This is a genomic window from Acinetobacter radioresistens DSM 6976 = NBRC 102413 = CIP 103788 (genome assembly GCF_006757745.1).
GTDB lineage: Bacteria > Pseudomonadota > Gammaproteobacteria > Pseudomonadales > Moraxellaceae > Acinetobacter > Acinetobacter radioresistens.
This window is the reverse complement of record NZ_AP019740.1, coordinates 2649961-2705020: the sequence shown is the minus strand read 5'-3', so window position 1 is coordinate 2705020 and position 55060 is coordinate 2649961. Positions and strand designations below refer to the sequence as shown.

Genomic DNA, 55060 nt, shown 5'->3' with positions numbered 1-55060 from the left:
TTTTACCTGCTGGTCAATAATGGCTTGACGTTCTTCAAATGAAGCTACGACTTTAGCTGCACGCAGTGCATCCAGGTAGGCATCAGCATTTGCAAGTGTAATTGCGTCTGGTGCATGGAACCGGTGACCATAGGTTACATTAGCGGCTGTATGGTCCTGAATAGTAGCATCAATGACCTGATCATCTTTTAGTAATACTACCCATTTGACTGGCCGTACAAATTCAGTACGGCTGGCTGCTGAGCGCATACGTTTTGCCACAGGCAGATGATCTAAAGCAGTTTGCAGGATTTGTGGCAGTAATACATCCAGACTCTGACCTTTTACATCTTTTAAGTAGCAGACCTTTTCAACTTTACCTGCCTGGAATGTTGATACTTGATCAATACTGATACCCTGACCACGCATAAAGCCTTCTAAAGCTTTGGTTGGTTTGCCTTCAGCGTCATAAGCCGCTTGAACCGCAGGACCATCAAAACGCTTCTGTGTATCTGCTTGTGCACCATCGACATTCACAATTTTAAGGGCTAAACGACGTGGGGCAGCATAAGCTTCGATTGAATCAAAGGCTAGACCAGCATCTTTTAAACCTTTCACTGTTTCTGCCTGTAAGGCATCTCGTAGGGTTTTCAGGCTTTTTGGAGGAAGTTCTTCACAGCCAAGTTCAAATAAAACTGTATGTTTAGACATTATTTGTTCTCCGCTGATTTTTCTGCCTGAGCAGCATCATTTTCCGCTTGAGCTTTAAGCTGGGCCAAGACTTCATCACGCAGATGAGGCTCGGCCATCGGGAAGCCTAGTTTGGCACGGGCCTGTACATAACTTTGTGCAATGGCACGGGCCAGTGTACGTACACGCAAAATATAGCGCTGACGTTCAGTCACAGAAATCGCACCACGTGCATCAAGCAGGTTAAAGCTATGTGAAGCTTTGATCACCTGTTCGTATGCCGGTAGTGGAAGTTCTGCTTCCATTAAACGGCTGGCTTCAGTTTCGTAAAAATCAAATAGTTCAAATAGTTTTTCAACTGGCGCATATTCGAAGTTATAAGTAGACTGTTCTACTTCATTCTGGTGAAACACATCGCCGTAAGTGACCGTACCAAACTGGCCTTTGGTCCAGACCAGATCATAAACCGAGTCTACACCTTGCAGGTACATGGCCAGACGCTCAAGACCGTAAGTAATTTCACCTGTAACCGGATAGCACTCTACGCCACCAACCTGCTGGAAATAGGTAAACTGTGTCACTTCCATACCGTTCAGCCAGACTTCCCAGCCCAAGCCCCAAGCGCCAAGTGTTGGAGATTCCCAGTTGTCTTCTACAAAACGGATATCATGTGTTAGCGTATCAATACCAATAGCTTTTAATGAATCCAGATAAAGCTGCTGGATATTATCCGGATTAGGCTTCAGCACTACCTGGAATTGGTAATAATGCTGTAGACGGTTTGGATTCTCACCGTAACGTCCATCTTTAGGACGGCGTGATGGCTGGACATAAGCCGCATTCCAGGTTTCAGGGCCTAATGCACGCAGAAAAGTCGCAGTGTGGAAAGTACCTGCACCCATTTCCATGTCGTAAGGTTGTAATACGACGCAGCCTTGCTCGGCCCAGTAATTTTGTAAGGCAAGAATTAAGCCTTGAAATGTATCAATATGTGATATGGCGCGACTCATGTAGCATCCACTAGAATATGAGAAAAAATTGTCCCTAAGTATAGGGAATTTGCAGGGGAGTGGCAAAGAATTCTATTTAAGAGTGCGAATCATGAGTTAAAGCAGAATTTTCAAGTCAGACTAGGCTTATTATTAAAATCAGTTCAGCTTTTTTGTACAGATAAAATTCCACCAAGCAGATATTTAAACCTGGATTCTAGAAAATAAACCAGCATAAAACCTGATTCAGCTATAGCGAAATTCCTGTCCTTCAACTATTCATCAGTAGGTTTTTAACTTGTTAAAATGTGCAATTGCTGGGGCAGGTTGTGAATCAAAATATTTAAGTAGCAACCAGTAAAAGAATCCGGTCAATAAAGCCATCATATAATAGCCACCGCTCAAATAAAGTTCCCAGCCCATTGAAATATTATGATTGAGTATGAGCTGCAATAAAGTCAGCATAATTAACCATACACTTATAGAGCCGACTAAAATAATTCCCAGATTTAGATGAAATTTGAGCTGTATAAGCTGAGATAAGCCGTAAGCAAACGGTAATGCCAAAATACAGTAAACTGCATAAATCATGACAGCTACAAACAGAATACTGACTACAGAGGATAACTGGCCTGCACCATTGGCGGCTGCCGAGAAAATTAAAATCACCAACAGGCTTGGTATCGGTGCCAGAAGCAAAGAGCGTATTAAAGCTGTATTGCTATAGATTTTATTGTTCATATCATCCAGTCTTGATTAATCCCTGATCAATTATGAGTAAATAACAGAGCCAAGTAAGTATAAAGCCGAGAAAAGTTAAGTAACGCTAAGAAGCGTTGTGACTGCTTTACAAAAAAACCAATATTGTAAAGATATAAAATCAATGCACCTTAATAAGGCTTAGGCGTATACTCGCCCTGTTTTTTATCTAACAAGAACAGGTTGTGCAGTGAGTAATTCACAGTTTTGGCTAGACACCCTTAAACCTAATTTTAAAACGCTGCCTTTAAAAGAGCGCTTACTCTGTGGTTGTGGCGCTCTGCTGGGACTGGCGATTTCATCAATTATTAGCTGGTATACACTGGGCGGAATCAATGCCTGGTATATTGCACCCATGGGTGCTTCCTCGGTTTTATTATTTGCAGTGCCGGCCAGTCCACTGGCGCAGCCCTGGAACATGGTGGTGGGCAATACCATTGCCGGATTAATTGGTGTCAGTTGTGCTTTATGGATTCCTGATCTTACTTCTGCGTTTAGCTTGGCCGTTGGTCTGTCTATTTTCTTGATGATGACTACAGATTCATTACATCCGCCTAGCGGAGCTGTAGCAATTACGGCAGTTTTAGGTGGCGAGGGTGTACATCATCTGGGTTATCAATTTTTATTTTATCCCGTATTACTAAATTCGGTTTTATTGCTGGGTTTTGCTATTTTTTTTAATCGTCTGCTAGGGCGGCATTATCCTTATCCACGGCAGGTAAATGAGCGTTCCAAAGACCCGACGCCTACCCAGAAGGTGACCATTCAGCCACAGGATATCCAGCAGGCACTTGAGCATCAGACCGAGCTTCTTGATATCAGTCAGTATGACTTGGAAAAAATTATTCTAGAAGCCCAAGAACGGGCAAATGAACGTATAGTTTTACACTATCACTGTCGTGATATTATGAGCCGTGACGTCATTGTGCTGCATGAAAACGATGATATTCATAAAGCCTTAGACAAGTTCAAGCAGGTCAATTTAATGAGTCTGCCCGTAGTGAATGCCTCAGAGCATTTGGTGGGTACACTTGCGTTATATGATGTGGTCGAGTGGTTTAAGCGCGGTGCAGATTACCGGGCATCATGGGAGTATCTGGTAAAACAGATTATGAACCGTAAGGTGGTGACAGTTCACCCTGAACAGCCAATTCAAGATTTGGCGCCCTATTTTGTAGAAAAATCTTTTAACTATATACCTGTAGTTGAAGCAGAACAGCTAATTGGAATCATTAGCCGGGCAGATATGATTGCAGCCATGCAGCAAGAAATTCTGCATTTGCGCCAGAAACCATAATTTATAGATAGATAAATAAAAAGGCTACGGCTGTCTAGGGGCACAACCGTAGCGACCAAACCACTTAGAGAGGAGAGCGATTTAGCGTTTTACTTTATGTTCATCATAAACAGTACGTACTGGCTGCTGATAATTTCGTGGCGGTGCATCCAGACGATAATCACGTTTAGGCATCAATAGCCATAAAATCAGATAAACCAGAATTCCAGGAAAAGCTGCACTCATAATCGAGATCAAGACAAAAATGATGCGCAGCAGATTGGCATTCCAGCCAAAACGTTCTGCAATACCGCCCATTACGCCGGCAATCATGTTTTGTCGGTTAGAACGATATAAGCCAGAATCTGACATCGAAGTCTCCTCGCTGTAAAAAATAAATCTGATAACGAAAAAATCATTACCCCCGATATTTATATAGTGATGAATGAATACCTTTTAAAGACGTATGTTCAGTAACTTGGTTAAGTTATGTAAGCAGGAGTTCAAATTTCTATAATTTGACCACTAAAATACCCTTAAAGTTATTTCCAACTCAGGAAGTCGACTTTATTTTTATTGGTATGCCTTCTCTACTCTTTTGAGTATTTAATTTAACTTGAGCGACAATGGTATTGAAACGCCTGATTTTAATGATAAAAGTGTATTGAAAATACATTTATTGGCCTGTATAAGCCGAATGTCGTCGGACCAACAAGTGAGTGATGAATAGAAAAATGCCTGTTCTAGCCAGAGTCTGTACCATTGTGTTATTAGGCGCATTGATGGGTGGCTGTGATCTCTCGCAGTCAGAAACACGGGAAAGCTCACCTCTAAGTCAGGGTCAGCTCCCTTCTTTGAATAATATAAATTATACTGATGAAAGTTTGGTGACAGGCCGAAAACTGACTGAGGTTGCAGGCCGTGCGTCTTTGCCAGTACTGCAAAATGAGCAGAATGAAGAAGTACGCAGTACAAATTTACAGTATGCAGGACGTTACTATACGCAGGTTCCCTGTCAGGATGCTTTTGTAAATTGTGGCAAAGGAAGGGCAGAATATATTTTAAATTTGCTGCCTGACGGCAGTGCCCACCGTATGATCGCTACATTTGGCCGGGTGCAACCTGGCGTAGACAGGCCTGATACAGCGCAACGCCGTTTTTATCGCAGAGATCATTGGTCTGTTGATCAGGCTAAGAATGAAATTATTGTGCACCTCGCTGAGGGGGTTAATTTTTATTATCGTGTTGATCCCAAGCAGAATCTGGTCATGAATCTCTATAAGACCTTGCATGCTAATGATCAGCGGGTAATACAGACTTTTATACAGCAGCATCCATTACCTGAACAGCCCTATAAACTGGTCAAAGATGCAGTAGAGTTTTAAGACTTGGAATAATTTAGAATCAATAATAGTCTGAAGTTAAAAAGAGCGCCTAAGCGCTCTTTTTAAAGAATAACTTATATTGAAATGATGAGCTTAGTAGTCAAAGCTGAAATGTTCAGCTGCCAGAGAAGTCATGGTGCGTGAAGGATTCACCATAGCTTCAGCATGACCTTGTGCACGTGGCAGCATACGCTCGAAATAGAAGTCTGCAACCTTGATTTTAGCTTTATAGAATTCAGGAGTTTCTTTACCTTCACCCGATTCAAGTTTTTCTGAAGCCACTGCAGCCTGCTGGGCCCAGAAATAAGCCATCATGGCGTATCCAGAGAACATGAGATAATCAAAAGAGGCACTTGAAACAATATCCCGGTCTTTACGTGCAGCCAGCATGATACGTACAGTAAGAGCATTCCACTGAGCACAGATTTTAGTCAGGTCCCAGGCAAAACGGCGCATATATTTGTTGCGTGCATGACGGCCACTGAATTTTAAAATTTCAGCGGTATAATCACGAACGACTTTACCTTTAGAAGACAGCAAAACTTTACGGCCAATCAAATCCAGTGCTTGCACACCGGTTGTACCTTCATACAAGGTGGCAATCCGTGCATCACGAACGATCTGCTCCATGCCCCATTCTTTGATATAACCATGACCACCAAAGACCTGCATACCATGGTTAGCTGCTTCAAGACCAAGTTCGGTCAGAAAGCCTTTTAAAATAGGCGTATAAAAACCGAGTTTATCATCGTATTCTTCATATTCAGCATTGTCACCACGGGTAAGGGCATCTGTCATTTTATCGGCAAGCTGTGCAGCATGATAAATCATGGCACGGCCACCTTCGGCAATAGCTTTTTGTGTTAGTAGCATACGGCGTACATCAGCATGATGAATAATCGCATCAGCAACTTTTTCCGGATCTTTTTTACCGGACAGGGCACGCATTGACATGCGCTCTTTGGCATAAGGCAGTGCGCCTTGGAATGAAAGTTCAGCATGTGCAATACCCTGAACCGCTGTCCCGATCCGGGCAGTATTCATAAAGGTAAACATGGCATGCAGCCCTTTATTTTGTTCACCAATCAGATAACCGGTAGCATTATCAAAGTTGAGTACTGCTGTTGCAGAGGCCTTGATACCCATCTTGTGCTCAATTGAACCGCAGTTCACTGCATTGCGCTCACCGACATTTCCTTCAGCAGTTGGGAGGAACTTCGGTACGATGAACAGTGAAATACCTTTTGTACCCGCAGGTGCATCTGGCAGACGAGCAAGCACGATGTGTACAATATTTTCAGTCAGGTCATGTTCACCCGCAGAAATAAAGATTTTGGTACCGGTTATTTTATAGGTACCATCAGCCTGAGGTTCAGCTTTAGTCTTTAATTGACCCAGATCAGTACCGCATTGGGGCTCAGTCAAACACATGGTCCCTGACCAGGTACCTGCAACCAGAGGTGGCATATAAATATCTTTCTGCTCTTCAGTCCCGAATTGCAAAATAGTATTCATGCAACCCATGCTTAAACCTGGATACATGGTAAACGCCCAGTTGGCTGTGCCCATCATTTCCGACTTGATCAGATTGAGTGACATAGGGAGACCCTGTCCACCATACTGCTCCGGATAAGACAATCCCTGCCAGCCGCTTTGTACAAACTGGTCATATGCTTCTTTATAGCCTTTAGGGGTAGTGACTTCACCGTTGTTCCAGTGACAGCCTTCATCATCGCCGGTTTGATACAGGGGGGAAATTACATTTTCACAGTAATCTGCTGCACCTTCTAGAATCATATCGACGGTATCACTATCAGCCAGTTCACCATTGGATAAAGTCTGGTAATGGGCTGGATAATCAAAAACTTCATTCATCAAGAAGCGTGTATCACGAAGGGGAGCTTTATATGCTGGCATGGGTCTTAATCCTAATCTAGAAATTGTTTTGGATTATCTGGTGTATGTATTCAATTATTCATAAATTCTATAAAAATACATTGATATGACAGCAAAATTAAAATGTCAGAAAAGCTAATCTAAGCACAATTGCCAATCTTAAAAGGACTTGAGCTTGTTAAAATAAGCCGGATTATCTGTACAGATTAATTTGCAGTTTTTTTAGTTTAAATTATAAATAAATAAGGTGTTTAGAAAAACCTCATGAAATTACAATATTTAACCTTGTGCCTGTTAGGTTTAAGTCTGGGGGCGTGTACACAGCATGTCATTAAAACCAGTCCAGATGCTGCTAAAAGTGCTGGACAGCGCGCGATACATGGTCTTAATTCCATGCTTGAAACCTCGAGCTATGATTATCGTGGCCAGTTCTTAGTAAAAGCATCTGCGTTACAAGATATAACTAAAACTCAGGAGGAACAGAAGAAATCGGATCGGTTCGACCACACATTGCAAAAGCAGATTGACCAGTTTTTAAAGAAACAGCATATTTCTCTTACAACACAACAAAAGCAGCAACTTTATCAGGCAATGTATAAGGACGCTGATCGTTATAGAGCAGCGAGTACAGCTTCCGGGCGCCAGTTTGATGTTTGGGCGTTAAATCTGCTGAGTAATATTCAGTTTGATTATGCTGGTTCGGTACATTATCGCCAGAAACTGGCGTCTCTTAATCTAACGGCAACCTATAAAAAACCGACTCTGCTGGTACAAGCCAAAATTCCAATGGTCGTGGACTTTAAAGACTATAAGTTCTATAGCAATTATTTTGCGCTTATGCCTTATCTGGTCAATCAAGACAGTCAGAGCAGCTTTGCCTATATTGACTTTTCCAAATATAAAAGTGATATCAATAAAGTAAACCTGCAAGAGCTGGCTGAGTACATTAAGCAGATGAATGCAGTCGCTTACTTGCTAGCAGAGCCGCAACAGATACATTCGCTCGCTCTAACGGCTCAAGACCGTCAACAAGGCCTGGTTGAGAAAGTCCGGTTAGATACCACTCTTGAAGCTATTTCTTTACAATCAAGTCTGTTTAGTCAGCTCAACAAAGGGTACTTATCTCATACCGTCTTAGGTATGCCAGTACAGTCTAAAGACAATCAAATAGCAACCGATGCTGCTAGAGAAAAGGATGACTTTTCACACAAGGTAGAACTGGATGTTTTATCTTCTGAAATAGGTGGTAGCGCCGAAACAGAAGCTTACCAGTCACGTGTATTATTAACCCAGTTGGTTAATGAGCACTTGAACCAGTTACAACATCCTGATATGGCAACAGACAGTGCTGTTGAAACCAGTTGTATAACGGACAGCCACAAGAACTGCAGAGATGCAGCCCAACTGACAGAAGATTCTGGACGTTTAGATACTGCTAAAGAGCAGACGTATACAGCGGCTGAAGAGGAAGCGAGCGGTTACCTAACCAAAGAGGAATGTCAAGCATTGCTTCAACAGCCTCAGCAGGTTGCTATGGGGCAGCTGAATGCTTGTCGAAATGAGTATGGTTTAGATGTTTTTCAAAAAAATGTAAAAGATAAGGGAACACTTTATAGTCTCAATGAAGCTTTGCTGAATTTACAGAAGGTATTTACCCCTTATGAAAAACGGCAGTTGACTACAGCTGAGGAATTTACCGGTTTATGGAAGAATCACCAATCCGATATACAGCAGGCAATGAGGGGGCTTCATCGGCAGACACCGTTACAGGTGGATGTTGGACTAGACCAGCAGGGCCGGGTAGTACAGATTAAATATGGCTTGCAGTACACAACACAAAAATATGGTGTACTGGATGTAAAAGCTGACATGGATATTTTAAATTATGGTAATGCTACCAAAATTGACCGTGCCCAGTTGCGTAATGCCAAGTCGATTGAGGAAGTCAGTAAAGGCTCAATGTTTGAAAACCTGATTAAAGGAGTGGGGCGCTCTATGGGTGAAGATGAGTCATCCAGAACCAATACTCATAATGAAATGCCTGATTTTGAGCAGCAGGTACATAAGCTGGCAGAAAAGACTTACGCCCGTACTCATTCTTACCAGCAAACTTATCAGACTGTTTTCCTGATGGAACTGGCAGTTCAACAGCCAGAACTGCTGAAGAATTACAGTCCGCAGGCATTACAAGAAATTTCTCAGGTTTATGCGTATCGTTATCAGGACGTTGATCAGAACACACCAGATACACAAGAACTGGCAAAAATTAAAATCTTGCAGGAAAAACATCAGCTCAAGGAAAGTATCCAGTTTGATGAGGTCTTGGGTAAAAGCGTAGACAAAATGGTCTCGGAAGTGATTGCAGGTGCTGAAGACCGTCAAAACTGGAACAAGCTGGCAACCCAGTACAAACAGCCCCAAGCTCTCTTTATTCAGTATTATATACAGCGTTTTAATGAGGAATATGAAGTTGAGCCAGCTAGCCGTCCCTTTCTGAAAGCAGCCGCAACAGTACTGGCGCGTGCATATAAAGACACTACCCAGAATAATCTTTCGGTAAGAAGTATTCAGCAGCTGACTTTAGATCAGGCCGATTATATTGACTTCGATTTATACCAAGAGACTTATCAAAAATTAAAGCAGCATGTTAAATAAGGCAGTTTAATTCTCTATTCTAAAAAGAACCTCAGTTGAGGTTCTTTTTATATTTAATCTAGAAAATCCTGCAATTCCGGTTTAACACTGTGCCAGATTGAAAATGATTCAATTGCTTGCCCGACGAGCATGCCATACCCATCGGCATACTTTACTCCGCGTGCTTTGGCTTGTTCCAGAAAGCTTGAAGCTTTGCCATAAGCCATCTCATAGGCATAGTGAAAGCTCATACTTTCAGGTAGAACCAATGCTTCACCAGTTAAACTGGCTGAAGTCGCATTAATCACTAAGTCAAAGTTTCCACTCAGTTCGTTTAATGCCATGGCCTGCAACGTGGTTTGTGGTACGGCTTGCTGCAAATCCTGAACTAGCTGTTCAGCACGACTTAAGGTACGGTTAGCTATAACAATCTTTCTGGCACCTGCCTGAGCCAGAGGATATATCACACCGCGAGTAGCGCCACCTGCCCCAATAATCAGAATTTGACTATTTTTTAATGGCCAGCCCAAAGCAGTAATGGCGGCCACTAAGCCCTGCCCATCGGTATTGTCTCCATATAGCTGGTCATTTTCCCGCCATAACGTATTGACTGCTTTGGCAATCTTGGCACGTTCAGTCAGTACATCACATAAGGCAAATGCTTCTTCCTTAAAAGGTACCGTCACATTCATGCCTCGGCCGCCTTGTGCAAAAAAAGCTTCAACCGAAGTTTTAAATGCATCAGGTGCTGCCAGTTGTTTGACATAATTTAGATGAATGCCGGTTTTCTGGGCAAAAGCCTGGTGAAGCTCAGGAGAGCGGGACTGCTCAATCGGGTTACCAATGACGGCAAACTGCTGATTCATCTCACAGTATCCATTAAATGAAATGCAGACAATATACGTCAATCAGTAATTTTTGCCCACTGAAGTTAAAAACGGTTTCAATCAAAACTGAAAGCTAAAAATAAATAAAATCTTTAATCTGACTTAAGGATCACAAATCGAGCGGATAACATCAATAAGGACTGTAACCAGACTTAAAGCCAGGGCAATACCAGCAATCACACTGACTGTTATGGATACGCCATCTGAGATCGTATTATCAGAGACAATTGTTACAGCAATGGAACATAGAAGAATAGAGAAAATACACCATGACAAAATCACAGTATGATTATTTGATTTTCTTAACATTATTTTGCTCAAGATAACCTGTTTAATAGTAGCGGTATAACTCGGCAGACCTATCATTACCTTTTCATAGGTAAGAGCGACAACCGGGCCTAAAGAAATAGGCTAATGTATTCTCTTCATGAACATGCAAATATGCACCAAGAGAACTGATCTATAATCAGGATCAATAGCCTGACCAAGTACATAAAGTGTACCTGATATTTTTTAATTTATAAGTATTAAAATGCTAATGAATGAAACACTATGTGAAGCTGTTTAACAAAGTGCAAAGATGTAATTTAAAATTGCATAAAAAAGCTGCTTTAAATAAAGCAGCTCCCATACTTTAAATGCTGAATATTATTGCAGTTCATTCAGCCAGTCATGAGGTTTTAAATAATAATCAGTCAGGCGTTTTTCTGGCGAATCCTGTTCCCATTCAGGGCGATATGACCAAGCGGCCAGATTTGGCAAACTGACCAGAATGGATTCAATTCGTCCGCCAGTTTGCAGGCCAAACAGGGTGCCACGGTCATAGACCAGATTATATTCAACATAGCGGCCACGACGGTACAGCTGGAATTCACGCTGTGCTTCAGTATAAGGTTTTTCTTGGTTCTTTTGGAAAATTGGTAAAATCGCCTCAAGGTAGCCGTTACCTACAGCTTGTATATATTTAAAGCAGGTTTCAAAATCCCACTGGTTTAAGTCATCAAAAAACAGGCCTCCTACTCCGCGTTGTTCATCACGGTGCTTCAGGTAAAAGTAGTCATCGCACCATTGTTTATGTTCGGTGTATACCTCTTCACCAAAAGGCTGGCAGAGATCATGGGCTTTCTGGTGCCAAGCCCGTACATCTTCATCATCTGGATAAAAAGGAGTAAGGTCAAATCCCCCACCAAACCACCAAACCGGATCTTGGCCTTCTGGTTCAGCAATAAACAGACGGACATTTGCATGTGAGGTTGGGACATTCGGATTTTTAGGATGAATGACCAGTGATACGCCTAGAGCCTGTGCTTTGGCACCTGCAATTTGAGGATGACGTTCGGTAGCTGATGCTGGAAGTCTGGAGATATTGATGTGAGAGAACATCACTCCACCTTTTTCAATCACTTCGCCATTTTGCAATACGCGTGAGCGCCCACCACCACCTTCAGGGCGCTCCCAGTCATCAATTAAAAATTGCGCCGTTCCGCCGCCGGCCTGTTCCCGCTGCTCTAACCCGGCACAGATACGTGCCTGCAGATCAAGAAGAAATTCACGAACACGTTGAATATCAGCTGAAGTTGGATTCTGCATGATGACCCTCGAGGGAGAAATAAAAAAGGTTAATCACATCAAAGCATAAAGACATAGAAAAAGTAAGGGATTTTTTCTAATAATATTGAAAGAACCCCTTAAGTTTTTATTTTATCTGGTTTAAAGAAAGTGAATCAGAAGTCATCTTTTTTATAAAGATGTGACATGCGCTTATGTTTAGTTTTTAAATATTCTTCATTAAATGGATTTAAGCCCACAGTTAATGGAATACGGTCTACCACGTTTATACCCTGATCCTGCAGCGCTTTAATCTTTAATGGATTATTGGTGATCAGACGTACCTGTTTAACTCCAAGATGATTAAGCATAATTGGACACATATCATAATGACGCGCATCTGCAGGCAGATTTAGCATTAAATTGGCATCGACAGTATCATGACCCTGATCCTGCAGGGCATAGGCACGGATCTTGTTAGTCAGGCCAATCCCGCGTCCTTCCTGACGCAAATACAGGATCACACCTTGACCTGCTTCATTGATTAACTGCTGGGTCGCCTGTAATTGTGGACCGCAATCACATTTAAGTGATGCAAAGGCATCTCCAGTAAGACATTCAGAGTGAATACGGACCAGCACCGGGCCATTTGGCGGAGTTTCCAGCCCTTTGGAAAGTGCCACATGTTCCTCACCGGTCTCCGGATCTTGAAATACACTGATCTTGAACTCACCAAACTTGGTGGGTAATTTGGATGTGGCAACAAATTCAATCGGCACAGCTCAGCTCGTCTTTGTCATAGAAAATCGCTAAAGTATAGCCTAATGCTCGGCTATTGGTAGAATTGCAATACTGAAATTATTGATAAGATTTTCTTTTTTGTAGAAAGCACACAATAATAGTTGATAAATAGTAAGATTATTCAGGATAATCCTGTGCACTAAACAACGCCCTATGAGATAATGCTCGAAATTACGTCGCTAGAAATGTGGCTGATGGAAGGTGATTTCTTTCGATAATTTATCGATTTAACCCGTTTACCTAGCTTAGATTTGCCCGGCTTTAGAAGGCTTTGCCACATATGCTGTATACCGAAATTCCCACTCAACGCCCCGTAATCTCCTTGTTAGAGGGTATTGATCATCCACAACAATTACGTGAGCTTCGCCAAGAACAACTGGCTCAGGTTGTAGATGAATTGCGTCAATATATTTTATATGCGGCCGGACAAAGTGGCGGGCACTTTGGTGCAAACCTGGGTGTAATTGAACTGACCGTCGCCCTGCATTACTGCTTTAATACACCAGATGACCGCTTGATCTGGGATGTAGGTCATCAGGCCTATCCGCATAAAGTACTGACTGGCCGGCGCGAACAAATTACTACAATTCGTGCCAAAGATGGTCTGGCAGCCTTTCCTGCACGAGATGAATCTGAATTCGATACTTTTGGTGTGGGACATTCATCCACAGCAATTTCTGCCGGCCTGGGTATGGCACTTGCACGTCGTTATCAAAACAATCCGTGTGAAGTGGTATGTGTGGTGGGCGACGGTGCCATGACTGCGGGCATGGCTTTTGAAGCCATGAATGACGCAGTGGCTCATGATGCTGATCTGATCGTAGTGCTCAATGACAATGACATGTCAATCTCGCAAAGTACCGGCGGTTTTGCCAAACATCTGGCTGCAATCTGGGAAAAAGGACAATTTGTCAATGTTGATGAAAATGGCGAGGCTTATGTACAGCCGCATCCACAGTGGATTTATAATTCACGTTTGCATCAATCAGCGACCAGTGCAGCTGATAACCTGTTCAAAGCTATCGGATTCGACTATTTTGGTCCTTTTGATGGTCATAATATCGACCAGCTGGTTCAGGTGTTCAATGCCCTGAAAAAACGCAAAGGTCCACGTCTGGTTCACATATATACCAAGAAAGGAAAAGGGTTTACACCTGCCGAAGCTGATCCGATTACTTATCATGCTATTAGCAAGTTGCCTGCCCAACCAACCTTGGCGACTAAAAAGGCTCCACCTAAATATTCGGAGATTTTTGGGCAGTGGTTATACGATCAGGCAGCGCAGGATAAGCGTCTCATGGCAATCACGCCTGCCATGTGTGAAGGTTCGGGTATGGTTGATTTTGCTCGGGACTATCCGGAACGCTTCTTTGATGTGGCAATTGCAGAGCAGCATGCCGTCACGCTGGCTGCCGGTATGGCTTGTGAAGGCCTCAAGCCTGTCGTGGCCATTTATTCTACTTTTCTGCAACGCGGTTATGATCAGCTGATTCACGATGTCGCATTACAGAATCTGGATGTTACTTTTGGAATTGACCGGGCCGGTCTGGTAGGTGAAGATGGTCCAACCCATGCAGGGGCTTATGACTATGCTTATATGCGGACTATTCCAAACATGATCATTATGGCACCTAAAGACGAGAATGAATGCCGTCAGATGCTACATACAGCCTATGTCTATCCAGGACCTGCTGCGGTACGTTATCCACGGGGTTCAGGCTTAGGTGTAAATGTTCAGCAGGAAATGAGTTTGCTGGAGCTTGGCCGTGCTGAATTACTGGCTGAGTTTAATCCGCATCATGAGCAGCAGATCAGTATTCTGGCGTTTGGAAGCCGGGTACAGGCTGCACTCGAAGCAGGACAGGAACTGGCCGCTGCGCACAAACTTGGTGTTCGTGTAGTCAATATGCGTTTCGTGAAACCGCTAGATGAAGAAATTATTCAACAGCTGGCCGGACAGACCACATTATTTGTAACTGTAGAAGAACATGCAGTGATGGGCGGCGCAGGTAGTGCTGTTAATGAGTTCTTGGCCGAGGCTCTTCTTGTGAAGCCAGTGTTAAATCTGGGGCTGGCAGACAGCTTTATGCCACAGGCTTCTCATGCGCAAATGTTAGAGGAAAGCGGCCTCGATGCACTCGGTATTCAGCGCTCGATTGCACAGTGCTGGGCCAAGCTGACTTTACATCCGTAAAACAGGCTCTAAAATTTAACAACATTTTCTCCCTAAAAGCGCATTCATTTGATAAAATGAATGCGCTTTTATGCACTATTCTTTGTCAAAATTTTTCTATTCTGTAGTGGGTGTTCAATGGAACCTATGGTGGTGATGGCTGCGCGTGCGGCTCAAACAGTTGGTCAAGAGCTTTTAAAAGCGCATCAAAATCGTCATAAGCTCGATCTACAAGTGGAAGAAAAAGGAATTGATGGTCCAGTAACGCGTGTAGACCGTTATCTGGAACAGTTAACTATCGATACACTTCGTAAAAGTTACAAAAATCATAGTTTCTTGGGTGAAGAGTTCGGTCTTCAGGAAGGAAAAGGTCACGATGCCGACTGGTGCTGGGTGATTGATCCGCTGGATGGAACTTTAAACTTTATTCATGGTTTTCCACATTTCTGTATTTCTCTTGCGGTTCAGCATAAAGGGATTACCCAGCATGGCGTAATCTACGATCCGGTAAAAGATGAGTTATTCTCTGCCAGCCGTGGCCGCGGAGCAATGATGAACCAGCGCCGCATTCGTGTAAATGTTAAGGACAGCCTGGACAATACCTTCCTGGCAGTAGGTCATCCTTACCGTACTCAGCGTGCTGGTGAAGTAGTATCTTATGCCGAGCAGCATTTTGCTTCTTTGCTGGCTGTGACTAAAGCTGGTGCACAAATTCGCCGTGGCGGTTCTGCTGCGCTGGACTTGGCTTATGTGGCTGCTGGCCGCTTTGATGGCTTTTTTGAAGTTGGCCTGAAGCCTTGGGATATTGCAGCAGGTGAGCTCTTGGTTAAAGAGGCGGGTGGTACTGTAGTGGATGCGCGTGGTGGTTCTGAATCCATGTCAAATGGACAGGTCTTGGCATCTTCAATGAAAATGTTAAAACCGTTGATGCAAACTGTAGTTCCTGCTTGGGGCGATGCAGCTAAATAAACTCTGCAATAACGTTTAAAAAGCCCTCAATTGAGGGCTTTTTACTTACTGGTACGATGTATATATTAAGGTTTATTTTTCTATACAAGTTTCTACAAATACTGAATTAAGATTTTTTAAAAATTGAGTGTATAAAAAATAATCTAAATTAACTTAAAAATGAGCCAATTACTGCTAAAACCGCTCTTTGTTTTAGATTTAATCGAAAAAAATGATTACTTTTTAAAATGTTTCTGGTATCATGCTGTCACGCACTTAAATTTCCGTTCATTACCTGAACATTCTCTTCTAATCATTGTGTATGCGCGTACTGTCCATAGAGAGGACTATTCCTCGCGCCCCAATCGCTTAAGCGATTCTTTCAGGTTGCGGCCGTAATCATGCGTGCGTTTAATCCACATCGTCGTTATTCGGATCGCTGCTGAATTCTATATTTTTTCAGCTTCTAGTCGCTGTGCCGCTTTGTGCCGATGTCCATATTTGTATTTATTAAATGGAGCACCCAAAACAGGGTGAACACTCTCTATGAGCAAAACTTTTGCTGAATTTTCTTTACATGAATCTCTTACCCAAGCACTGACAGACTTGGGCTTTACAGCGCCAACTGCTGTACAAGAACAGGCGATTCCTGCTGCCTTAGAAGGTAAAGACCTTCTTGTTTCAAGCCAAACTGGCTCTGGTAAAACTGCGGCATTCTTACTGCCAACATTAAATGCTCTTGCTGATCAAGATACTTTCCTGCCATTTAAAGAACGTATGCGTGCAGTGACTCAACCGAATATTCTGGTGATTTCGCCTACTCGTGAATTAGCCCAGCAGGTTTGTCAAGATGCAATCGCGCTGGTACGTCACATGAAAGGTGTACGTATTGCTGCGATCATGGGCGGTATGCCTTTTGGTAAACAAATCCAGCAGTTAAAAGGTGCGCAGGTTGTAGTGGCCACTCCAGGCCGTCTGCTTGACTTGGTAAACCGTCGCCAGATTAAACTGGATAAAGTTGATGCGTTAATTGTAGATGAAGCTGACCGTATGCTTGACTTGGGCTTCTCTGAAGACCTGGAAGCGATCAGCGAACTTGCTCTAAACCGCAAGCAGACTTTAATGTTCTCTGCAACTTTTGCTGATCGTATTATTCGTCTTGCTGAATGCATGATGAAAGATCCAATGCGTATTGCTATTGAAACAGGTCATTCAACCAATACTGACATCACCCAGACATTACACTGGACTGATGGTTTTGAGCACAAGAAAAAACTGCTGACTCACTGGTTAGAAGACGAAACTCTGGATCAGGCTGTTGTGTTTGCAAGCACTCAAGAAGATACCGACATGCTGGCTGAAGAACTGGCTGAAGCGGGTCACTCTGTTGTTGCATTACATGGTGCGATGCCACAAACCGTACGTAACCGTCGTCTGCGCAGTATTCGTGAAGGCCGAGCTAAAATTCTAGTGGCAACTGATGTAGCTGCGCGTGGTCTGGATGTACCAACCATTTCGCACGTAATCAATTTCGGTTTACCGATGAAGCATGAAGATTATGTACACCGTATTGGTCGTACTGGTCGTGCTGGCCGTACCGGTAAAGCCATTACACTGGCAACTTACCGTGAACGTGGCAAGATCCGTGCTTTGGAAGATTACCTGGAAACTCGTCTGAATGTTTCAGAAATTGAAGGCCTAGAGCCATCCCCACCACCGGCTCGTCCGCGTCGTGAAGGTGGTGGCGGTAAACGCCCGGGCGGCCGTGATGGTGGTCGTGGCGGTTTTGGTGGTGGTCGCCGCTTTGAAGGTGAATCAAACTTCAAACGTCGTGAAGGCGGTCGTGACGATCGTCCTCGTCGCAGTTTTGATGATAAACCGCGTGGCGAACGTCCATTTGGTGATGATCGTCCTAAGCGTGATTTTGGTGACCGTCCAGCCCGCCGTGATTTTGGCGACCGTCCACAGCGCAGCTTTGATGACAAGCCACGTGGTGAGCGTAGCTTTGGTGGTGCTGAACGCCCACGTCGTGAATTTAATTCAGACCGTCCACAACGTAGCTTTGGTGATCGTCCGCAATCACGCAGTTTTGGTGGTGAAGACCGTCCACGTCGCAGCTTTGATGACAAGCCACGTGGCGAGCGTAATTTTGGTGGCGATCGTCCACGTCGTGAAGGCGGTTTTAATGACAAACCACGTTTTGACTCAAATGATGACAACCGTGGAAACCGCGTAGATTATAAACCACGCACTGGTGGATTCCGTGCTGCGGGCGACCGTAGTGAGCGTCCAGCCGGTGGAGACCGTCCACGCCGCAGTTTTGATGACAAACCGCGTGGCGAGCGTAGCTTTGGTGGTGAAGACCGTCCACGTCGCGACTTTGGCAGTGAACGTCGCCGTAAATTTCAAGACTAAGCTGTAATAAAATAAAAAAGTCAGTTCCTGAACTGGCTTTTTTATACTTTTAATTTAATTAAGTTTAATGGGACAACATCTTATTTTTATAAAAATAATGAACCAATAAAAAAGAAGCAGTATCAAACGATTTATTTTGTATATGTCACTTTAAACTTCTTGAATATCAAGTTATAGCTTTCAAGTTTAAGTCTTTTCAAATCTCATTATTTGAATCAAATAGAATGATCTTAGCATTTTTTCTTAATCCTTTGGCACTCTCATAGGACAAATTGTTAAAATACAACCAAGTTTTAATGGTTCGATGCTATAGTAGGCGAGCTGAAAAAGGCAGGAAATTCTCAGTTATGAATTACCCAAGTTCTCTTGATACTCGGCCCCTGATTGAAATCAGGAACCTGAGTTTTAAACGTGGGGAACGTATCATTTATGACAATGTTAGTTTAAGCATCCGTCGTGGTCAGATTACTGCAATCATGGGCCCTTCCGGTACGGGTAAAACTACCTTACTACGCCTGATTGGTGGTCAACTTACACCTGATCAGGGCGAGATATTGCTTGATGGCCATAACATTGCCAAAATGTCGCGTTCAGAGCTGTTTAAAGCGCGTGCTCGTATGGGGATGCTGTTTCAAAGCGGTGCATTGTTTACAGATATGACTGTATATGAAAATGTCGCATTTCCATTGCGTGCTCACACGCAGTTGCCCGAGCACCTGATTACTGAACTTGTTGCACTTAAACTCGAGTCAGTCGGTTTGCGTGGTGCCGAACAAATGATGCCTTCCGAACTCTCAGGTGGCATGAACCGTCGTGTTGCACTGGCGCGTGCGATTGCTCTTGATCCTGAACTGATTATGTATGATGAGCCCTTTGCAGGACAGGACCCGATTGTCATGGGGGTACTTACCCGCCTGATCCGTTCTTTACGTGAAGCACTAGATCTGACGACAATTGTGGTTTCACATGACGTTGCTGAGACTCTTTCAATTGCTGATTATATCTATGTAATTGCAGAGGGCAAGATTCAGGGTGAGGGTACACCTGAACAGTTACAGGCTGATGCTTCACCCTTTGTTCGCCAGTTTTTAACTGGTGCTGTGGAGGGGCCTGTGGATTACCAATTTAGCAATCAGGCTTATCTGAAAAATGAGGTTGGTTCATGAATGCCATTGCCTGGTTAGGCCGACTTGTTATTGAACGGGTGCGTGGTATTGGTGTAGCAACCTTGATGTTGCTGCAGATTATATTTTCATTGCCGACCTGGCTTGGGGTAAAACTATTTATTTACCAGATGTACCGGGTTGGGGTGATGTCGCTATTGATTATTACGGTCTCTGGACTCTTTATTGGATTGGTATTAGGGCTGCAGGGCTATTCAATTCTGGTGAATGTGGGTAGTGAAGCCATGCTGGGTACCATGGTTGCCTTAACCTTACTGCGCGAACTGGCTCCAGTGGTCGCGGCACTACTATTCGCTGGCCGGGCTGGTTCTGCACTGACAGCAGAAATTGGTCTCATGAAAGCCACTGAACAGCTTTCCAGTATGGAAATGATTGGGGTAGACCCGCTTAAACGGATCGTTTCGCCACGTTTATGGGCAGGTATAGTAAGTCTTCCCATGCTTACCGTAATTTTTGGTGCAATAGGCATACTGGGCGGCAAACTGGTCGGCGTAGATTTTCTGGGTGTAGATGAAGGCTCTTTCTGGAGTGGAATGCAAAGCAGTGTACAGTTCGGGCATGATGTAGTGAATGGCATCATCAAAAGTATTGTATTTGCATTAATCTGTACCTGGATTGCAGTTTATCAGGGCTATGCCTGTGAACCGACTTCAGAAGGCATCGCTACTTCAACCACCCGCACAGTAGTTTTTTCTTCATTATGTGTTTTAGGTTTTGATTTTGTGTTGACTGCGGTCATGTTCGGAGGGGTTTGATGAGATCACGTATTAGTGAGCTGGCCGTAGGTATTTTCGTTATTCTTTTCGGCATCGCTCTATTTTTTCTTGCCATGAAAGTCAGTGGTCTGGCGGGTACCAGCTTACGTGACAGCTATGAAATGAGTGCTCAGTTCGACAACGTAAACGGACTGAAACCCAGAGCTAAGGTTACCATGAGTGGCGTCACAATTGGACGTGTAACCGATATTACCCTAGATCCAGTGTCGCGTCTGGCCAAGGTGGATTTTGAGCTTGATGGTAAACTTACAGGTTTTAATCCTGAGCAGTTAAAAACTGTACAGCAAAATGCCATAGAGGAATTACGCTACAGTAGTGAATATGCTGCTGCGGCACCGGCACAACAAAAAGCTATGGAACAGCAACTGATCAGTAACATGAAATCCATCACCAGTATTGATGAAGATGCTTATATTATGGTGGCTACCAATGGATTGTTAGGCGAGAAATATCTGAAAATTGTTCCAGGCGGTGGACTGAACTATGTCAAACGTGGTGAAACAATTGCCAATACGCAGGGCACTATGGATCTGGAAGATTTAATCAGTAAATTTATTACAGGTGGTGCGGGTAAATCATCAGAAAGTTCGGCAACTGAAACGGCTGAAGCAAATAATGCTCAGACTTCATTTGTCGAGTAATGTAGAGGAGTGATTGAGTGAAAACTTTATTTAAACAAACCCTGACAGTAAGTATATTAACCAGCTTATTGGCAGGTACAGCATTTGCTGCACCTTCTGAAGCTCCTCCGGCTTTCATTAAACGTGTAGCAGATGGGTTGATTGGCCGTTTAAAAGCTGATCATAACAAGCTGCAAACTAATCCGGCTGCAGTCAAAACCATTGTACGTGAAAATCTGGACCCTTACATTGATTCCCAAGCATTTACACGTATTGTGATGGGTACTTACGCAACCAATCAATACAGTTCAGCTGCCCAGCGTGCTCAATTTGAGAAAAATTTCCGTGAAACTCTGATTGAAAATTATGGCAGTGCTTTTGCAAAATATAGTAACCAGTCTTACAGCATTCGTCCTTATAAAGCCACTAACAGCAAAAATCCTGTAGTTACTGTCGACTTTAACAATAAGGGCGAGAAAATTCCGGTTTCTTTCCAGTTGGTAGATAAAGGTACGCAATGGAAAATCCGTAATATTAACGTCTCTGGTATCGACTTGGGCTTGCAGTTCCGTAATCAGTTTGCAGCTACGGTAAAACGTAATGGTGGTAATCTGGATAAAGCGATTGCAAACTTCCAGCCGGATGCAGATGCTGCAGTCAGTCAGGCAAAAAAATAAGGTTTAGTTAGGGCAGGTGCAGAGTGGTTGAATTAATTGGGCAGGAGCTTAAGGTTACTGGGAAAATTGATTACGCTAATGCGGAACAATATTATCAGCAGGGCCTCAAGCTTATTCAGTCTCAGCAGCATTACCCACTTATAGTTAACTTGGCTGGACTAGAGCATAGGAGTACGCTGGCCTTAGCGGTGCTGATCCGCTGGTTAAGGCAAACTCCACAGGCTCAGGGTTTGCAATTTAAGGGTGTGCCAGACAAGATGATGAAAATCATTCAGGCTTGCCATCTGGAAAATGACTTGCAACTGCTCAGCTAAACTGAAATTAGAAAAGCACCATAAGGTGCTTTTTTTATATCCATTTTTTCCAACGGAAGTAAATTAAGGGGCCTACAAAAAAGGCAATCAATATACTGATGACTACCATGAAACTGGTGGTACCTTTAGCAAATGGAAGCACATCAGTATTCATACCATAAACACTGGCAATCAGCATCGGTGGCGCCAGCATACTAGGCAAAATCGAGAAGCGACGGATCGTATCGCTCTGTTCAGTATTAATAAATCCTGAAGTTGTATCCAGCAGGAAGCGAACCTTTTGAAAGAGGAAAGCATCATGTTCAACCAAAGAACGTACATCTTCACTTAATTCACGAATATCTGCATCATAAATATGACTGCTTAGAGCACGCGGACGCGATAAAAAAGTTAGTACTCGACGCAGGTCAATCAGGCAGAGCTGGGCTTTACCCAGGGTATCTTCTTGCTGGGCTAGCCGCGTAATCATGTCGTCCAGATCCAGAATCTGTTCGCGATGATGATTATTTAAGACCTCAGTAGAGTATTTTTCCAGATCCCTATGGATATCTTCTAATATATCCGCAAGTTCATCCAGTTTGGCTTCTAATAACCCTAATAAAATCCAGGTCGGATCTTTATAATCCATTTCATAATCATTACGGCGCGCACGTGCCCGGAATGCCCGAAATGCCACCAGTTTTTCGCCACGTAATGTGAATAGATGATTTTTATGTAAAATAAAAGCCACAGTCTGTACGGTAGCCAGTCGGCTCATTCCATCTTCAGTCTCATTATCGACTTGATAATTTTTATTTTTCGTTAAAAAGTAGGTACTGATATGCAAAATTCCATCGTCATCGCGGTAGAATCGTGCTGATGAAGAAATGTCTTCTAGAGACTTTAAAGTCGGTAAATTTTGGTTATAGGCATCTATGACCCATTGCTGTTCCTCCTGTGAGGGCGCAATCAGGTCAATCCATACAAGTTCTGGATGTAAATCAAAGCCACCATTAATAGTGGCATCTTCCAAACTACCGCGCTCTGTGGCGTAAAAGGCTTCAAGCATATCTTTGGCTCCCTTGCGCAGTATTGGCGTTCAAGATGGGTGAGTATTTTAGACAAGGATTGCCGGAAAAACACACCCCAACAGAGATTTTTTTAGTCTCCTTTGCAATTCTGCTTTAAGCTTACTTGAAAAGTATGAAAAATTTACAACATGGTCAACATATTATGAAAGCTATTGGTGTTTTTTGTGGTTCTGCCATTGGAACTGAGCCTGTTTTTTTAGAAACGGCCCAAGCAGTCGGACAGGCAATCGCCCAGCGTGGGCAGACTTTGGTTTATGGTGGGGGACGTTCCGGCTTAATGGGTGTTATTGCAGATAGCGCCCTACAGGCAGGGGGAGCAGTGATTGGCGTGATTCCCCATGCTTTAGTTGACCGTGAATTGGCACATCCAGACCTGACTGAATTGCATGTCGTTCAGAACATGCATGAGCGAAAAACTAAAATGTCAGAACTTTCAGACGGTTTTATTGCACTGCCGGGTGGCGCTGGAACCTTGGAAGAAATATTTGAACAATGGACATGGGCTCAGTTAGGGATTCACCAGAAGCCTTGTGCTTTTTTAAACCTGGATGGCTTTTATAATGATCTGCTTAAAATGATTCAGTTTACAGTCGATAAAGGTTTTACCCATAGCCGGTTTGTTGAAAAATTAATTGCCTCGGACAATATCGAACAAATCTTGCAGCAGTTTGACCAGTATCAGCCGCCTGCACCGAAGTGGGGAACTTCTGGCGTAAATCCATAAGGCAAATTGATGAAAAAAATTACTGTGGCAGCTGCCGTAATTCTAAATAAAGAGCATGAATTACTGGTAGTACGTAAGCAAAATACTCAATATTTTATGCAAGTTGGTGGCAAGCTGGAAATAGATGAGCCACCAGAGCAGACAATTATCCGCGAGATTCAGGAAGAAATTGGTTGCGAGGCACAAGTAGAGCAGTTTATTGGCCGTTTCGAAACACAGACAGCTAATGAGCCTGACCATGAGCTGATCAGTTACCTATATGTGGTTGCTATAGCCCAGTCACCCCGGATTGCCGCAGAAATTGCTGAAATGAAGTGGGTCAGACTGGATGATCAGACCACTTTGCTTGCTCCGCTGACTCGTGAGATTGTTATACCTTGGTGCGAGCAGCAATTGCTGGAAAAAAACTAGGCTGTTTCTGCGGCTGCAATACACGCAGCAAAAATATGCTGGCAGCCCAGCTGGGTCAGGGCTTGAGCCAAGGCCGAAAGTGAGCTGCCTGTAGTCACTACATCGTCTAGCATTAATACCCGGCGGTAACGCCGGCGTTCGGTGAGGATCGGCTGAAATTGCATTTCAATCTGGTTCAGACGTTCGAGTCGCGATAAGCCTTTTTGCGAATGCTGAGCCAGCCGAATTACAGGTTGCCAGACCGGAACATTCAGCTCACGGGCTAGAATTTTTGCAATGACCAGTGACTGATTATAGCCGCGTTCAATTAAACGTTCGGTTGATATGGGCATAGGCACAATGGCCTGAACTTTAGGTAACCTGAGGGTTAGTATCGATGCAGTCAGTAGCTGCTGATAGTTTAACTGCTGCTCATATTTAAACTGCTGGATGATGCGATCTATTGGATACTGATAGCCACAGGCAACATGAATGTTTAATTCTTGTCGTTCTACAGTCTGCCGATACCAAGGCAGCTGTTCCCAGCAATCATGACAAACTCCATGCTGCATTTGTAAACTGCTGCTACAAAGCGGGCAGGGTAGCAGCCGTGAGATAGGTCTGAGTAAAGAGGATGGGTTAAACATAGGCATAACGTGGTGCCTCAGGTAACCAGCGCTTAAGTAAAGCTTCTGCATTTACAGGATAATCCTTGAGGACTTGTTCGGCTACATAGTGTGCCTCAGTCAACAAATGATCGTCCCGCTCCAGTTTAGCCACGCGAAAGCCCATATCGCCCGTCTGCTTGGTTCCAAGTAGTTCCCCCGGACCCCGCAGTTCTAGATCTTTTTCGGCAATCACAAAGCCATCATTACTTTCCCTTAAAATAGAAAGCCGCTCCTGTCCATTTTGTGAAAGAGGAGTTTTATAAAGTAGGGCACAAAAGCTGGCTTTTGCTCCCCGCCCAACTCGGCCTCGTAACTGATGCAGTTGTGACAGCCCAAGGCGCTCGGCATTTTCTATCACCATAATTGAGGCATTAGGTACATCGACCCCGACTTCAATTACTGTAGTCGCAATCAGAAGTTGTAGTTCATTGTTTTTAAATTTTTGCATGACTGACTGCTTTTCATCAGCTTTCATTTTGCCGTGTACCAGTCCAATATTCAGGCTAGGAAAGCGTTCCTTAATTTCTGCATAAGTCGCTTCAGCAGCCTGGGCATCCAGTGTTTCGGACTGTTCTACCAAGGTGCAGACCCAATAAGCCTGTTTGCCCTCCTGACAGTTGGTAGCAATTCGCTGCAAAACTTCTTCACGGCGGTCAAGTGGTATAGTCACAGTCTGAATCGGTGTACGTCCGGGAGGAAGCTCATCAATCACCGAAGTGTCGAGGTCACCGTAGGCACTCATGGCTAGAGTACGTGGAATTGGTGTAGCTGTCATCACCAGCTGGTGTGGAGTCATCTGTTCAGCCCCTTTGTTACGTAAAGCCAACCGCTGATCGACACCAAAGCGGTGTTGCTCATCGATAATAACTAGACCTAAACGGGCAAACTCGACATTTTCCTGAAACAGGGCATGAGTGCCTACAACCAATTGAGCTAGTCCACCCCGTATAATTGCTTCTGCCTGTGTCCGGGCTTTACCTTTTTGTTTGCCTGATAGCCAAGCCACCTGAATGCCCAGTGGTTCGAACCAGCGTTTGAAATTTAAATAATGCTGTTCAGCCAAAATTTCTGTAGGTGCCATGAGTGCGACCTGCCAGCCGGCTTCTAGGGCATGACAGGCGGCCACTGCTGCAACTAGCGTTTTACCTGCACCTACATCACCTTGGACCAGCCGTAACATGGGTTGATGCTGCTTGAGATCAATCATGATCTCTTTAGATACTCTTCTTTGAGCGCCCGTCATATTAAAAGGCAGATTAGCCAATAATTTTTTAGCCAGTATTGTGCTGGGTTCAAAAGCGGGTGCTTCAATTTCACGGATATAAGCGCGCCGAGTTAACAGGCTGATCTGATGAGCGACCAGTTCTTCAAAAATAAGTCTTTGCTGTGCGGGATGTGAACCTTGCATTAACTGTTGCATATTGGCATCAATGGGTGGCTCATGAATGTATTCAAGCGCTTCTTTTAAGGCGTAACCGTTGGTGAATTTTTCTGGTAAAAGTTCAGGAAGATTTTCGCTGTGCTGCTCGAGAGCTTGGCGTACGTATTCACGTAGCTTGGCTTGAGTTAGGCCCTCGGTAGAAGGATAAATGGCAGTTAAGCGGGTTTTAGGCAGAGCAGTTTGTGCACTGATTTGCTGAATTTCCGGATGGTAAAGTTCCAGTCCGCGTGCGCCTACTCTGACTTCACCGAATACCCGCAGCCGGTTGCCACTACGCATTTTATCAATCAGGGCCTTGTAGATATGATAAAAGCGCAATGTAACCTTACCAAAATCATCTTCGAGCAATACCGCCATAGATTTGCGTTTGCCGGGCGGAAAATCGATAGAACTTACCGTTCCTTCAAGCAAATAGCTACGGCCCACGACAAGTTGGTTCATGGGAATAATAGTGCTACGATCTTCATAATCACGCGGAAGATGAAATAGCAGATCATCAGTAGTAAAAATATTCAGTTTCTCGAGTAATGCAGCTGACGCTGTACCGACACCCTGTAATTGATGGACTGTAGCCATGTCCCCCTAACTTAGGTCATACCATGCATATTCTATTTATTGGTTATGGTAAAACATCTCAAAGACTTGCAAAACAGTTATTTGAGCAAGGCCACCAAATTACCACAATCAGCCGAAGTCCGAAATTTGATCCTTATGCCACTCATCTGATTCAGGATGTACAGCAGGCTGACTTCAGCCAGATTCCCCCTGTTGATTGGGTGTATATTTTACTAAGTCCAGACCAAAGTACAGCTGAGGCATATCAACAGACCTATGTATCTCCAATTGAATCGTTAGCAGCTGCTTTAAATGGCCATCCGGTAAAACGTATTGTAGTAGTGTCATCTACCCGGGTCTATGGTGAACAGGCAGGACAGGAAATTAATGATGAAACTACAGTTTATCCATGTGATGAACAGGGCTTTCTATTACAATTAATGGAGCTGAAATGGCAGGCAGCCTGCCCTGAACAAGTGGTAGTTGTGAGGCCGACCGGAATCTATGGTACATCGGTTGCACGAATGCAAAAGTTGGCCCAGAGCCGAAAGACTTATCCAGACCTGCATTATAGCAACCGCATTCATATTGATGACCTGGTAGGTTTTCTGGCACTTCTAATCTGTATTGAAACTCCGCAATCGAGTTATATCGTAACGGATAACCGGCCTTTGCCTTTGCCTGGTATTATTCAGTGGTTTCAGCAGCAGCTAGGATTGCCCATACTGGCCCTTGAGACGCAGCAAGCCAGTGGTAAACAGGTATATGCCAGCCGTATGCTGGACAGTGGTTTCCAGCTTAATTATCCTGACTGTTTTCAGGTCTATGCTGACCTGTTAAGTCAATCAGCTTAACCAGTTTAAAAAAAGCCGCTGTCAGCGGCTTTTTTTAAATTACTTTCTCTTGCGCATCAAGCGGCGTTTAGCTTGCTGTGCAGCCACTGCATTTAAAGCTTCTTGCAGTTCTTCATCACTAAAGTCAGTAATGTGATGCAACATTTGCAAGGTCACTTCATCCAGTACCAGTTTGGCACCTTCGGCCATATTGCTAAAACCGGCATCGAATTCAATTAGGCCATTCTCATTGGTACGGATATATTCTTGCTGGGTTAAGACTTTAATAAAGCTCTGGAACAGGGCCTTATCAAAGAATTCTGGTGAGTTAAATTCATAAAGTACAGACAGGCGCTGACCCAGCAGATGGCTTAAATCTTCAACCTGTTTTGCAGAAATGGTGCCAGAACCCCGTTGCGTAATTAGGGCCAAGGTCATGTAATAACGCTCTAGGCTCTGTTTTACTGGGGCGGCTAATACAACCAGCTGATTATGTTCTTCAGTATTTGGGGCAGAACTGAGCAGATTGCCTTCTTCATCCTGGCTCATCAGGCCACCTTGAATCAGGGCATCTGCATTTTGGCAAATCTGCTCTTTCAATTCATCAGTATTCCATTTCAGGAATAACTCGGCCTTCAGGAATGGATATAAAGTACGGATAACACTGATCAGATCGCCGCGGCTGATTTTACCATTGTGCTCAACCAGTGATGCAACCAGAGAAGGCAAAACAAACGAATGCAAAATATTATTGCGGAAATAGGTCAGTAAGACTGCCTGATTATCTTCAATTGCAATAATATCCCCCAGTACATGCTGAACCCGTTTGATCAGTTTTAGTTTCAAGCCATAGGCAATTATTTCTTTACCAGATAAAGGCGTAACCTGAGTACGTTCATCATAAGGCAGTGCAGAGGCCAGACGTCGGTAAGCATCAAGCTGTTTAATACATACTTCTTCATCAAGTGTATGTTTCGGAGTGGCCAGTAAGATGAGTGATAATAACGATACTGGATTAATTACCACCGCACGGTTGATATTTTCTAAAATAGCAACAGCCGAGCTATTAATTGCTTCTGAAACTGCTGCAGGAACCGGATCATCATTTTTCTCGATGACTATATTTTCGGCGCCGTGCTGTTTCAGCAAGTCATCTAGAAACACAGGTTCACCGAAATTTACGTGGACCTTACCAAAAATCCGTTCGATTTTACGCAGGGTCTGCAAGATTCCAAAAATAGATTCAGCTTCTTTTGGTTTGCCCTGCATTTCACCTACATACGTTGCGCCTTCCATGAGACGTTCATAGCCAATGTAGGTGGGTACAAAGGCAATAGGTTTAGCACGTCCACGTAGATGGCTATGCACAGTCATCGCCAGCATGCCGGTTTTGGGTGGCAGCAGACGGCCGGTACGTGAACGGCCACCTTCAATAAAGTACTCAAGCGGTGTATTACGTGAGAGAATGCTATATAGATATTCTTTAAATACCGAAGTATACAGTGCGTTGCCACGAAAAGAGCGACGAATAAAAAATGCGCCCCCACCACGTAACAGCTGGCCCACGAATGGCATATTCAGGTTGTCGCCTGCCGCAATATACGGAACCATCAAACCACGCTTATAAATCACATAAGAAAGCAGCAGGTAGTCGATATGACTACGGTGACATGGTGTATAGATAATTTCATAGTCTTTTGCCAGTTCACGAACAGTATTAAAGTTATGTACTTCTACACCATCATAAAGCTGCGTCCAGAGGCGGGTCAGTGCCATATCGGCAAACCGTACTGCTGAAGCTGAATAATCCGATACGATCTCATTCAAGTAACCAATTGCACGGCGTTCAGCTTCCAGCATGCTAATTTTGCCACGGATGCTTTCACGGCGAATGGCTTCTTGAACATCACGCGATTTGATCAAAGACTGCATCACATTGCGACGGTCAGATAAATCTGGTCCGAGTACGACTTCGCGCTGGCAATCCAGATAGTCATTTAAGGTACTAATAATATAAGTCGCTGCTGAGAGGTTCGGATAATTTTCTTTGGCGTATTCAACCAGTGTACGTAAAGACTGGCCTTCATGAAATTCCAGATACGTTTCACGGCCATGTAAACCAATATTAACCAGCTGTTTGACTTTACCCGGCGTCGCCCAGGTATCTGTAAATAAAAGTTTAAACCAGGAATCTTCTTTATCTGGCGAGCGGCCCCAAAGCACAGTAACTGGCACCAGTTCAATATCGTACTGTGGATACTGGTCGAGAAGCTCAATCAGACGAAGTAAACGGGGTGGAAAATTATGAGCTGGCGGATTTAAAAGATTTTTTTCATCATGATGTTGCAGAAAAAGAACCGAAGCTTTTTCTTTATGCTCGGCAATGACCAGCGGGTCCAATGCCGGAGCAAGCTGTAAACGTCGGGTTTCTGCATCTACAATTAAGGCGTTACTGCGAGAATAGTTTTGCAGGACATAACAGGTAATTTTTTTATTAACTTCAGCCAATTCCTGCTCTTCAGCCGGTGACTTGCCTGGAACTTCGCCAATAACATGGGGGGTTACGACAAGGTCAAGCAGCTTGCTTGAAAGCCGCCGATACAACTGACCAAATCCACTCTTGGACATAAAAACTCCTAGCTAGACGACTGAAACCGGTATCCGGTCATCGACTGATTTTGTATTAAATCGAACAGAAAAACGGGTCTGCCATTTTCTGCTAAAACAGAAGAGAATGGCTAGCTTTTATCGTTAAAAATCGTATTTTTAGGGATTATAACCCAAAAGTAAATATGGCAGCAGCTCTCAGGAAAGTTTAGCGTTTTACTCAGAAAATATGGCAAAATAGTTTATCTATCTTGTTTTCGTTCATCATTTCATGGGGCTGTTTCGGTCTTCCATTCATTAAAGGTATCTTATGAATACTTTAACTCAAGAACTTGTTGAGCTTTTAACCCTGGAAAAGCTAGAAGATAATATCTATAGGGGAATAAGCCGCAACCTGGTCGGTAAACGGGTGTTTGGAGGCCAAGTACTTGGACAGGCCTTACGTGCAGCATCTTATACTGCGGACCGTCCCGCACACTCCATGCATGCTTATTTCCTGTTTGGTGGCGATGTTAATGCGCCTATCATTTATGAGGTTGAACGTCTGCGTGACGGAAAAAGCTTTATCAGTCGTCAGGTGCGAGCCATTCAGCATGGACGTACCATTTTTTCTGCGATGGTGTCTTTTGCAGAACCGGAAGAAGGTTTGAACTACCAGCATCAGGAACCAAGTTATCCTGCACCTGAAACACTAAAAGCCGAGCAGGAGTTAAAAGAAGGTTTAATCAGCTTTATCCCTGAAAATGTACGTGCCAGCTTTATGCGGAATCGTCATATTGAAATCCGTCCGGTAAATATAGATAACCCGTTTCAGCCCCAACCTGAAGCGCCTTATTATGCCCACTATTTACGGACCCATGACCAGATTGCAACCGAAGTCGATGAAATTTCCCTGCATCAGGCCATTGTAGCGTTCTATTCTGATTTCACCTTGATGACCACAGCGCTACGTCCACATGGCTTAAGCTATCTTTCACCAAGTCTGCAATGTGCCAGTCTGGATCATGCAATTTATTTCCATCGCCCTTTGCGCGCGGATGAATGGATGTTATATGACATGGAGGCAACAGTCAGTGCCAGCTCACGCGGTTTAAACTTTGGCCGCATGTGGCAAAATGGCCAGCTAGTGTGCAGTACTGTACAAGAAGGCCTGATGCGTTTACGTGAAATTGAAACCCAGTAATATCTGCTAAAATGTACATTCTAAAAGCCCTCCTCAGGGAGTGGCTTTTAAATATTAATAAAAGTCCCTATAAATAGCCTCGATTCTTGTGGAAGCTCATGGCATAGTGCCTGAAAGGGACTACTTGACTACTACTTACTCTAATGAGCCTAAATACACAGATTCTATTTGCTGCCATTATCGGGCTGGCTTTCGGTTTTTTCTTAAAATATAACCCTGACCTCAGTTTTTTTGACAGCAGTATTTATCTGCTCGGCATTGCCAGCAGTATATTTATTGGTTTGCTCAAGATGTTGCTCATTCCACTCATTTTCAGCTCGATTGTGGTTGGTGTTTCTAACCTACAGTCTGGTGGGCAATTGGGCCGGGTCTGGAAAACCACTTTAATTTGCTGTGTGACCACTACAACCCTGGCACTAATTTTAGGTATTGGTTGTGCCCATCTGTTTGAAGTGGGTAAAGGGATGAATATTAATTTATTCCAGGAAGCCATGCAGTCACATCAGACCCCAGATACAATGACGCCGTCTGCTTTTTTTACCAATTTTATTCAAAATACTCTTATTAACCCGTTTAAAGCTTTTAGCGATGGTAATGTGCTGGCTGTAGTAGTGTTTGCATTGTTTCTTGGGGTTGCACTGGTGAAAGGCGGGGAGAGGTTTAATTCGATTCGCGGACTGAGTCAGCAGTTTTTTGATCTGATGATGATGTTGGTCGGCTGGGTCATGAAACTGGCTCCCTTGGGTATTTTGGCACTCCTGGCAAAACTGGTCGCGACTGAAGATATTTCTATTTTGAGTCGACTGGCTGAATTTGCTGCAGTAGTAACCGGCACAACAATTTTTCATGGACTGGTAGTCTTGCCGCTACTGCTCTGGATTTTTGGCCGGATGTCACCGATACGCTTTTTCCGTGGTGCACGTATTCCCTTGGTAACAGCTTTTGCAACCAGTTCGAGTTCAGCAGTCATGCCTTTGAGCCTGAAGGCTGCACAGGAGAATCTGGGAGTACGACCTCATATTGCCGGTTTTGTAATTCCTTTGGGCACACAGCTTAATATGGATGGGACGGCTCTTTATGAAGCTGCGGCGGCTTTGTTTATTGCGAATCTGATCGGGCTGGACTTAAGCTTGGGACAACAGGTGATTGTCTGCCTGACCGCCATGATTGCTTCATTAGGGGCCCCGGGAATTCCAAGTGCAGGAATGGTTACCATGATTATGGTATTACAGTCAGTAGGTTTGCCTGCCGAAGCAATTGCTATTTTACTGCCGATTGACCGTTTACTTGATACAGTGCGTACTGTAGTGAATGTGCAGGGTGATATGATGATTAGTGTAGTGGTAGACCGTTATAGCCAGCCGGCTAAAGATCTCCAGTCCGAAGTTTAAAAGAACTGTGTTCTGTATTTCCTTAACATGGACTGCAAAGTATTCCTACCGGAGAAAGAATATATTCCGGTAGGATAATTTCTGTATCTTTACCGGGTTATTCTGGTTTTTGTTCAGCGTGCTGTTCTGGTAAAAAGTCTTCTAGTTCTTCTACAGTATCCGCTTCATCTTCTTCAACTGCTTCTGGAATACTGTCCAGATCAAACTGTGTGGACTGTTCTAGCGTAAAGTTCAGACGACCCGCCATAACACTGGCCAGCTCTTCTAACCCCTGTTTGTTCAATGAAGAAAATAGCTGGATCGAGAAATTGAGCTTCATCTTCTTCAATTCCTGCTTGACCTCAAGCAAAGTTTTATTAGCCGGACCGCGGTTTAACTTGTCTGCTTTCGTCAACAGGATATGTACAAACAGTTTCCGGGAATGTGCCCATTCCAGCATCATGGTATCGAAATGCTGTAACGGATGACGGATATCCATGAGCAGTACTAAACCTTGCAGGCTTTCACGGTGAATCAGATAATTTTCCAGTTCTTTTTGCCAGACAATTTTCATGGTCTCTGGAACGGCCGCATAACCATAACCAGGTAAATCTACCAGACGCTGGTTAGGGTTACCCAGACTAAAAAAGTTGATCATCTGGGTACGGCCAGGCTTTTTAGAGGCACGTGCTAGTTGTTTTTGGTTGGTTAATGCATTAATGGCACTGGATTTTCCAGCATTTGAACGACCTGCAAATGCAATTTCGTAACCGGTATCTTCAACACAAAGCGAAAGCTTGGGTGCACTCATCAGGAACTCGGCTTTACGTAACCAGTTTAGTGCTCGTACAGAGTATTCGGTAATAGCAGGGTCCAGCGCTTTTTCATAGCTGATTTTCTGCTTAGGCACCTGCGCCGTTTTACTGTTTTTAGATTTACCACTGCTGCGATGCATAGCACTTCACTTGCGTTACTGAGATTACAGCGCCTAGTATAAAGGAAGTAAAGGATTCTCGCGAATCTTGTACTATCAAGTTATACAGATTAGCAAAAATTCAGGAAAGATTGAGTAAAGTAATTGCTGAATGAGTAGAGAGATGTGGTTGAACAGGCTGAATATTTAGAACCTGGCCCAATGTATATTGGTTCAGACTCTGATAGAACTGTTCAACTGCTGTATCTAAAATACCTTTAAGGCCACAATCTGAACGAAGCACACAAGGCGGTGAATTGCATTCTACAATTGGCTGGTCACCTTGCAGTATCCGAACAATATCACCTACACGTGAATCAAGTGCCTGCGGATTCAGCTGAATACCGCCCCCTTTGCCACGTAATGTAATCAGCCAGCCCTGTTTACCCATAAAATGTACAATCTTGACCAGGTGATTATGAGAAATCTGTAGATCTACTGCAATTTCTGCAATGGTATATGGCGTATTTCTTGGACGTGAAATATACATCAAGCTACGCAAAGCATAATCAGTGAATTTATTTAATTGCATGACCAGCCAGCTTTGGAAACAGGGAAATAGGACACTATCTTAGCCTGAAAGCTTCCCGAAAGAAACTTTCAGTACATTATATAAATCTTTATATTCATAACATCAAAAACTTACCGGTGCAGTCACATCCACTTGGTCGCCTGCTTTATAGTGGTTAAGCAGAATGTCTTCTACAGAGTATTCCGTCGGGGTTGGCTCAGGCTTGACCACAAATGTATAACTATTTTCTTGAGCTTCCTGAAAACTGAACTGGAGTGGTTGTAACAGTTCCTGACCAGGAACATGGACACGGACTGAAATAAACGCGCCCGCATCAGCCGGAGAAATTGGCTGACCATCTGCTGCCTCTATGGTAAAGCGTTTACCACCTTCTACATCTTCAACCTGTGTAATCTTGAAAGAACGCCAGCCAGCCCAACCACCTTGATGCTCTGCCAAGTTGCTGTATTTCTGTTTTTCCACCCCAATTAAAATATCTGCCAATTGTAAATAAGCCTGTTTCCATGCTTCGATCAATTCCGATTCGAATGGTACATCCAGTACTTCACTAATCGAATGCAATAAATTATCACCCACGATTGCATATTGATCAGGTTGAATGTCGAGGCTGACATGTTTGGTAGTGATGCGTTCAACGGCCTTAGCTAAAACAGCAGGATTCTCAATGTGCTCTGCATAAGCTAGTACCGCAGCAGCCAGTGCGCGTGGCTGGCGTCCTGTACTTTGATGGTCCAGATTGAAGACATTTTTTAATTCTGGATGGTTGTTTAGCATGCGTTTGTAGAAATAGCTGGTTAATGCCACACCATTTTCACGCAGTACAGGAACAGTAGATTGGACCAGTTCGATTTGTTGTGAATTCATGTTGAGAATCTCAAGGTATCTAAAAAGATATATTTAAAATACATTTTTAAAAATTGTTATGCAATAGATTGCTCATACAAAAACCATATTTTTTTTATGGTTTAAGATAAGTGGTTATAATTAAATATGAAATAATCATAAATAAAAGCGAAAAATTGTAGTTATATTGAACAATCTACTGTTAATTAAATTTAATCAGCCCATTAAGAATATAATTTTTATGACATGAATAAAAAAAGAGGAGAGTAAGCTCTCCTTAATTAAAATTATCTTAAAATCTGTAAAGCTTGTTGAATATCAGTTATCAGGTCATCTACAGCTTCAAGACCAATACAAAAACGGACTAAAACACCCTCTTTTAGGTGGGTATATTCAAGCGTCCGCATCTCTTTGAGCTGATACAGCATAACTAAACTGACCGGTCCACCCCAGCTAAAGCCTAGCTTAAAGAGTCTGAGCTGGTCACAAAATTTTCGTACTGACTCAAGATCATATTCAGGTTTAAAAATAACGCTGACTAGTCCGGCACTTTGTTTATCTATACAGGTTTCTTTCCAATATTGATGACCGGGTGAATTTTCATCTGCGGGATGTAATACCTGTACAAACTCAGGCTGCTGCTTCAACCAGTTCAAGAGCACAATGGTATTGGCAGACTGCTGCCGATAGCGAAGTTGCATATGAGCCAGACTGCGTTGTATCTGGGCTGCATCATCTCCAGAAATCGAGATTCCCTGAATGGCATGCATGCGAAACAGTTGTTGATATAGTTTCCGGTCATGTGTAACTACACTTCCCATTAGAATGTCAGCACCGCCACTTGGGTATTTGGTCAGGGCATGGACTGTCAGATCTACACTCAAATGCTCATCAGAGAAATCAAAAGCATTAAAAGCAAGACCGGCTCCCCAGGTATTATCTAGTGCAGTAAGTATTCCTGACTGCCGGGCTTTTCTAACCAGTCTTTTTAAATCTGGAAACTCCAGACTGACTGATCCTGCTGCTTCCAGCCATAAAAGTTTGGCCTTTGAAGTAGGCTGAAAACTTTCATACTCCAGCGCATTATAAATTTTAACCTCAATACCATAACGTTGATGCAGATTGCGCAAATGCTCCATGTTTGGACCATAAATATTGTCTGGAACCCACACCTCATCCCCGTGACTTAAGAAACAGGAATTGACCAGATTAATTGCTGATAGCCCACTAGGGGTAAGCAGACTGTGCTGCCCACCCTCAATCTGGGCAATATTATCTGCCAGGGTAAAAGTTGTCGGTGTACCGTGTGTGCCATAACTATAATCATATGCATCAGTCCAGTGCCGGTTAAACAGGGCATCGGTGTTTTTAAAAATGATAGTGGATGCACGAAAGAGGGGAGGCTGCACTGTTTCAATATATTGAGGAGCTTTACGTGGTGCGTGAACTAGGCACGTCTGTTTATTCTGAATTTTAGACATAATAAACTGGTAACGCTAATGTGGATTAAAATGACAGATAAAGTGATTTTTCCAGATTTTGCAAATGAATTTGTGAAAATGCGTAATCAATTTTCCACTTATCCAAAATTGGCGTCATTTTTGCAAATATTTGGCTAATACATTAATGATTGGTCAATACTATGAAAAAATTTAAAGGTCCATTATTTTCAACATATTGCCGGTGAGGGTTTTGGAAGTTGTTACGATTTTTTACGTCAGCATCAAGCCCAGATTAGTGCAACAGAATTTTTTGCCTTGCCTTTTAACCTTCCCGTAGATCTTGAGGCTCTGCCTGATATTGATGATGTCGACTTGCTAATTGTCATGGGTGGAAAAATGAGTGTAAATGATGAAGCACTCTATCCATGGTTAAAAGTAGAAAAGCAGTGGATTCGCCGTTATATTTCAGCTGGAAAACCGGCAATTGGTCTGTGTCTGGGCGGACAGTTGATTGCCAATGCGCTGGGTGCAAAAGTTAAGCCTAATCATCATCAGGAACTTGGCTGGACTACAGTTTATCGTAGCCGAACTGTTCCCAAAGACTGTTTTGCTCTACCTGCCCAGTTCGAAGTAATGCAATGGCATCGGGAAACATTTGAAATTCCTCACGGGGCTATCCAGTTAGCAGAAAATCCTGCGTGTGCCAACCAGATGTACCAGGTCGGAAAAAATGTACTTGGTTTCCAGTTCCATCCAGAAATCACTCCAAATACCTTGAGGCTTTTTCTGGATGATGATGAGGAGTTATCCATATTCAACGGTGATTACATACAGTCCACCATACACTTAAAAAAATCGGTTTCCGAACAGTTTGTCGTGGGGAACTCTATTTTGAATGAAGCGATTCAATACGTATTGCGTAGTTAACATGCCAGTGCTCCTTAAATATCAAATCACCCAGATAAAATCAGGAAAATTGAAAAAGAGAATTGCGTAAGAGTTAAACAATCGTTATAATGAGCAACCCCTAAATTTGGGGCACTAACGGCGAATAAAGTTGTTAGGATCGTGACAGTCGTGGCATCGATCATGACCTTAGTGATTTTCACTGCCTTTGACACTTACCAATAGGTGAGGTGCGTCAAGGGTGATTCTTTATATATTTTGGCTTGGAGTTTACTGGTATGTCTAACCAGAGAATCCGTATCCGTCTTAAGTCTTTTGATCATCGTCTGATTGATCAATCTGCTCAAGAGATCGTAGAAACCGCTAAGCGTACTGGCGCACAAGTGTGTGGTCCAATTCCGATGCCTACTCGCATCGAACGCTTCAACGTTCTTACTTCACCGCATGTAAACAAAGATGCGCGTGATCAGTACGAAATCCGCACCTATAAACGTCTGATCGATATCGTTCAGCCAACAGACAAAACTGTTGATGCGCTGATGAAATTGGATCTTGCGGCTGGTGTTGACGTTCAGATCGCATTGGGTTAAGGCTTTCGGTTAATTAGCTCCTAAGTTAATTAAGCCGCTTTTTTAGAGGTTTACACACATGGCTATTGGTTTAGTCGGTCGCAAGTGCGGTATGACCCGTATCTTCACAGAAGCCGGCGTCTCTGTGCCAGTTACAGTGATCGAAGTTGATCCAAACCGCATCACGCAAATCAAAACGCTTGAAACTGATGGTTATCAAGCAATTCAAGTAACTACTGGTGAACGTCGCGAATCTCGCGTTACTAACGGTCAAAAAGGTCACTTTGCGAAAGCAGGCGTGGCAGCTGGTCGTCTGGTTAAAGAGTTTCGTGTTACTGAAGCAGAGCTTGAAGGTCGTGAAGTTGGTGCTTCTATCGGAGTTGATTTGTTCGCAGTAGGTCAGATCGTTGACGTAACTGGTCAATCAAAAGGTAAAGGTTTCCAAGGTGGTGTGAAGCGTTGGAACTTCCGTACGCAAGATGCTACTCACGGTAACTCTGTTTCTCACCGTGTTTTAGGTTCTACAGGTCAAAACCAGACTCCTGGTCGCGTGTTCAAAGGCAAAAAAATGGCCGGTCACCTAGGTGATGAACGCGTAACAGTACAAGGTCTTGAAATTGTATCTATTGACGCTGAACGTTCTGTTTTAGTTGTTAAGGGTGCTATTCCTGGTGCAACTGGTGGCGACGTGATCGTTCGTCCTACCATCAAGGCCTGAGGGGAAATAACGTGAATTTAAATACTGTTTCCGGCTCTGCTGTTGAGTTGTCTGAAGTTGCCTTCGGACGTGAGTTTAACGAAGCACTTGTACACCAAGTTGTTACAGCTTACTTAGCTGGTGGTCGTCAAGGCTCAAAAGCTCAAAAGTCACGTGCTGACGTATCTGGCGGTGGTAAAAAACCATTCCGTCAAAAAGGTACTGGCCGCGCTCGTGCTGGTTCTATTCGTAGCCCAATCTGGGTTGGCGGCGGTAAAACTTTTGCTGCTCGTCCACAAGACTGGTCTCAAAAAGTTAACCGCAAAATGTACCGCGGTGCAATGCAATGTATCCTGGCTGAACTTGTTCGCCAAGATCGCTTGGTTTTGATTGAAGAGCTTCAGGTTTCTGCTCCTAAAACTAAAGAATTGCTTGCAAAACTGAACGACTTGAACGCACCTCGCGCATTGATCGTTACTGATGCGGTAGATGAGAACTTATATCTTGCAGCACGCAACCTTCCACACGTTGATGTGGTAGATGCAACTGCAATCGATCCTGTAAGCCTGATCGCGTTCGATAAAGTTGTAATGTCTGTAGCTGCTGCTAAGAAAATTGAGGTAGAACTCGGATGAACAACGAACGTATCTATCAGATTCTGAAAGGACCAGTCTTCTCAGAAAAAGCACAAGTTTTAGGTGAAACTGCTGGTGTTCAAGTATTCAAGGTTGCGATTGATGCAAACAAGCTTGAAATCAAAAAAGCAGTTGAACAACTCTTTGGTGTAGAAGTGGTTAAAGTAAACACGACTATTACTAAAGGTAAGTCTAAACGCTTTGGTAAAACATTGGGACGTCGTTCTGATGTTAAAAAAGCATACGTCACCCTGAAAGCTGGCCAAGATGTTGAAATGGCTGACTTGGGCGATACCGCTGAAAGCGCAGCGGAATAAGGACGAAAATTATGCCGATTCAAAAATGTAAGCCAACGTCTCCAGGACGTCGCTTTGTAGAGAAAGTCGTTCACGACCATCTTCATAAAGGCGCTCCTTATGCTCCGTTGGTTGAAGCTAAAAAACGTACTGGTGGTCGTAACAACAACGGTCACATTACAACTCGTCACGTTGGTGGTGGTCATAAACAGCACTATCGTATCGTAGACTTCAAACGTAACAAAGATGGTATTCCTGCGACTGTAGAGCGTATTGAATACGATCCGAACCGTACCGCACACATCGCATTGCTGAAGTATGCTGACGGTGAACGTCGTTATATCATCGCGCCTAAAGGTCTGCGTGCTGGCGATAAAGTACAGTCTGGTAACGATGCTCCAATTCGTACCGGTAACTGCTTGCCACTTCGCAATATGCCACTTGGTTCTACACTACATAACATCGAACTGAAAATTGGTAAAGGCGCGCAGTTAGCACGTTCTGCTGGTACTTCTGTTCAGTTGTTGGGTCGTGACGGTTCTTACGCAATTGTTCGTCTGCGTTCAGGCGAAATGCGTAAAATTCACGTTGAATGCCGTGCTGTAATTGGTGAAGTTTCTAACCAAGAAAGCAACCTTCGCTCACTGGGTAAAGCTGGTGCTGCACGCTGGCGTGGTGTTCGTCCTACCGTACGTGGTATGGCGATGAACCCAGTTGATCACCCGCATGGTGGTGGTGAAGGGCGTAACAAAGGTATTCAACCTGTAAGCCCATGGGGTCAAAAAGCTAAAGGGTACAAGACACGTACCAACAAGCGTACGACTAAGATGATTATTCGCGACCGTCGCGTTAAGTAACAAGTAAAGGAATCTGACTAATGCCTCGTTCTCTGAAAAAAGGCCCATTCGTCGATGCGCACTTGTTCGCTAAGGTTGAAGCGGCTGTTGCGGCTAATAACCGTAAGCCGATCAAAACTTGGTCGCGTCGTTCGATGATCCTCCCAGACTTTGTTGGTCTAACAATTTCTGTTCATAATGGTCGTAACCATGTTCCAGTAATTATTACTGAACATATGGTTGGTCATAAACTCGGTGAATTCGCGCCAACTCGTACCTATCGTGGTCACGGTGTTGACAAGAAGTCTAAACGTTAAGGTGCTATGATGGAAGTTACTGCTAAATTACGCGGTGCCGCTATCTCGGCACAAAAAGCTCGTTTGGTTGCGGACCTTATTCGTGGCAAATCTGTTGCTCACGCGCTTAATATCTTGAACTTCAGCAATAAAAAAGCTGCGGTACTGGTGAAAAAAGCTTTGGAATCTGCAATTGCAAACGCTGAACACAATAACAGTTTAGATGTAGACGACCTTAAAGTTTCTACGATTTATGTGGATGAGGGCATGAGCCTGAAACGCATTATGCCACGTGCTAAAGGCCGTGCAGATCGTATTACTAAGCGTACTTGTCACATCACCGTTAAGGTAGGGGTTTGATATGGGTCAGAAGGTTCATCCAATCGGTATCCGCCTAGGTGTTGTGAAACGTCATAACGCTAACTGGTATGCGAATCCGAAACAATACGCTGAATATTTGCTTAAAGATCTTCAAGTACGTGAGTTTTTAACTAAAAAACTTAAAAGCGCGATGATCAGCAATATTCTTATCGAACGTCCTACAGGTGCTGCTAAAGTAACTATTAGCACTGCTCGTCCAGGTATCGTAATCGGTAAAAAAGGCGAAGATATTGAGAAATTACAGCGCGAACTTACCAACATCATGGGTGTTCCAGCGCAAGTAAGCATCAATGAAATTGATCGTCCAGACTTGGATGCTCGTTTAGTTGCTGAAGCGATTGCTTCTCAACTGGAAAAACGCGTTATGTTCCGTCGTGCTATGAAGCGTGCGGTACAAAATACGATGCGTGCTGGTGCTAAAGGTATCAAAGTTGAAGTTTCTGGCCGTCTAGGTGGTGCAGAGATCGCTCGTACTGAGTGGTATCGTGAAGGTCGTGTACCTTTACATACACTTCGTGCTGACATCGACTACGCTACCATGCGTGCTGAAACAACTTACGGTACAATCGGTGTTAAAGTTTGGATCTTCCGTGGTGAGATCTTGGGTGGCATGAAACAAGTCATGAACCCTGCTCCAGCTGAAGAGCGTCCAGCTAAACGCGGTCGTGGGCGTGGTGAAGGTCAAGAGCGTCGTGGTCGTCGTTCGGACCGTGCTGCAGACAAGGGAGAATAATCCATGTTGCAACCTAAACGTACCAAATTCCGTAAAGTGCAAAAAGGCCGTAACACTGGTCTAGCACATCGTGGAAGTACAGTATCATTTGGTTCTATCGCACTCAAAGCTACTGGCCGTGGTCGTATGACTGCGCGTCAAATCGAAGCTGCGCGTCGTACCATTAGCCGTCGTGTTAAACGTGGTGGTAAAATCTTTATCCGTGTATTCCCGGACAAACCAATTACTGAAAAGCCATTAGAAGTTCGTATGGGTAACGGTAAAGGTAACGTGGAATATTGGGTTTGCGAAATCAAACCAGGTAAGATCCTGTACGAAATGGAAGGTGTGAACGAAGAACTGGCACGTGAAGCATTTACGCTTGCTGCTGCTAAGCTTCCGTTTAAAACCACTATCGTGACTCGGACGGTAATGTAATGAAAACTAAAGATCTACGTGAAAAATCGGTAGAAGAATTGAAAGCTTTGCTTGATGAGCAGCAGCTTAACCAATTCCGTCTTCGTATGGCGAAAGCAACTGGTCAGTTGGGTAAATCGCACGAAGTGCAACTTGCTCGCAAGGCGATTGCTCGCATCAAGACACTCCTTACCGAAAAACAGGGGAACGGACAATGAGTGAAAATACAGTCCGCACGTTAACCGGCAAAGTCGTAAGTGACAAAATGGACAAGTCTATTGTTGTGCTTATTGAACGCCGCGTTCAACACCCGTTGTATGGCAAACTTATTCGCCGTTCAACTAAATTACACGCTCATGATGAGAACAACGTTGCTAAACTTGGCGACCTTGTGACCATTAAAGAAAGCCGCCCAATTTCTAAAACCAAGTCATGGACATTGGTTGAAGTTGTTGAAGCAGCTGCTGAGTAATTAGACGTTCTTGTTGCATCATCGGACAATTTCAAGTACTCTTTGAGCCTTTCGAAATTGTGACCGGTGATGCTCGGTTTTGGAGTAGGGCAATGATTCAAACCGAAACGATGCTCGACGTAGCAGACAACAGTGGTGCACGCCGCGTACAATGTATTAAAGTACTTGGTGGCTCACATCGTCGTTATGCTTCTGTTGGCGACATTATTAAAGTTACTGTAAAAGAAGCAATTCCACGTGGCCGTGTTAAAAAAGGCGACGTAATGAATGCAGTTGTGGTACGTACTAAGTTCGGTATCCGTCGTCCGGATGGTTCTTTGATCCGTTTTGATGACAATGCTGCTGTATTGTTAAACAACAATAAAGCTCCGATTGCCACTCGTATTTTCGGACCAGTGACTCGTGAACTTCGTACTGAACAGTTCATGAAAATTATTTCACTGGCTCCTGAAGTTCTATAAGAGGCAATCATGGCTAAGATTAAAAAAGGCGATCAGGTAATCGTGATCGCAGGTAAAGAAAAAGGCAAACAGGGTACTGTTCTGTCTGTTTCTGGTGACCGTGTTAAGGTTGAAGGCCTTAACTTGGTGAAGAAGCATCAAAAGCCAAACCGTGTAACTGGCGCTGAAGGCGGTATTGTTACTCAGGAAGCTTCGCTTCATATCTCAAACGTGGCAGTTTTTAATGCTACAACCCAAAAGGCTGACCGTGTTGGTTACCGCGTAGATGAAAACGGTGTGAAAATTCGCGTTTATAAATCTAACGGTGAATCAGTGGCGGTAGCGAAGTAATAGGTTGAATGGGCAATGGCCAGACTTAAAGCGCGTTACAATGAAGAAATCAAGACTAAGTTGAAAGAAGAACTTGGTCTTGCTAATGTGATGGAAACTCCTCGCATTACTAAAATTACCCTGAACATGGGTGTAGGTGCAGCTGCAACTGATAAGAAATTATTAGATGGCGCTGTATCTGATATGCAAGCAATTGCTGGTCAAAAACCAGTGGTAACACTTGCACGTAAATCAATCGCTGGTTTCAAAATCCGTGATGGTTGGCCGATCGGTTGTAAAGTAACTTTACGTGGCGACCAAATGTACGAATTCTTGGACCGTCTGATCTCAATCGCAATCCCTCGTATCCGTGACTTCCGTGGTTTCTCAGCGAAATCTTTCGATGGTCGTGGTAACTATTCTATGGGCTTGAAAGAACAAATCGTTTTCCCTGAAATCGATTTTGACAAGATTGATCGTATTCGTGGTATGGACATTACCATCACTACGACTGCTCGCACCGATGACGAAGGCCGTGCGCTTATGCGTGCATTCGGCTTCCCGTTCAAATAAGAGGTCGATATGGCTAAGAAAAGTATGATTAATCGCGAATTAAAGCGCGAGAAAACCGTTGCTAAATACGCTGCAAAACGTGCTGAATTAAAAGCTACGATTGCAAACGTAAATGCAAGCGACGAAGAGCGTTTTGAAGCGATGATGAAATTACAAGCATTGCCGCGTAATGCATCTCCAATCCGTCTTCGTAACCGTTGTGGTTTAACTGGTCGTCCTCATGGTTACTTCCGTAAGTTTGGCCTGGGCCGTAATAAACTACGTGATACAGTAATGCAAGGTGATGTACCAGGCGTTGTTAAGGCAAGCTGGTAAGGAGCGACTATAATGAGTATGCAAGATACCGTTGCCGACATGCTAACACGTGTTCGTAACGCACAAATGGCGAAGAAACAAACTGTTTCTATGCCGAATTCTAAGTTGAAAGTTGCGATTGCTAACGTACTTCAACAAGAAGGTTATATTTCAAATGTAGAAGTTGCTGATGTTGAAGGCAAACCTACTTTGACTATCACTTTAAAGTATTTTGAAGGCAAGCCAGTTATCGAAACTGTGAAACGCGTAAGCCGTCCAGGTCTTCGCCAGTATCGCGGTAAAGATAAACTTCCAAGCGTTAAGCAAGGTTTGGGTATTGCAATTGTTTCTACAAGCAAAGGCCTCATGACTGATCGCGCTGCACGTGCTGCAGGTATCGGTGGTGAAGTTATTGCTTTTGTTTCTTAATAGGTGATTCCTCATGTCTCGTGTGGCTAAAGCCCCAGTAGCTGTACCTAACGGTGTTACAGTTACTCAGAACGGCCGGCAGGTCGAAGTGAAAGGCACAAAAGGTAACTTGTCTTTCAACCTGCATGCGCTGGTCGAGCTAAAACAGGAAGAAGGTCAGCTTCATATTGCTCCAGTTAAAGAGTCGAAAGACGCTTGGATGCAAGCTGGTACTGCTCGCGCTGTGTTAAATAACCTTGTAAAAGGTGTTAACGAAGGCTTCGAACGCAAGTTGCAACTGATCGGTGTTGGTTATAAAGCTGCGGTTAAAGGTGACGTTGTCAACCTGAACCTGGGTTATTCTCACCCAATCGATTATTCCCTTCCTGAAGGCGTAACTGCAGAAACTCCTACTGCAACTGAAATCGTACTTAAATCTGCGAATAAACAGTTGTTAGGTCAGGTAGCTGCTGACATCCGTTCATATCGTCAACCTGAGCCGTATAAAGGTAAAGGTGTTCGTTATTCGGATGAAGTTGTACTTCGTAAAGAAGCTAAGAAGAAATAAGGCGCGAGGTTCTGATGAACGAAAAGAAACAATCCCGTTTGCGTCGTGCGAAAAGCACACGCTTGCACATTCGTGCATTGGGTGCGACTCGTTTGTGTGTAAACCGCACTCCGCGTCACATCTATGCTCAAGTTATCTCAGCAGATGGTGGCAAAGTTTTAGCGCAAGCTTCTACTTTAGATGCCTCTCTGCGTAGTGGTACTACCGGTAATGTTGAAGCAGCTACTAAAGTGGGTGCTTTAATCGCGGAACGAGCTAAAGCAGCTGGCGTTACTAAAGTTGCATTTGACCGTTCTGGTTTTAAATATCATGGTCGTATCAAAGCCTTGGCTGATGCTGCTCGTGAAGGCGGCTTGGAGTTCTAATCATGGCGAAAGTTGAACAAAACGAAGGTCTCGTTGAAAAGCTGGTTGCCGTTGATCGTGTAGCCAAGGTTGTTAAGGGTGGTCGTATCTTCTCTTTCACAGCATTAACTGTTGTGGGTGATGGTAATGGTCGTGTAGGTTTTGGTCGTGGTAAAGCACGTGAAGTTCCAGCTGCTATCTCTAAAGCACTTGAAGCTGCTCGTCGCAACATGATCACTATCGAGCTTAACGATGGTACTCTGCAACACCCAGTTCGTGCTCGTCATGGCGCAAGCCGTGTATTTATGCAACCTGCATCAGAAGGTACTGGCGTAATTGCTGGTGGTTCTATGCGTGCTGTTCTTGAAGCAGCAGGTGTGCGTAATGTATTGACGAAATGCTATGGTTCTACTAACGCTGCAAACGTCGTAAATGCAACCTTTAACGGTTTGCGTGACATGACTACTCCTGAGAAAGTTGCTGCGAAACGTGGTCTATCAGTAGAACAAATTCAAGGGTAATCAGTCATGAAAACGATTAAAGTTACCCAGACTAAATCTTCATCGCACCGCTTGAAAAATCACAAGCTGAGCCTGAAAGGTTTAGGTCTGCGTCGTATTGGTCATACTGTAGAAGTGCAAGATACGCCTTCTAACCGTGGTATGATCAACCAAGTCTACTATATGGTTAGTGTAGAGGAATAAGCCATGACTCTGCGTTTAAATGAACTTGCACCTGCAGAAGGTGCTAAACGTGAAAACCGTCGTCTGGGCCGTGGTATCGGTTCTGGCGTTGGTAAGACCGGTGGCCGTGGTGTCAAGGGTCAAAAATCACGTAAGAGCGGTGGTGTACGTCCAGGTTTCGAAGGTGGTCAAACTGCACTTTACCGTCGTTTGCCTAAATTCGGCTTCACTAGCCAAATCGCTTTAAAAACTGCTGAAGTACGTTTGTCTGAACTTGCTAAAGTTGAAGGTGATATTGTTTCACTTGAAACTTTAAAAGCAGCGAATGTAGTACGTAAAGATATGTTGCGTGCTCGTGTCGTACTTTCTGGTGAAATTACTCGTGCTTTCACTGTACAAGGTGTTGCATTGACTGCCGGCGCTAAAGCAGCTATTGAAGCTGCTGGTGGCAAAGTCGAGGAGTAATCGCTAGTGTCTATGTCTCCTGGTTCTTCAAGTCATGTTAACATGATGAAAGGTCAACCTTTTCATGTGAAATACCGTGAAATTATTCGTCGAATGATGTTTCTGATCGGCGCATTGTTGGTCTTTCGGCTAGGAGCGCATATTCCAGTACCAGGCATTAATAATGCTGCGCTCGAAAACCTATTTAATGCAAACCAAGGTACGATCCTTGGTTTGTTTAATATGTTTTCAGGTGGGGCATTAGAGCGAATGTCTATCCTTGCGCTTGGAATCATGCCCTACATTTCTGCCTCGATTATTGTGCAGTTGATGTCAACCGTGATTCCAAGTCTTGAAGCCTTGAAAAAAGAAGGCGAGCAAGGTAAGCGTAAGATTAATCAGTACACACGGCAAGGTACGCTGTTGCTGGCTTTAGTGCAAGCAACCGGCATGTGTGCCGGCTTGATTGGGCAGGGGATTACCCTAACTTCAGGTTTGGCTTTTTATGTACCGGCTGTAACCTCTCTGGTTGCAGGGACCATGTTTTTGATGTGGCTTGGAGAACAGATTACCGAACGTGGTGTTGGTAATGGTATTTCCATGATTATTTTTGCAGGTATTGTAGCAGGTTTACCTAATCTGATTATGCAATCGCTTTCATCTGTAGATAGCGGCCAGACCAGCCTGATTGGCTTGGTCATTTTTGGCTTGTTATCACTTGGGGTGCTGGCGGCAATTGTATTTATCGAAAAGGCCCAACGCCGCATATCAGTAAACTATGCACAAAAACAGCAGGGCCGTCGTGTATTTACTGCTCAGCAAACCCACTTGCCATTAAAAATTAATATGGCAGGCGTTATTCCGGCAATTTTTGCCAGCTCTTTGCTGCTGTTTCCAGCAAGCTTGGGCCAGTGGGTAGGGAGTGCTGATCCAAATGCAGGGATGATCAAACGTGGTCTTCAAGACTTGGCTCTTGTATTATCGCCTGGACAGCCTTTGTATTTGGTGCTCTTTGGTGCGTTAATTATCTTTTTCTGCTATTTTTATACGGCACTTGTTTTTAGTCCAAAAGAAGTATCAGAAAACTTAAAACGCAGCGGAGCTTACGTGCCTGGTATTCGCCCAGGTGAGCAAACTGCTCGTTATTTAGATCATATTCTCAATCGTCTGACCTTCATCGGTGCGATGTATATTACAGTGATCTGCTTGATGCCGATGGTATTGCAAAGTTCATTTGGTATTCCGTTTTATTTAGGCGGAACCTCCCTGCTCATCGTAGTAGTGGTTGTTATGGACTTTATGGCCCAGCTTCAGGCTCATCTGACTTCGCATCAGTATGACAACCAGAGTTTAATGAGAAAAACGACTGCTCATCCTAAAGGATAAGCGCACTTAGAGGTTTCATCATGAAAGTACAAGCTTCTGTAAAGAAAATTTGTGGTAGCTGTAAAGTTATCCGTCGTAATGGGGTTATCCGCGTGATTTGCAGCGCTGAACCTCGTCATAAGCAGCGTCAAGGTTAATCTGATCAAGACCTGTTGATTTCAGTAGGCTAATTAGGTTAATATCCGCCCCTCAAGATTTTTGTGGGGCGGTTGATTATCTCTACTGCCTTTTTGGAGAAAGTGAATGGCTCGTATTGCCGGTGTAAACATTCCGGATAACAAGCATGCTGTTATCTCCCTCACGTATATCTTTGGTATCGGTCGCCACACTGCTAAGAATATCTTAGCTGCTGCAGGCATCACACCGACTGTCAAGATCCGTGAATTGGATGATGCTCAGCTTGATGCGATTCGTGCAGAAGTTGCCAAGGTTCCAACCGAAGGTGATTTACGTCGCGAAATTTCCATGAACATTAAACGTTTAATGGATTTAGGCTGCTACCGTGGTCTTCGTCATCGTCGTAGCTTGCCTGTCCGCGGTCAACGCACCAAAACTAACGCACGTACCCGTAAAGGTCCGCGCAAACCGATTAAAAAGTAAGATTTCTGGAAGCTAAAAGATGGCTAAAGATACTCGCACACGCAAGAAGGTCACTCGTACCGTCTCTGAAGGTGTTGCACACATTCACGCGTCTTTTAATAACACCATTGTGACTATTACCGATCGTCAAGGTAATGCACTGGCTTGGGCCACTTCAGGTGGACAAGGCTTCCGTGGATCACGTAAATCAACTCCGTTTGCTGCTCAGGTAGCTGCTGAAGTTGCTGGTAAAGCAGCTTTGGATTACGGTTTGAAAAACCTGGACGTCCTTGTAAAAGGTCCTGGTCCTGGTCGTGAGTCTGCGGTTCGTGCATTAGGTGCAGTGGGTTATAAGATTAATAGCATTACCGATGTGACGCCAATCCCTCACAACGGTTGTCGCCCACCTAAAAAACGTCGCGTGTAAGGAGAAACATTCATGGCTCGTTATATTGGTCCAAAATGCAAACTCTCTCGCCGCGAAGGGACAGACCTGCAACTTAAATCTGGCGTTAAACCTTTTGACGTCAAAACTAAAAAACATGCTAAAGCGCCTGGCCAACATGGGCAATCTCGCGCTAAGCAATCTGAGTACTCACTACAATTACGTGAAAAACAAAAAGTACGTCGTATGTACGGTGTGTTAGAGCGTCAATTTAGTAATTACTATAAAGAAGCTGCTCGTGTTAAGGGTGCAACTGGTGAGAACCTGTTGAAGCTGCTTGAAAGCCGCCTTGATAACGTTGTTTATCGCATGGGTTTTGGTTCTACACGTGCAGAAGCTCGTCAGCTTGTAAGTCACCGTAGCATTACTTTAAATGGCCGTCGTGTAAACATTGCTTCTATTCAAGTAAAAGCTGGTGATGTTATTGCGGTTCATGAAGGTGCTAAACAACAATTACGTATTAAAAGCGCAATTGAATTAGCTGCTCAACGTGGAATTCCAGCTTGGATTGAAGTTGATCATTCTAAGTTCGAAGGTACGTTTAAAGCTGCGCCGGATCGTTCTGATTTACCTGCTGAAATCAACGAAAGCTTGATTGTAGAATTGTATTCTAAATAATCCTTGAGGTAGCAATAATGACGCGTACTGCAAACGAGTTTCTAACTCCGCAAGCGATCAAGGTCGAAGCGGTAAGCGGGACCTCGGCAAAAGTGATTCTGGAACCTTTAGAGCGTGGCTTTGGTCATACTCTAGGTAATGCTTTACGTCGCATTCTATTGTCTTCTTTGCCTGGCGCTGCTGTGGTTGAAGTAGAGATAGAAGGTGTCGAGCACGAGTACAGTACTTTAGAAGGCTTGCAGCAGGACATCGTCGAGCTCTTGCTGAACCTAAAAGGATTGTCTATTAAGCTGTTCGATCAAAACGAAGCTTACTTAACATTAGAAAAACAAGGTCCAGGCGATATTACTGCTGCTGACCTGCGTTTACCTCATAATGTTGAGGTGGTTAACTCAGAGCATTTGATTGGTACACTAAGTGCTTCAGGCTCAATTAAAATGCGCTTGAAGGTTGCTCAAGGTCGTGGTTATGAGACTTCTGACTCACGTTTCCCGGAAGGTGAAACCCGTCCAGTCGGTCGTTTACAGTTAGATGCTTCTTATAGCCCGATTCAACGTGTGTCTTACACAGTAGAAAACGCTCGTGTAGAACAACGTACTGACCTTGACAAGCTGATCATTGATCTTGAAACCAACGGTACTGTTGATCCTGAAGAAGCAATCCGCAAAGCGGCAACAATCTTGCAACAGCAAATTGCAATTTTTGTTGATCTTCAGAAAGATCAGGCACCTGTGGCTCAAGAACCTCGTGAAGAAGTTGACCCAATTTTGCTTCGTCCAGTGGATGATCTAGAGCTAACTGTTCGTTCTGCTAACTGTTTGAAGGCAGAAAATATTTACTACATTGGTGATCTTGTTCAACGTACTGAGGTTGAGTTACTTAAAACTCCAAACCTGGGTAAAAAATCGTTGACTGAGATTAAAGATGTTTTGGCATCGAAAGGTTTACAACTCGGCATGCGTTTAGAGAACTGGCCACCGGCTAGTCTGCGTATGGACGATCGTTTTGCCTATCGTAGCCGTTAATTAAGTAGGACTATCACCATGCGTCATCGTAATAGTGGTGTGAAATTAGGCCGTACAAGCAGTCATCGTAAAGCGATGTTCCAAAACTTGGCTAATTCTTTGTTCGAACACGAGTTGATTAAAACAACTGTGCCTAAAGCAAAAGAGTTACGTCGTGTTGCTGAGCCTTTAATCACTTTAGCTAAAAACGATACTGTAGCAAACCGTCGTTTAGCGTTTGCTCGTACTCGTTCAGCAGCAACTGTTGGTAAGTTATTTACCGTTCTTGGCCCTCGTTACAAAGAACGTAACGGCGGTTATCTGCGTGTTCTTAAAGCTGGTTTCCGTGCAGGTGATGCTGCACCGATGGCTTATGTAGAGCTTGTAGATCGCGAAGTTCAAGCTTCTGCAGAATAATTTTTATTATTCAAAAAAAGGTCGGTTTTTAATCGGCCTTTTTTTATTGATTGTCTGACCAAATGTAAAATTGTCCTCAACTGATAAGAAAAATAGATAAATTGCATAAACTTGACATTGTCTATTGTCAATTTTATGTTTTAATAAAATAATCGTGTTCAACAAGGTTATAACAATAAAATGGATAAACACATTGATGTTCTAATTGTAGGAGCTGGTATTTCAGGCTTGGGTCTGGCTGCACATCTTTCTAAAAACTGTCCCCAACGCTCATTTGAAATTGTAGAAAGACGTGAAGGAATCGGGGGAACTTGGGATTTATTCCGCTATCCAGGTATCCGCTCCGATTCGGATATGTCGACTTTTGGTTATAATTTCAAACCATGGCGTAAGGCCAAAATTCTGGCAGATGGTGCCTCAATACGCCAGTATTTACATGAGGTTGTGGATGAATTTCACCTAGACAGGAAAATTCATTTTAAACACCGAGTAATTTCTGCGAATTATGATACGGCCCTTAAACTCTGGATAGTGGAAATCGAAGACCAGCAAGGTCAGAACCAGACTTGGTACGCTAATTTTCTACTCGGCTGTACCGGTTACTATAATTATGATGAAGGCTTTATGCCTGAGTACCCTGGACAACACCAGTTTAAAGGTACTTTGGTGCATCCTCAGCATTGGCCAGAAAAGCTGGACTATACTGGCAAGCGAGTCATTGTGATAGGTAGCGGTGCAACAGCTATTACTCTCGTACCCTCTATGGTGAAAGGGGGGGCGGCTCATGTAACTATGCTACAGCGTTCGCCTACCTATATTGCTTCAATTCCTTCTATTGATTTTGTTTATCAGAAAATGCGTGGTTTTCTTTCGGAAGAGATGGCTTATAAACTGACGCGTGCACGTAATATTGGTATGCAGCGTGCAGTCTATGCACTCTCACAGAAACAACCTAAACTGGTACGTAAGCTCCTTTTAAAATCGATCGAAATGCAGCTTAAAGGTAAAGTGGATATGAAACACTTTACTCCAAGCTATAATCCATGGGATCAACGCCTTTGTGTAGTGCCCGATGGTGACCTGTTTAAAGCTTTGCGTGAAGGTCATGCCAGTGTCGAGACTGACCATATTGAAAAATTTACTGAAACAGGAGTCCAGTTAAAGTCAGGCAAGCATCTGGAAGCAGATATTATTATCTCTGCAACTGGTTTGCAGATCCAGATTATGGGTGGAATACAGGGAACTGTAGATGGTCAACCGATAGATACCTCAGAACATATGCTATACAACGGTATTCTGATCAGTGACGTACCTAATATGGCAATGATTATTGGTTATATTAATGCTTCTTGGACATTAAAAGTCGATGTTGCAGCAGAGTATATCTGTCGACTACTTAATTATATGGATAAGCATCATTATGATGAAGTGATAGCGCCTACCGATCATAGTGAGATTGAACAGGATACTGTGATGGGTAGCCTGTCCGCAGGATATATCCGTCGCGCTGCCGACGTAATTCCAAAGCAGGGGAAACATGCACCCTGGCAAGTGACTAATAACTATCTGGCTGATCGTAAAGCCCTGAAACAGGCGGGTTTTGAAGATGGAATCTTGCAATTTACTAAGCGTGATAAACAGCTAGAACGTAAACCTAAACTGGTTTCATAATCCCAATTAAAAAGGAGCTTTAAAGCTCCTTTTGTAGTATTAGAATTTAGATTTTATAATGTTCTGGAAATTAACTCTTTCATGATTTCATTGGTACCGGCATAAATTCGGTTAGCACGGTGATCAATATAGGCACGTGCGATTGGATACTCCAGCATATAGCCATAACCACCATGCAGCTGTAAACATTCATCCACGACTTTTGAATACATATCAGAAAGCTTGTATTTGGCTGCTGCTGCTGCATCAATACCTAATTGTGCTTCAAGCTGCAATTGCATACAGCGGTCCAGGTAGGTACGGCCCATGTCAATTTCTGTACGCAATTCAGCGAGCTTAAATCGTGTATTTTGGAAAGTTGCTATCGGTTTACTGAAAGCTTTGCGTTCTTTTGTATATTGTACCGTATGCGCAAATGCAGCTTCAGCACCAGCTTGGCAAATGATTGCTACCAGCATACGTTCCCATGCCAGCTCTTTCATGAGCATCATAAAGCCCATACCTTCCATGCCCAGCAGATTTTCTTTAGGTACCCGGACATTATCAAAAAATAGCTCACAAGTATCTTGGCCTTTCATACCAATCTTATTGAGCGGTTTACCTTTACTAAAACCTGGACGGTCAGCCTCTACCATAATCAGAGACAGGTTTGCTGAACCTTTATCACTGTTCCCGGTTTTACAGACTACAATTGCCATATCGCAAAGATAACCATTGGTAATGAATATTTTCGAACCATTGATGACATATTCATCCCCATCCAGTATCGCCGAGGTACGTACTGCCTGAAGATCAGAACCAGTACCCGGTTCAGTCATGGCAATAGCAGTTACTACTTCGCCGGTAGCCATTTGTGGCAGCCAGTACTGTTTCTGTTTTTCATTACCAAAGTTATTAATATAATTCGCTACAATATCAGAATGCAGAGAAAAACCGGTCGCTGAGTCACCCGCATAGGCCTGTTCTTCAATCAAAATCATACTATAAAGCCGGTCTACACCAGCGCCGCCATATTCTTCTGGCATGGTCGGGCAAAGCAGACCCAGAGCTCCAGCTTTATTCCATAAATCACGATCTACATGCTGCTGTTGCTCGTATCGTTCTGTATAAGGGATGACTTCCTTTTCATAAAATTTACGTACAGTCTCACGAAATGCATCATGATCAGAATTAAACAGATTTCTAGGTAACATGGGTGCAAGCGGACGAATAGCAGCAGATTGCATTTTTTGTTTTATCCTTGTGTGATATTTTCTTTTAAACCTAAACAGCCCGGCTTTTTTGTACAATAGGCCAAATGCTCAATCACCATCAAAAAATTGATGGTTTTCGCCATTTTATGGAAAAGCTGCAAATTTTAAGAGTGGATCAGTTAAACTATTCTGAAATTATTCACTTGGGGATAGAAAATGTCTGAAGAAATGACTTTGGAAGAACGTAAAGTAATTTACCGTGCACGCCGGGGACTAAAAGAAATTGATGTATATTTTGACCCTTATGTAAAACAATATTATTTACAAGCTGATGCGGAAGAAAAAGCCACCTTCGCCGAGCTCGTCGCACAGGAAGATCCTGATCTTCTAGACTGGTTTATGGAGGTTTCTGAACCTCCACGTCCGGAGATGAAACAGCTAATCATTAAACTTAAACATTATGTCCATGGTTAAGCAGTGTTTTAAGCTGAAACCTAGCCGCATGGCTATTATGGTTCAGCTTTCTTTACTACTCGGTTTGCTGATTTTGTTCTATTCACTACTACCGTTGGGGCTATGGCTACTCTGTTCTGTCATTGGTTTGATAAGTTATAGCTTATTTTTAAAAGCGCCGCGTCCTGTACGCTTTGAATATCTAGATGCTGAAGAATGGACTCTTCAGTTCTGTAAAGCTAAACACTTAGATCGTGTTGTGATTCGAAAGATAATTGATCATCAACTTTATATTGTAATTTATTTTCAGAAAAATCAGGTTAAACCCTTGGTTATCTGGAGTGATCAATTGTCTCTTGTATACTGGAAAAAATTAAAAATGTTAGCCAAGCTGTATTAGTAATATTAAAA

The 55060-nt window shown here is 43.6% G+C and carries 66 protein-coding genes (1 of these 66 cut by a window edge); 48 read left to right on the top strand and 18 right to left on the bottom strand.

The genetic code is table 11. The features are described 5' to 3' along the window. The 3 genes from glyS to ACRAD_RS12760 form a co-directional block, all read right to left on the bottom strand. Window positions 1–690, bottom strand: partial view of a glycine--tRNA ligase subunit beta gene (gene glyS, locus ACRAD_RS12770; protein ID WP_005024372.1) — the 5' end (the start) only. It extends 1380 nt beyond the left edge of the window; only the first 690 of its 2070 coding nucleotides appear in the window; its start codon is at window positions 688–690; the stop codon falls past the left edge of the window. Beyond that, entirely contained in the window at window positions 690–1679 is a 990-nt protein-coding gene (gene glyQ / locus ACRAD_RS12765) for a glycine--tRNA ligase subunit alpha (RefSeq protein ID WP_005018241.1), read from the bottom strand. The genes glyS and glyQ overlap by 1 nt, the downstream gene beginning before the upstream one ends. 261 nt (window positions 1680–1940) lie before the next feature. Beyond that, entirely contained in the window at window positions 1941–2399 is a 459-nt protein-coding gene (locus tag ACRAD_RS12760) for a hypothetical protein (RefSeq protein ID WP_005018242.1), read from the bottom strand. Between the two features lie 208 nt (window positions 2400–2607). Between ACRAD_RS12760 and ACRAD_RS12755 the strand changes: the two genes are divergently transcribed. After that, window positions 2608–3714, top strand: a complete 1107-nt coding sequence (locus tag ACRAD_RS12755; protein ID WP_005018243.1) for an HPP family protein — start codon at window positions 2608–2610, stop codon at window positions 3712–3714. Between the two features lie 81 nt (window positions 3715–3795). On the opposite strand, the gene ACRAD_RS12750 is transcribed toward ACRAD_RS12755, so the two are convergent. Further along, the gene (locus ACRAD_RS12750) at window positions 3796–4065 is read right to left on the bottom strand and encodes a PspC domain-containing protein (RefSeq protein ID WP_005018251.1); all 270 of its coding nucleotides are present in this window, start codon (window positions 4063–4065) and stop codon (window positions 3796–3798) included. Between the two features lie 350 nt (window positions 4066–4415). Between ACRAD_RS12750 and ACRAD_RS12745 the strand changes: the two genes are divergently transcribed. Further along, window positions 4416–5078, top strand: coding sequence for a hypothetical protein (locus ACRAD_RS12745; RefSeq protein ID WP_227548690.1), 663 nt, complete (start codon window positions 4416–4418; stop codon window positions 5076–5078). 93 nt (window positions 5079–5171) lie between these two features. On the opposite strand, the gene ACRAD_RS12740 is transcribed toward ACRAD_RS12745, so the two are convergent. Beyond that, window positions 5172–6995, bottom strand: a complete 1824-nt coding sequence (locus ACRAD_RS12740) for an acyl-CoA dehydrogenase C-terminal domain-containing protein (RefSeq protein WP_005024380.1) — start codon at window positions 6993–6995, stop codon at window positions 5172–5174. A 243-nt stretch (window positions 6996–7238) separates the two neighbouring features. Between ACRAD_RS12740 and ACRAD_RS12735 the strand changes: the two genes are divergently transcribed. Next, window positions 7239–9629, top strand: coding sequence for a hypothetical protein (locus tag ACRAD_RS12735; protein WP_005024382.1), 2391 nt, complete (start codon window positions 7239–7241; stop codon window positions 9627–9629). Between the two features lie 53 nt (window positions 9630–9682). Here the strand turns inward: ACRAD_RS12735 and aroE are convergent, their stop codons facing one another. The 4 genes from aroE to ribA all read right to left on the bottom strand — a co-directional run bounded on the left by aroE (window position 9683) and on the right by ribA (window position 12822). Further along, on the bottom strand, window positions 9683–10474 hold the full coding sequence (aroE, locus tag ACRAD_RS12730) for a shikimate dehydrogenase (protein WP_005024384.1): 792 nt from the start codon (window positions 10472–10474) through the stop codon (window positions 9683–9685). Between the two features lie 123 nt (window positions 10475–10597). Then, window positions 10598–10804, bottom strand: coding sequence for a hypothetical protein (locus tag ACRAD_RS12725; RefSeq protein WP_005018267.1), 207 nt, complete (start codon window positions 10802–10804; stop codon window positions 10598–10600). A gap of 339 nt (window positions 10805–11143) precedes the next feature. Next, window positions 11144–12085 carry an oxygen-dependent coproporphyrinogen oxidase gene (gene hemF / locus ACRAD_RS12720; protein ID WP_005024386.1) on the bottom strand — a complete coding sequence of 314 codons (942 nt, stop codon included), beginning with the start codon at window positions 12083–12085 and terminating at the stop codon, window positions 11144–11146. Between the two features lie 134 nt (window positions 12086–12219). Continuing rightward, complete coding sequence (gene ribA, locus ACRAD_RS12715; RefSeq protein WP_005024388.1) at window positions 12220–12822, bottom strand: GTP cyclohydrolase II; 603 nt, start codon at window positions 12820–12822, stop codon at window positions 12220–12222. A 302-nt stretch (window positions 12823–13124) separates the two neighbouring features. On the opposite strand from ribA, the gene dxs reads away from it, so the two are divergent. The 8 genes from dxs to ACRAD_RS12675 all read left to right on the top strand — a co-directional run bounded on the left by dxs (window position 13125) and on the right by ACRAD_RS12675 (window position 21951). After that, window positions 13125–15038 (top strand): 1-deoxy-D-xylulose-5-phosphate synthase, encoded by a 1914-nt coding sequence (gene dxs, locus ACRAD_RS12710; protein ID WP_005024390.1) that lies wholly within the window; start codon window positions 13125–13127, stop codon window positions 15036–15038. 117 nt (window positions 15039–15155) lie between these two features. Further along, complete coding sequence (locus ACRAD_RS12705) at window positions 15156–15986, top strand: inositol monophosphatase family protein (RefSeq protein ID WP_005024392.1); 831 nt, start codon at window positions 15156–15158, stop codon at window positions 15984–15986. A 525-nt stretch (window positions 15987–16511) separates the two neighbouring features. Continuing rightward, entirely contained in the window at window positions 16512–18380 is a 1869-nt protein-coding gene (locus ACRAD_RS12700) for a DEAD/DEAH box helicase (protein ID WP_005024394.1), read from the top strand. 347 nt (window positions 18381–18727) lie between these two features. Next, window positions 18728–19546: an ABC transporter ATP-binding protein gene (locus tag ACRAD_RS12695; RefSeq protein WP_005024396.1), complete on the top strand. Its 819-nt coding sequence runs from the start codon at window positions 18728–18730 to the stop codon at window positions 19544–19546. Beyond that, window positions 19543–20319: a lipid asymmetry maintenance ABC transporter permease subunit MlaE gene (gene mlaE / locus ACRAD_RS12690; protein ID WP_005024399.1), complete on the top strand. Its 777-nt coding sequence runs from the start codon at window positions 19543–19545 to the stop codon at window positions 20317–20319. Before ACRAD_RS12695 ends, mlaE begins: the two co-directional genes overlap by 4 nt. Then, complete coding sequence (gene mlaD / locus ACRAD_RS12685; protein WP_005024401.1) at window positions 20319–20981, top strand: outer membrane lipid asymmetry maintenance protein MlaD; 663 nt, start codon at window positions 20319–20321, stop codon at window positions 20979–20981. The genes mlaE and mlaD overlap by 1 nt, the downstream gene beginning before the upstream one ends. Before the next feature lie 17 nt (window positions 20982–20998). Beyond that, the gene (locus ACRAD_RS12680) at window positions 20999–21637 is read left to right on the top strand and encodes an MlaC/ttg2D family ABC transporter substrate-binding protein (protein ID WP_005024404.1); all 639 of its coding nucleotides are present in this window, start codon (window positions 20999–21001) and stop codon (window positions 21635–21637) included. Window positions 21638–21660: 23 nt separating this feature from the next. After that, entirely contained in the window at window positions 21661–21951 is a 291-nt protein-coding gene (locus ACRAD_RS12675) for an STAS domain-containing protein (protein WP_005024406.1), read from the top strand. Window positions 21952–21985: 34 nt separating this feature from the next. Here ACRAD_RS12675 and ACRAD_RS12670 read toward each other — a convergent pair whose 3' ends face one another. Further along, window positions 21986–22999: a magnesium and cobalt transport protein CorA gene (locus tag ACRAD_RS12670; RefSeq protein WP_005024408.1), complete on the bottom strand. Its 1014-nt coding sequence runs from the start codon at window positions 22997–22999 to the stop codon at window positions 21986–21988. A gap of 164 nt (window positions 23000–23163) precedes the next feature. Between ACRAD_RS12670 and ACRAD_RS12665 the strand changes: the two genes are divergently transcribed. Continuing rightward, window positions 23164–23745 (top strand): LOG family protein, encoded by a 582-nt coding sequence (locus ACRAD_RS12665; protein WP_005404596.1) that lies wholly within the window; start codon window positions 23164–23166, stop codon window positions 23743–23745. A 9-nt stretch (window positions 23746–23754) separates the two neighbouring features. Next, window positions 23755–24156, top strand: coding sequence for an NUDIX hydrolase (locus ACRAD_RS12660; RefSeq protein ID WP_005024410.1), 402 nt, complete (start codon window positions 23755–23757; stop codon window positions 24154–24156). Here ACRAD_RS12660 and ACRAD_RS12655 read toward each other — a convergent pair. Together ACRAD_RS12655 and recG are read right to left on the bottom strand one after the other, a co-directional pair. Next, the gene (locus ACRAD_RS12655; protein WP_005018309.1) at window positions 24153–24788 is read right to left on the bottom strand and encodes a ComF family protein; all 636 of its coding nucleotides are present in this window, start codon (window positions 24786–24788) and stop codon (window positions 24153–24155) included. The genes ACRAD_RS12660 and ACRAD_RS12655 overlap by 4 nt on opposite strands. Beyond that, complete coding sequence (recG, locus tag ACRAD_RS12650; protein ID WP_005024412.1) at window positions 24775–26820, bottom strand: ATP-dependent DNA helicase RecG; 2046 nt, start codon at window positions 26818–26820, stop codon at window positions 24775–24777. The genes ACRAD_RS12655 and recG overlap by 14 nt, the downstream gene beginning before the upstream one ends. 23 nt (window positions 26821–26843) lie before the next feature. Here recG and ACRAD_RS12645 point away from each other — a divergent pair, with 23 nt between their 5' ends. Next, window positions 26844–27653: an NAD-dependent epimerase/dehydratase family protein gene (locus ACRAD_RS12645; RefSeq protein ID WP_005024414.1), complete on the top strand. Its 810-nt coding sequence runs from the start codon at window positions 26844–26846 to the stop codon at window positions 27651–27653. Window positions 27654–27692: 39 nt separating this feature from the next. On the opposite strand, the gene plsB is transcribed toward ACRAD_RS12645, so the two are convergent. Further along, a complete protein-coding gene (plsB, locus tag ACRAD_RS12640) occupies window positions 27693–30260 on the bottom strand; it encodes a glycerol-3-phosphate 1-O-acyltransferase PlsB (protein WP_005024417.1) in 2568 nt (855 codons plus the stop codon). A 289-nt stretch (window positions 30261–30549) separates the two neighbouring features. Here plsB and ACRAD_RS12635 point away from each other — a divergent pair, with 289 nt between their 5' ends. Further along, the gene (locus ACRAD_RS12635) at window positions 30550–31422 is read left to right on the top strand and encodes an acyl-CoA thioesterase (RefSeq protein ID WP_005018314.1); all 873 of its coding nucleotides are present in this window, start codon (window positions 30550–30552) and stop codon (window positions 31420–31422) included. 143 nt (window positions 31423–31565) lie between these two features. After that, window positions 31566–32813 (top strand): dicarboxylate/amino acid:cation symporter, encoded by a 1248-nt coding sequence (locus tag ACRAD_RS12630; protein ID WP_005018321.1) that lies wholly within the window; start codon window positions 31566–31568, stop codon window positions 32811–32813. Window positions 32814–32910: 97 nt separating this feature from the next. On the opposite strand, the gene yihA is transcribed toward ACRAD_RS12630, so the two are convergent. The 4 genes from yihA to ACRAD_RS12610 all read right to left on the bottom strand — a co-directional run bounded on the left by yihA (window position 32911) and on the right by ACRAD_RS12610 (window position 36621). Continuing rightward, complete coding sequence (yihA, locus tag ACRAD_RS12625; protein WP_005024419.1) at window positions 32911–33747, bottom strand: ribosome biogenesis GTP-binding protein YihA/YsxC; 837 nt, start codon at window positions 33745–33747, stop codon at window positions 32911–32913. A gap of 100 nt (window positions 33748–33847) precedes the next feature. Continuing rightward, window positions 33848–34297, bottom strand: coding sequence for an RrF2 family transcriptional regulator (locus tag ACRAD_RS12620; RefSeq protein WP_005024423.1), 450 nt, complete (start codon window positions 34295–34297; stop codon window positions 33848–33850). A gap of 102 nt (window positions 34298–34399) precedes the next feature. Beyond that, window positions 34400–35161: a globin domain-containing protein gene (locus ACRAD_RS12615; RefSeq protein WP_005024424.1), complete on the bottom strand. Its 762-nt coding sequence runs from the start codon at window positions 35159–35161 to the stop codon at window positions 34400–34402. A gap of 266 nt (window positions 35162–35427) precedes the next feature. Continuing rightward, window positions 35428–36621 (bottom strand): PLP-dependent transferase, encoded by a 1194-nt coding sequence (locus ACRAD_RS12610; RefSeq protein WP_005024426.1) that lies wholly within the window; start codon window positions 36619–36621, stop codon window positions 35428–35430. 195 nt (window positions 36622–36816) lie between these two features. On the opposite strand from ACRAD_RS12610, the gene ACRAD_RS12605 reads away from it, so the two are divergent. The 30 genes from ACRAD_RS12605 to ACRAD_RS12460 all read left to right on the top strand — a co-directional run bounded on the left by ACRAD_RS12605 (window position 36817) and on the right by ACRAD_RS12460 (window position 53003). Further along, complete coding sequence (locus ACRAD_RS12605) at window positions 36817–37509, top strand: type 1 glutamine amidotransferase (protein ID WP_051063513.1); 693 nt, start codon at window positions 36817–36819, stop codon at window positions 37507–37509. A 257-nt stretch (window positions 37510–37766) separates the two neighbouring features. Further along, the gene (gene rpsJ / locus ACRAD_RS12600) at window positions 37767–38078 is read left to right on the top strand and encodes a 30S ribosomal protein S10 (protein ID WP_000070912.1); all 312 of its coding nucleotides are present in this window, start codon (window positions 37767–37769) and stop codon (window positions 38076–38078) included. A 58-nt stretch (window positions 38079–38136) separates the two neighbouring features. After that, entirely contained in the window at window positions 38137–38775 is a 639-nt protein-coding gene (rplC, locus tag ACRAD_RS12595) for a 50S ribosomal protein L3 (protein ID WP_005018329.1), read from the top strand. A gap of 11 nt (window positions 38776–38786) precedes the next feature. Beyond that, on the top strand, window positions 38787–39389 hold the full coding sequence (rplD, locus tag ACRAD_RS12590) for a 50S ribosomal protein L4 (RefSeq protein WP_005024433.1): 603 nt from the start codon (window positions 38787–38789) through the stop codon (window positions 39387–39389). Beyond that, on the top strand, window positions 39386–39706 hold the full coding sequence (rplW, locus tag ACRAD_RS12585) for a 50S ribosomal protein L23 (protein WP_005018334.1): 321 nt from the start codon (window positions 39386–39388) through the stop codon (window positions 39704–39706). The genes rplD and rplW overlap by 4 nt, the downstream gene beginning before the upstream one ends. An 11-nt stretch (window positions 39707–39717) precedes the next feature. Continuing rightward, window positions 39718–40542 (top strand): 50S ribosomal protein L2, encoded by an 825-nt coding sequence (gene rplB, locus ACRAD_RS12580; RefSeq protein WP_005018335.1) that lies wholly within the window; start codon window positions 39718–39720, stop codon window positions 40540–40542. 20 nt (window positions 40543–40562) lie between these two features. Further along, window positions 40563–40838, top strand: a complete 276-nt coding sequence (gene rpsS, locus ACRAD_RS12575) for a 30S ribosomal protein S19 (protein ID WP_004985338.1) — start codon at window positions 40563–40565, stop codon at window positions 40836–40838. A gap of 9 nt (window positions 40839–40847) precedes the next feature. Next, window positions 40848–41177, top strand: coding sequence for a 50S ribosomal protein L22 (gene rplV / locus ACRAD_RS12570; RefSeq protein ID WP_001982638.1), 330 nt, complete (start codon window positions 40848–40850; stop codon window positions 41175–41177). Window position 41178: 1 nt separating this feature from the next. After that, entirely contained in the window at window positions 41179–41931 is a 753-nt protein-coding gene (gene rpsC, locus ACRAD_RS12565; protein ID WP_005018336.1) for a 30S ribosomal protein S3, read from the top strand. Between the two features lie 3 nt (window positions 41932–41934). Beyond that, complete coding sequence (gene rplP, locus ACRAD_RS12560) at window positions 41935–42348, top strand: 50S ribosomal protein L16 (protein WP_005018339.1); 414 nt, start codon at window positions 41935–41937, stop codon at window positions 42346–42348. Next, the gene (rpmC, locus tag ACRAD_RS12555; RefSeq protein ID WP_005018343.1) at window positions 42348–42545 is read left to right on the top strand and encodes a 50S ribosomal protein L29; all 198 of its coding nucleotides are present in this window, start codon (window positions 42348–42350) and stop codon (window positions 42543–42545) included. The genes rplP and rpmC overlap by 1 nt, the downstream gene beginning before the upstream one ends. Continuing rightward, window positions 42542–42799: a 30S ribosomal protein S17 gene (gene rpsQ, locus ACRAD_RS12550; protein WP_005018344.1), complete on the top strand. Its 258-nt coding sequence runs from the start codon at window positions 42542–42544 to the stop codon at window positions 42797–42799. The genes rpmC and rpsQ overlap by 4 nt, the downstream gene beginning before the upstream one ends. A 92-nt stretch (window positions 42800–42891) precedes the next feature. Then, window positions 42892–43260, top strand: coding sequence for a 50S ribosomal protein L14 (rplN, locus tag ACRAD_RS12545; protein WP_005018345.1), 369 nt, complete (start codon window positions 42892–42894; stop codon window positions 43258–43260). Between the two features lie 9 nt (window positions 43261–43269). Next, a complete protein-coding gene (gene rplX, locus ACRAD_RS12540) occupies window positions 43270–43590 on the top strand; it encodes a 50S ribosomal protein L24 (RefSeq protein WP_005024436.1) in 321 nt (106 codons plus the stop codon). Window positions 43591–43605: 15 nt separating this feature from the next. Next, a complete protein-coding gene (rplE, locus tag ACRAD_RS12535) occupies window positions 43606–44142 on the top strand; it encodes a 50S ribosomal protein L5 (RefSeq protein WP_005018347.1) in 537 nt (178 codons plus the stop codon). Between the two features lie 9 nt (window positions 44143–44151). Beyond that, window positions 44152–44457 (top strand): 30S ribosomal protein S14, encoded by a 306-nt coding sequence (gene rpsN, locus ACRAD_RS12530; RefSeq protein WP_005018349.1) that lies wholly within the window; start codon window positions 44152–44154, stop codon window positions 44455–44457. 12 nt (window positions 44458–44469) lie between these two features. After that, on the top strand, window positions 44470–44865 hold the full coding sequence (gene rpsH, locus ACRAD_RS12525; RefSeq protein ID WP_005018351.1) for a 30S ribosomal protein S8: 396 nt from the start codon (window positions 44470–44472) through the stop codon (window positions 44863–44865). Between the two features lie 13 nt (window positions 44866–44878). Next, window positions 44879–45412 (top strand): 50S ribosomal protein L6, encoded by a 534-nt coding sequence (rplF, locus tag ACRAD_RS12520; RefSeq protein ID WP_005024439.1) that lies wholly within the window; start codon window positions 44879–44881, stop codon window positions 45410–45412. A 14-nt stretch (window positions 45413–45426) separates the two neighbouring features. Next, window positions 45427–45777, top strand: a complete 351-nt coding sequence (gene rplR / locus ACRAD_RS12515; protein WP_005018355.1) for a 50S ribosomal protein L18 — start codon at window positions 45427–45429, stop codon at window positions 45775–45777. 2 nt (window positions 45778–45779) lie between these two features. Continuing rightward, complete coding sequence (rpsE, locus tag ACRAD_RS12510) at window positions 45780–46277, top strand: 30S ribosomal protein S5 (RefSeq protein WP_005018357.1); 498 nt, start codon at window positions 45780–45782, stop codon at window positions 46275–46277. Window positions 46278–46283: 6 nt separating this feature from the next. After that, a complete protein-coding gene (gene rpmD, locus ACRAD_RS12505; protein WP_005012961.1) occupies window positions 46284–46460 on the top strand; it encodes a 50S ribosomal protein L30 in 177 nt (58 codons plus the stop codon). 3 nt (window positions 46461–46463) lie between these two features. Beyond that, window positions 46464–46904: a 50S ribosomal protein L15 gene (gene rplO, locus ACRAD_RS12500; RefSeq protein ID WP_005018359.1), complete on the top strand. Its 441-nt coding sequence runs from the start codon at window positions 46464–46466 to the stop codon at window positions 46902–46904. Between the two features lie 45 nt (window positions 46905–46949). Then, window positions 46950–48269 (top strand): preprotein translocase subunit SecY, encoded by a 1320-nt coding sequence (gene secY, locus ACRAD_RS12495; protein WP_171053907.1) that lies wholly within the window; start codon window positions 46950–46952, stop codon window positions 48267–48269. Window positions 48270–48289: 20 nt separating this feature from the next. Continuing rightward, window positions 48290–48406, top strand: a complete 117-nt coding sequence (gene rpmJ, locus ACRAD_RS12490) for a 50S ribosomal protein L36 (protein WP_000867907.1) — start codon at window positions 48290–48292, stop codon at window positions 48404–48406. Between the two features lie 106 nt (window positions 48407–48512). Then, window positions 48513–48869, top strand: a complete 357-nt coding sequence (rpsM, locus tag ACRAD_RS12485) for a 30S ribosomal protein S13 (RefSeq protein WP_005018362.1) — start codon at window positions 48513–48515, stop codon at window positions 48867–48869. A gap of 19 nt (window positions 48870–48888) precedes the next feature. After that, on the top strand, window positions 48889–49275 hold the full coding sequence (rpsK, locus tag ACRAD_RS12480; protein WP_001040166.1) for a 30S ribosomal protein S11: 387 nt from the start codon (window positions 48889–48891) through the stop codon (window positions 49273–49275). A gap of 12 nt (window positions 49276–49287) precedes the next feature. Next, on the top strand, window positions 49288–49911 hold the full coding sequence (gene rpsD / locus ACRAD_RS12475) for a 30S ribosomal protein S4 (protein WP_005018363.1): 624 nt from the start codon (window positions 49288–49290) through the stop codon (window positions 49909–49911). A gap of 17 nt (window positions 49912–49928) precedes the next feature. Beyond that, window positions 49929–50936, top strand: coding sequence for a DNA-directed RNA polymerase subunit alpha (locus tag ACRAD_RS12470; protein ID WP_005024445.1), 1008 nt, complete (start codon window positions 49929–49931; stop codon window positions 50934–50936). A gap of 18 nt (window positions 50937–50954) precedes the next feature. Continuing rightward, window positions 50955–51332: a 50S ribosomal protein L17 gene (gene rplQ / locus ACRAD_RS12465; RefSeq protein ID WP_005018373.1), complete on the top strand. Its 378-nt coding sequence runs from the start codon at window positions 50955–50957 to the stop codon at window positions 51330–51332. A 180-nt stretch (window positions 51333–51512) separates the two neighbouring features. Next, window positions 51513–53003 (top strand): flavin-containing monooxygenase, encoded by a 1491-nt coding sequence (locus ACRAD_RS12460; protein WP_005024447.1) that lies wholly within the window; start codon window positions 51513–51515, stop codon window positions 53001–53003. Window positions 53004–53056: 53 nt separating this feature from the next. On the opposite strand, the gene ACRAD_RS12455 is transcribed toward ACRAD_RS12460, so the two are convergent. Continuing rightward, on the bottom strand, window positions 53057–54229 hold the full coding sequence (locus ACRAD_RS12455; RefSeq protein WP_005024448.1) for an acyl-CoA dehydrogenase family protein: 1173 nt from the start codon (window positions 54227–54229) through the stop codon (window positions 53057–53059). A 183-nt stretch (window positions 54230–54412) separates the two neighbouring features. Between ACRAD_RS12455 and ACRAD_RS12450 the strand changes: the two genes are divergently transcribed. Next, entirely contained in the window at window positions 54413–54670 is a 258-nt protein-coding gene (locus ACRAD_RS12450; protein ID WP_005018377.1) for an FAD assembly factor SdhE, read from the top strand. Further along, a complete protein-coding gene (locus ACRAD_RS12445; RefSeq protein WP_005024450.1) occupies window positions 54663–55049 on the top strand; it encodes a hypothetical protein in 387 nt (128 codons plus the stop codon). The genes ACRAD_RS12450 and ACRAD_RS12445 overlap by 8 nt, the downstream gene beginning before the upstream one ends. The last annotated feature ends 11 nt before the right edge of the window (window positions 55050–55060 follow it).

Excerpts from the sequence above, each read along its gene's own strand:
- glyQ (WP_005018241.1), bottom strand. The coding sequence starts at position 1,679 with ATGAGTCGCGCCATATCACATATTGATACATTTCAAGGCTTAATTCTT.
- ACRAD_RS12760 (WP_005018242.1), bottom strand. The coding sequence starts at position 2,399 with ATGAACAATAAAATCTATAGCAATACAGCTTTAATACGCTCTTTGCTT.
- ACRAD_RS12750 (WP_005018251.1), bottom strand. The coding sequence starts at position 4,065 with ATGTCAGATTCTGGCTTATATCGTTCTAACCGACAAAACATGATTGCC.
- ACRAD_RS12745 (WP_227548690.1), top strand. The coding sequence starts at position 4,416 with ATGAATAGAAAAATGCCTGTTCTAGCCAGAGTCTGTACCATTGTGTTA.
- ACRAD_RS12740 (WP_005024380.1), bottom strand. The coding sequence starts at position 6,995 with ATGCCAGCATATAAAGCTCCCCTTCGTGATACACGCTTCTTGATGAAT.
- ACRAD_RS12735 (WP_005024382.1), top strand. The coding sequence starts at position 7,239 with ATGAAATTACAATATTTAACCTTGTGCCTGTTAGGTTTAAGTCTGGGG.
- aroE (WP_005024384.1), bottom strand. The coding sequence starts at position 10,474 with ATGAATCAGCAGTTTGCCGTCATTGGTAACCCGATTGAGCAGTCCCGC.
- ACRAD_RS12725 (WP_005018267.1), bottom strand. The coding sequence starts at position 10,804 with ATGTTAAGAAAATCAAATAATCATACTGTGATTTTGTCATGGTGTATT.
- hemF (WP_005024386.1), bottom strand. The coding sequence starts at position 12,085 with ATGCAGAATCCAACTTCAGCTGATATTCAACGTGTTCGTGAATTTCTT.
- dxs (WP_005024390.1), top strand. The coding sequence starts at position 13,125 with ATGCTGTATACCGAAATTCCCACTCAACGCCCCGTAATCTCCTTGTTA.
- ACRAD_RS12705 (WP_005024392.1), top strand. The coding sequence starts at position 15,156 with ATGGAACCTATGGTGGTGATGGCTGCGCGTGCGGCTCAAACAGTTGGT.
- ACRAD_RS12700 (WP_005024394.1), top strand. The coding sequence starts at position 16,512 with ATGAGCAAAACTTTTGCTGAATTTTCTTTACATGAATCTCTTACCCAA.
- ACRAD_RS12695 (WP_005024396.1), top strand. The coding sequence starts at position 18,728 with ATGAATTACCCAAGTTCTCTTGATACTCGGCCCCTGATTGAAATCAGG.
- mlaE (WP_005024399.1), top strand. The coding sequence starts at position 19,543 with ATGAATGCCATTGCCTGGTTAGGCCGACTTGTTATTGAACGGGTGCGT.
- mlaD (WP_005024401.1), top strand. The coding sequence starts at position 20,319 with ATGAGATCACGTATTAGTGAGCTGGCCGTAGGTATTTTCGTTATTCTT.
- ACRAD_RS12670 (WP_005024408.1), bottom strand. The coding sequence starts at position 22,999 with ATGCTTGAAGCCTTTTACGCCACAGAGCGCGGTAGTTTGGAAGATGCC.
- ACRAD_RS12665 (WP_005404596.1), top strand. The coding sequence starts at position 23,164 with ATGAAAGCTATTGGTGTTTTTTGTGGTTCTGCCATTGGAACTGAGCCT.
- ACRAD_RS12660 (WP_005024410.1), top strand. The coding sequence starts at position 23,755 with ATGAAAAAAATTACTGTGGCAGCTGCCGTAATTCTAAATAAAGAGCAT.
- ACRAD_RS12655 (WP_005018309.1), bottom strand. The coding sequence starts at position 24,788 with ATGCCTATGTTTAACCCATCCTCTTTACTCAGACCTATCTCACGGCTG.
- recG (WP_005024412.1), bottom strand. The coding sequence starts at position 26,820 with ATGGCTACAGTCCATCAATTACAGGGTGTCGGTACAGCGTCAGCTGCA.
- ACRAD_RS12645 (WP_005024414.1), top strand. The coding sequence starts at position 26,844 with ATGCATATTCTATTTATTGGTTATGGTAAAACATCTCAAAGACTTGCA.
- plsB (WP_005024417.1), bottom strand. The coding sequence starts at position 30,260 with ATGTCCAAGAGTGGATTTGGTCAGTTGTATCGGCGGCTTTCAAGCAAG.
- ACRAD_RS12635 (WP_005018314.1), top strand. The coding sequence starts at position 30,550 with ATGAATACTTTAACTCAAGAACTTGTTGAGCTTTTAACCCTGGAAAAG.
- ACRAD_RS12630 (WP_005018321.1), top strand. The coding sequence starts at position 31,566 with ATGAGCCTAAATACACAGATTCTATTTGCTGCCATTATCGGGCTGGCT.
- yihA (WP_005024419.1), bottom strand. The coding sequence starts at position 33,747 with ATGCATCGCAGCAGTGGTAAATCTAAAAACAGTAAAACGGCGCAGGTG.
- ACRAD_RS12620 (WP_005024423.1), bottom strand. The coding sequence starts at position 34,297 with ATGCAATTAAATAAATTCACTGATTATGCTTTGCGTAGCTTGATGTAT.
- ACRAD_RS12615 (WP_005024424.1), bottom strand. The coding sequence starts at position 35,161 with ATGAATTCACAACAAATCGAACTGGTCCAATCTACTGTTCCTGTACTG.
- ACRAD_RS12610 (WP_005024426.1), bottom strand. The coding sequence starts at position 36,621 with ATGTCTAAAATTCAGAATAAACAGACGTGCCTAGTTCACGCACCACGT.
- rpsJ (WP_000070912.1), top strand. The coding sequence starts at position 37,767 with ATGTCTAACCAGAGAATCCGTATCCGTCTTAAGTCTTTTGATCATCGT.
- rplC (WP_005018329.1), top strand. The coding sequence starts at position 38,137 with ATGGCTATTGGTTTAGTCGGTCGCAAGTGCGGTATGACCCGTATCTTC.
- rplW (WP_005018334.1), top strand. The coding sequence starts at position 39,386 with ATGAACAACGAACGTATCTATCAGATTCTGAAAGGACCAGTCTTCTCA.
- rplB (WP_005018335.1), top strand. The coding sequence starts at position 39,718 with ATGCCGATTCAAAAATGTAAGCCAACGTCTCCAGGACGTCGCTTTGTA.
- rpsS (WP_004985338.1), top strand. The coding sequence starts at position 40,563 with ATGCCTCGTTCTCTGAAAAAAGGCCCATTCGTCGATGCGCACTTGTTC.
- rplV (WP_001982638.1), top strand. The coding sequence starts at position 40,848 with ATGGAAGTTACTGCTAAATTACGCGGTGCCGCTATCTCGGCACAAAAA.
- rpsC (WP_005018336.1), top strand. The coding sequence starts at position 41,179 with ATGGGTCAGAAGGTTCATCCAATCGGTATCCGCCTAGGTGTTGTGAAA.
- rplP (WP_005018339.1), top strand. The coding sequence starts at position 41,935 with ATGTTGCAACCTAAACGTACCAAATTCCGTAAAGTGCAAAAAGGCCGT.
- rpmC (WP_005018343.1), top strand. The coding sequence starts at position 42,348 with ATGAAAACTAAAGATCTACGTGAAAAATCGGTAGAAGAATTGAAAGCT.
- rpsQ (WP_005018344.1), top strand. The coding sequence starts at position 42,542 with ATGAGTGAAAATACAGTCCGCACGTTAACCGGCAAAGTCGTAAGTGAC.
- rplN (WP_005018345.1), top strand. The coding sequence starts at position 42,892 with ATGATTCAAACCGAAACGATGCTCGACGTAGCAGACAACAGTGGTGCA.
- rplX (WP_005024436.1), top strand. The coding sequence starts at position 43,270 with ATGGCTAAGATTAAAAAAGGCGATCAGGTAATCGTGATCGCAGGTAAA.
- rplE (WP_005018347.1), top strand. The coding sequence starts at position 43,606 with ATGGCCAGACTTAAAGCGCGTTACAATGAAGAAATCAAGACTAAGTTG.
- rpsN (WP_005018349.1), top strand. The coding sequence starts at position 44,152 with ATGGCTAAGAAAAGTATGATTAATCGCGAATTAAAGCGCGAGAAAACC.
- rpsH (WP_005018351.1), top strand. The coding sequence starts at position 44,470 with ATGAGTATGCAAGATACCGTTGCCGACATGCTAACACGTGTTCGTAAC.
- rplF (WP_005024439.1), top strand. The coding sequence starts at position 44,879 with ATGTCTCGTGTGGCTAAAGCCCCAGTAGCTGTACCTAACGGTGTTACA.
- rplR (WP_005018355.1), top strand. The coding sequence starts at position 45,427 with ATGAACGAAAAGAAACAATCCCGTTTGCGTCGTGCGAAAAGCACACGC.
- rpsE (WP_005018357.1), top strand. The coding sequence starts at position 45,780 with ATGGCGAAAGTTGAACAAAACGAAGGTCTCGTTGAAAAGCTGGTTGCC.
- rpmD (WP_005012961.1), top strand. The coding sequence starts at position 46,284 with ATGAAAACGATTAAAGTTACCCAGACTAAATCTTCATCGCACCGCTTG.
- rplO (WP_005018359.1), top strand. The coding sequence starts at position 46,464 with ATGACTCTGCGTTTAAATGAACTTGCACCTGCAGAAGGTGCTAAACGT.
- secY (WP_171053907.1), top strand. The coding sequence starts at position 46,950 with ATGAAAGGTCAACCTTTTCATGTGAAATACCGTGAAATTATTCGTCGA.
- rpmJ (WP_000867907.1), top strand. The coding sequence starts at position 48,290 with ATGAAAGTACAAGCTTCTGTAAAGAAAATTTGTGGTAGCTGTAAAGTT.
- rpsM (WP_005018362.1), top strand. The coding sequence starts at position 48,513 with ATGGCTCGTATTGCCGGTGTAAACATTCCGGATAACAAGCATGCTGTT.
- rpsK (WP_001040166.1), top strand. The coding sequence starts at position 48,889 with ATGGCTAAAGATACTCGCACACGCAAGAAGGTCACTCGTACCGTCTCT.
- rpsD (WP_005018363.1), top strand. The coding sequence starts at position 49,288 with ATGGCTCGTTATATTGGTCCAAAATGCAAACTCTCTCGCCGCGAAGGG.
- ACRAD_RS12470 (WP_005024445.1), top strand. The coding sequence starts at position 49,929 with ATGACGCGTACTGCAAACGAGTTTCTAACTCCGCAAGCGATCAAGGTC.
- rplQ (WP_005018373.1), top strand. The coding sequence starts at position 50,955 with ATGCGTCATCGTAATAGTGGTGTGAAATTAGGCCGTACAAGCAGTCAT.
- ACRAD_RS12460 (WP_005024447.1), top strand. The coding sequence starts at position 51,513 with ATGGATAAACACATTGATGTTCTAATTGTAGGAGCTGGTATTTCAGGC.
- ACRAD_RS12455 (WP_005024448.1), bottom strand. The coding sequence starts at position 54,229 with ATGCAATCTGCTGCTATTCGTCCGCTTGCACCCATGTTACCTAGAAAT.
- ACRAD_RS12450 (WP_005018377.1), top strand. The coding sequence starts at position 54,413 with ATGTCTGAAGAAATGACTTTGGAAGAACGTAAAGTAATTTACCGTGCA.
- ACRAD_RS12445 (WP_005024450.1), top strand. The coding sequence starts at position 54,663 with ATGGTTAAGCAGTGTTTTAAGCTGAAACCTAGCCGCATGGCTATTATG.